58 protein-coding genes, 4 tRNA genes and 1 pseudogene (2 of these 63 running past the window's edge) are annotated in these 55,781 nt (G+C 68.3%); 46 read left to right on the top strand and 17 right to left on the bottom strand.

What is annotated here, in order from left to right:
* From AC07F0_RS09730 to AC07F0_RS09750, 5 genes and pseudogenes are all read left to right on the top strand, one after another.
* Nucleotides 1-580: the 3' portion of a helix-turn-helix domain-containing protein gene (locus tag AC07F0_RS09730; RefSeq protein WP_478976561.1), read on the top strand. 215 nt of this gene lie to the left of the window's left edge; only the last 580 of its 795 coding nucleotides appear in the window; its start codon lies beyond the left edge, outside the window; its stop codon occupies nt 578-580.
* Between the two features lie 87 nt (nt 581-667).
* Nucleotides 668-1,132: a hypothetical protein gene (locus AC07F0_RS09735; RefSeq protein ID WP_478976563.1), complete on the top strand. Its 465-nt coding sequence runs from the start codon at nt 668-670 to the stop codon at nt 1,130-1,132.
* Nucleotides 1,129-1,545: a hypothetical protein gene (locus AC07F0_RS09740; RefSeq protein WP_478976566.1), complete on the top strand. Its 417-nt coding sequence runs from the start codon at nt 1,129-1,131 to the stop codon at nt 1,543-1,545. The genes AC07F0_RS09735 and AC07F0_RS09740 overlap by 4 nt, the downstream gene beginning before the upstream one ends.
* A gap of 92 nt (nt 1,546-1,637) precedes the next feature.
* Nucleotides 1,638-2,179 (top strand): annotated as a pseudogene (locus AC07F0_RS09745) (class IV adenylate cyclase).
* A 62-nt stretch (nt 2,180-2,241) separates the two neighbouring features.
* Nucleotides 2,242-3,321, top strand: a complete 1,080-nt coding sequence (locus tag AC07F0_RS09750) for a radical SAM protein (RefSeq protein WP_478976569.1) — start codon at nt 2,242-2,244, stop codon at nt 3,319-3,321.
* Nucleotides 3,322-3,470: 149 nt separating this feature from the next.
* Here AC07F0_RS09750 and AC07F0_RS09755 read toward each other — a convergent pair whose 3' ends face one another.
* The 6 genes from AC07F0_RS09755 to AC07F0_RS09780 all read right to left on the bottom strand — a co-directional run bounded on the left by AC07F0_RS09755 (nt 3,471) and on the right by AC07F0_RS09780 (nt 6,400).
* Nucleotides 3,471-3,911, bottom strand: a complete 441-nt coding sequence (locus AC07F0_RS09755) for a hypothetical protein (RefSeq protein ID WP_478976572.1) — start codon at nt 3,909-3,911, stop codon at nt 3,471-3,473.
* Between the two features lie 137 nt (nt 3,912-4,048).
* Nucleotides 4,049-4,333, bottom strand: a complete 285-nt coding sequence (locus tag AC07F0_RS09760; RefSeq protein ID WP_478976575.1) for a WhiB family transcriptional regulator — start codon at nt 4,331-4,333, stop codon at nt 4,049-4,051.
* Nucleotides 4,330-4,509 (bottom strand): hypothetical protein, encoded by a 180-nt coding sequence (locus AC07F0_RS09765; RefSeq protein WP_478976578.1) that lies wholly within the window; start codon nt 4,507-4,509, stop codon nt 4,330-4,332. The genes AC07F0_RS09760 and AC07F0_RS09765 overlap by 4 nt, the downstream gene beginning before the upstream one ends.
* Before the next feature lie 547 nt (nt 4,510-5,056).
* Nucleotides 5,057-5,332 carry a hypothetical protein gene (locus AC07F0_RS09770; protein ID WP_478976581.1) on the bottom strand — a complete coding sequence of 92 codons (276 nt, stop codon included), beginning with the start codon at nt 5,330-5,332 and terminating at the stop codon, nt 5,057-5,059.
* Nucleotides 5,329-5,577: a hypothetical protein gene (locus tag AC07F0_RS09775; RefSeq protein WP_478976584.1), complete on the bottom strand. Its 249-nt coding sequence runs from the start codon at nt 5,575-5,577 to the stop codon at nt 5,329-5,331. The genes AC07F0_RS09770 and AC07F0_RS09775 overlap by 4 nt, the downstream gene beginning before the upstream one ends.
* Before the next feature lie 373 nt (nt 5,578-5,950).
* Nucleotides 5,951-6,400, bottom strand: a complete 450-nt coding sequence (locus tag AC07F0_RS09780) for a hypothetical protein (protein ID WP_478976586.1) — start codon at nt 6,398-6,400, stop codon at nt 5,951-5,953.
* Between the two features lie 459 nt (nt 6,401-6,859).
* Between AC07F0_RS09780 and AC07F0_RS09785 the strand changes: the two genes are divergently transcribed.
* Entirely contained in the window at nt 6,860-8,218 is a 1,359-nt protein-coding gene (locus tag AC07F0_RS09785) for a tyrosine-type recombinase/integrase (RefSeq protein ID WP_478976589.1), read from the top strand.
* Between the two features lie 19 nt (nt 8,219-8,237).
* Here AC07F0_RS09785 and AC07F0_RS09790 read toward each other — a convergent pair whose 3' ends face one another.
* The gene (locus AC07F0_RS09790) at nt 8,238-8,726 is read right to left on the bottom strand and encodes a YajQ family cyclic di-GMP-binding protein (RefSeq protein WP_086563244.1); all 489 of its coding nucleotides are present in this window, start codon (nt 8,724-8,726) and stop codon (nt 8,238-8,240) included.
* A 221-nt stretch (nt 8,727-8,947) separates the two neighbouring features.
* Between AC07F0_RS09790 and AC07F0_RS09795 the strand changes: the two genes are divergently transcribed.
* Together AC07F0_RS09795 and AC07F0_RS09800 are read left to right on the top strand one after the other, a co-directional pair.
* Nucleotides 8,948-9,029: transfer RNA gene (locus tag AC07F0_RS09795), tRNA-Tyr, on the top strand.
* Nucleotides 9,030-9,120: 91 nt separating this feature from the next.
* Nucleotides 9,121-9,504: a DUF6233 domain-containing protein gene (locus AC07F0_RS09800; RefSeq protein ID WP_478976592.1), complete on the top strand. Its 384-nt coding sequence runs from the start codon at nt 9,121-9,123 to the stop codon at nt 9,502-9,504.
* Here the strand turns inward: AC07F0_RS09800 and AC07F0_RS09805 are convergent.
* Nucleotides 9,501-9,689, bottom strand: a complete 189-nt coding sequence (locus tag AC07F0_RS09805) for a hypothetical protein (RefSeq protein ID WP_478976595.1) — start codon at nt 9,687-9,689, stop codon at nt 9,501-9,503. The genes AC07F0_RS09800 and AC07F0_RS09805 overlap by 4 nt on opposite strands.
* Nucleotides 9,690-9,853: 164 nt before the next feature.
* Here AC07F0_RS09805 and AC07F0_RS09810 point away from each other — a divergent pair, with 164 nt between their 5' ends.
* A complete protein-coding gene (locus tag AC07F0_RS09810; protein WP_020275027.1) occupies nt 9,854-10,066 on the top strand; it encodes a hypothetical protein in 213 nt (70 codons plus the stop codon).
* A 16-nt stretch (nt 10,067-10,082) separates the two neighbouring features.
* Here AC07F0_RS09810 and AC07F0_RS09815 read toward each other — a convergent pair whose 3' ends face one another.
* Nucleotides 10,083-10,739 (bottom strand): NAD(P)H-binding protein, encoded by a 657-nt coding sequence (locus tag AC07F0_RS09815; protein ID WP_436725744.1) that lies wholly within the window; start codon nt 10,737-10,739, stop codon nt 10,083-10,085.
* 84 nt (nt 10,740-10,823) lie between these two features.
* Entirely contained in the window at nt 10,824-12,080 is a 1,257-nt protein-coding gene (locus AC07F0_RS09820; RefSeq protein ID WP_478976597.1) for an amidohydrolase family protein, read from the bottom strand.
* A 236-nt stretch (nt 12,081-12,316) separates the two neighbouring features.
* Here AC07F0_RS09820 and AC07F0_RS09825 point away from each other — a divergent pair.
* The 9 genes from AC07F0_RS09825 (at nt 12,317) to AC07F0_RS09865 (ending at nt 17,531) form a co-directional block, all read left to right on the top strand.
* Nucleotides 12,317-12,389: transfer RNA gene (locus tag AC07F0_RS09825), tRNA-Thr, on the top strand.
* A 47-nt stretch (nt 12,390-12,436) separates the two neighbouring features.
* A tRNA-Met gene (locus AC07F0_RS09830) sits at nt 12,437-12,509 on the top strand.
* 88 nt (nt 12,510-12,597) lie between these two features.
* On the top strand, nt 12,598-12,762 hold the full coding sequence (gene rpmG, locus AC07F0_RS09835; protein ID WP_003948671.1) for a 50S ribosomal protein L33: 165 nt from the start codon (nt 12,598-12,600) through the stop codon (nt 12,760-12,762).
* A 100-nt stretch (nt 12,763-12,862) separates the two neighbouring features.
* Entirely contained in the window at nt 12,863-13,315 is a 453-nt protein-coding gene (locus tag AC07F0_RS09840; protein ID WP_010036815.1) for a MaoC family dehydratase N-terminal domain-containing protein, read from the top strand.
* An 8-nt stretch (nt 13,316-13,323) separates the two neighbouring features.
* Nucleotides 13,324-13,752, top strand: a complete 429-nt coding sequence (locus AC07F0_RS09845; protein ID WP_356929884.1) for a MaoC family dehydratase — start codon at nt 13,324-13,326, stop codon at nt 13,750-13,752.
* 124 nt (nt 13,753-13,876) lie between these two features.
* Complete coding sequence (locus AC07F0_RS09850) at nt 13,877-14,446, top strand: TetR/AcrR family transcriptional regulator (protein WP_478976600.1); 570 nt, start codon at nt 13,877-13,879, stop codon at nt 14,444-14,446.
* A 91-nt stretch (nt 14,447-14,537) separates the two neighbouring features.
* A complete protein-coding gene (locus AC07F0_RS09855) occupies nt 14,538-15,974 on the top strand; it encodes an MFS transporter (RefSeq protein ID WP_478976602.1) in 1,437 nt (478 codons plus the stop codon).
* Between the two features lie 25 nt (nt 15,975-15,999).
* Complete coding sequence (locus AC07F0_RS09860; RefSeq protein ID WP_478976605.1) at nt 16,000-16,380, top strand: DUF3291 domain-containing protein; 381 nt, start codon at nt 16,000-16,002, stop codon at nt 16,378-16,380.
* A 95-nt stretch (nt 16,381-16,475) separates the two neighbouring features.
* Complete coding sequence (locus AC07F0_RS09865; RefSeq protein ID WP_478976608.1) at nt 16,476-17,531, top strand: UDP-N-acetylmuramate dehydrogenase; 1,056 nt, start codon at nt 16,476-16,478, stop codon at nt 17,529-17,531.
* A gap of 75 nt (nt 17,532-17,606) precedes the next feature.
* On the opposite strand, the gene AC07F0_RS09870 is transcribed toward AC07F0_RS09865, so the two are convergent.
* Together AC07F0_RS09870 and AC07F0_RS09875 are read right to left on the bottom strand one after the other, a co-directional pair.
* A complete protein-coding gene (locus tag AC07F0_RS09870; RefSeq protein WP_436725738.1) occupies nt 17,607-18,638 on the bottom strand; it encodes an adenosine deaminase in 1,032 nt (343 codons plus the stop codon).
* A 134-nt stretch (nt 18,639-18,772) separates the two neighbouring features.
* A complete protein-coding gene (locus AC07F0_RS09875) occupies nt 18,773-19,999 on the bottom strand; it encodes a pyridoxal phosphate-dependent aminotransferase (RefSeq protein WP_478976611.1) in 1,227 nt (408 codons plus the stop codon).
* Between the two features lie 306 nt (nt 20,000-20,305).
* On the opposite strand from AC07F0_RS09875, the gene AC07F0_RS09880 reads away from it, so the two are divergent.
* The 16 genes from AC07F0_RS09880 (at nt 20,306) to tuf (ending at nt 39,763) form a co-directional block, all read left to right on the top strand.
* Nucleotides 20,306-20,378: transfer RNA gene (locus AC07F0_RS09880), tRNA-Trp, on the top strand.
* 108 nt (nt 20,379-20,486) lie between these two features.
* Nucleotides 20,487-20,771: a preprotein translocase subunit SecE gene (gene secE / locus AC07F0_RS09885; protein ID WP_356925171.1), complete on the top strand. Its 285-nt coding sequence runs from the start codon at nt 20,487-20,489 to the stop codon at nt 20,769-20,771.
* An 80-nt stretch (nt 20,772-20,851) separates the two neighbouring features.
* Nucleotides 20,852-21,676: a transcription termination/antitermination protein NusG gene (nusG, locus tag AC07F0_RS09890; RefSeq protein ID WP_436725736.1), complete on the top strand. Its 825-nt coding sequence runs from the start codon at nt 20,852-20,854 to the stop codon at nt 21,674-21,676.
* A gap of 163 nt (nt 21,677-21,839) precedes the next feature.
* On the top strand, nt 21,840-22,274 hold the full coding sequence (gene rplK / locus AC07F0_RS09895) for a 50S ribosomal protein L11 (RefSeq protein ID WP_010036796.1): 435 nt from the start codon (nt 21,840-21,842) through the stop codon (nt 22,272-22,274).
* A gap of 76 nt (nt 22,275-22,350) precedes the next feature.
* The gene (gene rplA, locus AC07F0_RS09900) at nt 22,351-23,076 is read left to right on the top strand and encodes a 50S ribosomal protein L1 (RefSeq protein ID WP_010036794.1); all 726 of its coding nucleotides are present in this window, start codon (nt 22,351-22,353) and stop codon (nt 23,074-23,076) included.
* A 128-nt stretch (nt 23,077-23,204) separates the two neighbouring features.
* On the top strand, nt 23,205-24,062 hold the full coding sequence (locus AC07F0_RS09905) for an SCO4651 family lipoprotein (protein WP_478976614.1): 858 nt from the start codon (nt 23,205-23,207) through the stop codon (nt 24,060-24,062).
* Between the two features lie 92 nt (nt 24,063-24,154).
* Complete coding sequence (locus AC07F0_RS09910) at nt 24,155-24,979, top strand: SCO4651 family lipoprotein (protein WP_478976617.1); 825 nt, start codon at nt 24,155-24,157, stop codon at nt 24,977-24,979.
* Between the two features lie 296 nt (nt 24,980-25,275).
* Nucleotides 25,276-25,806, top strand: coding sequence for a 50S ribosomal protein L10 (gene rplJ / locus AC07F0_RS09915; protein ID WP_306964769.1), 531 nt, complete (start codon nt 25,276-25,278; stop codon nt 25,804-25,806).
* A gap of 115 nt (nt 25,807-25,921) precedes the next feature.
* The gene (rplL, locus tag AC07F0_RS09920) at nt 25,922-26,311 is read left to right on the top strand and encodes a 50S ribosomal protein L7/L12 (protein WP_020274897.1); all 390 of its coding nucleotides are present in this window, start codon (nt 25,922-25,924) and stop codon (nt 26,309-26,311) included.
* A gap of 575 nt (nt 26,312-26,886) precedes the next feature.
* Entirely contained in the window at nt 26,887-30,372 is a 3,486-nt protein-coding gene (gene rpoB, locus AC07F0_RS09925) for a DNA-directed RNA polymerase subunit beta (RefSeq protein ID WP_478976620.1), read from the top strand.
* Between the two features lie 97 nt (nt 30,373-30,469).
* Nucleotides 30,470-34,369: a DNA-directed RNA polymerase subunit beta' gene (locus AC07F0_RS09930; RefSeq protein WP_436725733.1), complete on the top strand. Its 3,900-nt coding sequence runs from the start codon at nt 30,470-30,472 to the stop codon at nt 34,367-34,369.
* 144 nt (nt 34,370-34,513) lie between these two features.
* Nucleotides 34,514-35,035, top strand: coding sequence for a DUF1707 and DUF4190 domain-containing protein (locus AC07F0_RS09935; RefSeq protein WP_478976623.1), 522 nt, complete (start codon nt 34,514-34,516; stop codon nt 35,033-35,035).
* A gap of 367 nt (nt 35,036-35,402) precedes the next feature.
* Nucleotides 35,403-35,774: a 30S ribosomal protein S12 gene (gene rpsL / locus AC07F0_RS09940; RefSeq protein WP_003948652.1), complete on the top strand. Its 372-nt coding sequence runs from the start codon at nt 35,403-35,405 to the stop codon at nt 35,772-35,774.
* A gap of 2 nt (nt 35,775-35,776) precedes the next feature.
* Nucleotides 35,777-36,247 carry a 30S ribosomal protein S7 gene (gene rpsG / locus AC07F0_RS09945; RefSeq protein ID WP_003998848.1) on the top strand — a complete coding sequence of 157 codons (471 nt, stop codon included), beginning with the start codon at nt 35,777-35,779 and terminating at the stop codon, nt 36,245-36,247.
* Between the two features lie 39 nt (nt 36,248-36,286).
* Nucleotides 36,287-38,413: an elongation factor G gene (gene fusA / locus AC07F0_RS09950; RefSeq protein ID WP_086559327.1), complete on the top strand. Its 2,127-nt coding sequence runs from the start codon at nt 36,287-36,289 to the stop codon at nt 38,411-38,413.
* A 156-nt stretch (nt 38,414-38,569) separates the two neighbouring features.
* Complete coding sequence (tuf, locus tag AC07F0_RS09955; protein WP_010036758.1) at nt 38,570-39,763, top strand: elongation factor Tu; 1,194 nt, start codon at nt 38,570-38,572, stop codon at nt 39,761-39,763.
* A 99-nt stretch (nt 39,764-39,862) separates the two neighbouring features.
* Here tuf and AC07F0_RS09960 read toward each other — a convergent pair whose 3' ends face one another.
* From AC07F0_RS09960 to AC07F0_RS09970, 3 genes are all read right to left on the bottom strand, one after another.
* Nucleotides 39,863-40,474 (bottom strand): Uma2 family endonuclease, encoded by a 612-nt coding sequence (locus AC07F0_RS09960; protein WP_478976626.1) that lies wholly within the window; start codon nt 40,472-40,474, stop codon nt 39,863-39,865.
* 49 nt (nt 40,475-40,523) lie between these two features.
* A complete protein-coding gene (locus tag AC07F0_RS09965; RefSeq protein ID WP_478977249.1) occupies nt 40,524-41,378 on the bottom strand; it encodes a helix-turn-helix domain-containing protein in 855 nt (284 codons plus the stop codon).
* Nucleotides 41,379-41,649: 271 nt separating this feature from the next.
* Nucleotides 41,650-42,060 carry an ATP-binding protein gene (locus AC07F0_RS09970; RefSeq protein WP_478976629.1) on the bottom strand — a complete coding sequence of 137 codons (411 nt, stop codon included), beginning with the start codon at nt 42,058-42,060 and terminating at the stop codon, nt 41,650-41,652.
* Between the two features lie 152 nt (nt 42,061-42,212).
* Here AC07F0_RS09970 and AC07F0_RS09975 point away from each other — a divergent pair, with 152 nt between their 5' ends.
* Nucleotides 42,213-43,091, top strand: coding sequence for a helix-turn-helix domain-containing protein (locus tag AC07F0_RS09975; RefSeq protein ID WP_466094634.1), 879 nt, complete (start codon nt 42,213-42,215; stop codon nt 43,089-43,091).
* The gene (locus tag AC07F0_RS09980) at nt 43,088-43,288 is read left to right on the top strand and encodes a DUF397 domain-containing protein (protein WP_478976632.1); all 201 of its coding nucleotides are present in this window, start codon (nt 43,088-43,090) and stop codon (nt 43,286-43,288) included. The genes AC07F0_RS09975 and AC07F0_RS09980 overlap by 4 nt, the downstream gene beginning before the upstream one ends.
* On the opposite strand, the gene AC07F0_RS09985 is transcribed toward AC07F0_RS09980, so the two are convergent.
* Entirely contained in the window at nt 43,285-44,547 is a 1,263-nt protein-coding gene (locus AC07F0_RS09985; RefSeq protein WP_478976635.1) for a S41 family peptidase, read from the bottom strand. The genes AC07F0_RS09980 and AC07F0_RS09985 overlap by 4 nt on opposite strands.
* Nucleotides 44,548-44,683: 136 nt before the next feature.
* On the opposite strand from AC07F0_RS09985, the gene AC07F0_RS09990 reads away from it, so the two are divergent.
* Complete coding sequence (locus tag AC07F0_RS09990) at nt 44,684-45,412, top strand: hypothetical protein (protein WP_478976638.1); 729 nt, start codon at nt 44,684-44,686, stop codon at nt 45,410-45,412.
* Here the strand turns inward: AC07F0_RS09990 and AC07F0_RS09995 are convergent.
* Nucleotides 45,366-46,076: a hypothetical protein gene (locus AC07F0_RS09995; protein ID WP_478976641.1), complete on the bottom strand. Its 711-nt coding sequence runs from the start codon at nt 46,074-46,076 to the stop codon at nt 45,366-45,368. The two genes, AC07F0_RS09990 and AC07F0_RS09995, sit on opposite strands and share 47 nt — an antisense overlap.
* A 91-nt stretch (nt 46,077-46,167) precedes the next feature.
* On the opposite strand from AC07F0_RS09995, the gene AC07F0_RS10000 reads away from it, so the two are divergent.
* From AC07F0_RS10000 to rplC, 9 genes are all read left to right on the top strand, one after another.
* Entirely contained in the window at nt 46,168-46,815 is a 648-nt protein-coding gene (locus AC07F0_RS10000) for a hypothetical protein (protein ID WP_478976644.1), read from the top strand.
* A 46-nt stretch (nt 46,816-46,861) separates the two neighbouring features.
* Nucleotides 46,862-47,362, top strand: a complete 501-nt coding sequence (locus AC07F0_RS10005; protein ID WP_478976647.1) for a hypothetical protein — start codon at nt 46,862-46,864, stop codon at nt 47,360-47,362.
* Between the two features lie 325 nt (nt 47,363-47,687).
* Nucleotides 47,688-48,230: a barstar family protein gene (locus AC07F0_RS10010; RefSeq protein WP_478976650.1), complete on the top strand. Its 543-nt coding sequence runs from the start codon at nt 47,688-47,690 to the stop codon at nt 48,228-48,230.
* Nucleotides 48,231-48,233: 3 nt separating this feature from the next.
* Nucleotides 48,234-48,725 (top strand): hypothetical protein, encoded by a 492-nt coding sequence (locus AC07F0_RS10015; RefSeq protein WP_478976653.1) that lies wholly within the window; start codon nt 48,234-48,236, stop codon nt 48,723-48,725.
* Complete coding sequence (locus tag AC07F0_RS10020; protein ID WP_478976656.1) at nt 48,709-49,689, top strand: SUKH-3 domain-containing protein; 981 nt, start codon at nt 48,709-48,711, stop codon at nt 49,687-49,689. Before AC07F0_RS10015 ends, AC07F0_RS10020 begins: the two co-directional genes overlap by 17 nt.
* Before the next feature lie 238 nt (nt 49,690-49,927).
* A complete protein-coding gene (locus AC07F0_RS10025; RefSeq protein WP_478976659.1) occupies nt 49,928-54,385 on the top strand; it encodes a DUF6531 domain-containing protein in 4,458 nt (1,485 codons plus the stop codon).
* A 46-nt stretch (nt 54,386-54,431) separates the two neighbouring features.
* Complete coding sequence (locus tag AC07F0_RS10030; protein ID WP_478976661.1) at nt 54,432-54,932, top strand: hypothetical protein; 501 nt, start codon at nt 54,432-54,434, stop codon at nt 54,930-54,932.
* A 407-nt stretch (nt 54,933-55,339) separates the two neighbouring features.
* Entirely contained in the window at nt 55,340-55,648 is a 309-nt protein-coding gene (gene rpsJ / locus AC07F0_RS10035; protein WP_003948644.1) for a 30S ribosomal protein S10, read from the top strand.
* A 17-nt stretch (nt 55,649-55,665) separates the two neighbouring features.
* Nucleotides 55,666-55,781, top strand: the 5' end (the start) of a protein-coding gene (gene rplC, locus AC07F0_RS10040; RefSeq protein ID WP_086601018.1) for a 50S ribosomal protein L3. 529 nt of this gene lie beyond the right edge of the window; 116 of the gene's 645 nt are visible here — the first part of the coding sequence; it begins with the start codon at nt 55,666-55,668; its stop codon lies beyond the right edge, outside the window.

Below are 55,781 nucleotides of genomic sequence, written 5' to 3' on the forward strand. Positions count from 1 at the left end.
GCACGGCCTTCTCGCCAGCCTGGACATGAAGCAGCGGCACCGGTCGTGGCGTCGGCAGCTCGCGGGTGGGCACCGCGGCAGGCAGGAGATCGCAGTCCGGCAGACCGAGAACACGACGCTGATCCGGGGGCTTGAGGTCTCCCGCGTCCCGGGCCTGTTCCAGACCCCCGAGTACGCGCGGGTCATCTTCGACAGTAACGCCAAGTTCCGTGGGATTCCGCCCACCACCGAGGCGGCCGTCGAGACGCGCATGCGCCGTCAGGAAGCGCTGTACGACCCCGCCAAGACGTTCCGGTTCCTCGTCTGCGAGGCCGCCCTGTACCACCGCTCGTGCCCGGTCGAGGTGATGGCCGAGCAGCTCGACCGGCTGTACAACCTCGTCGGGCAGCGGCACGCCTTCTGGATCTACGACCGGCGACTCGTCATCGTCGAGACCATCAGCGAGGAACTGTGGCTGACCGGTGACGACGACGTCCAGCTGTACGAGCGGGCATGGGACTGGCTCGCCGAGTCCGCCGAGTACGGGACGCCGGCGCGGCGTCTGATCGGCCGCGCGAGGGCGTCTCTCGACCTCACCTGAGCAACCAGCCGCAAGCCTCCTCACCCTGTGCGCAATCCCGCGCAACCGTGCCGCGTGCCTGCAATCACCCTGCATACCGTCCGGGTCATGGCCCACCCGATGAGCATCGCCCAGCGGTACGAGGCCGGAGACGTATGGCTCGCCGACTGCCACACGCACCCGGCACTCGTGTGGCAGGCATGGCACGCCGGCACCCTCGCCGAGATCGAGAGCGGCGCACACTGGCTGATCGCCGAGTCCACCATCACCCAAGGTCTGCCCGCCGCAGCCCGGATCCGGGAGGAGCAGCGCGGGCCGGTACTCATGGCCCCCTACGCGAACGTGGCGTGGTGGCTGGTGCCGCTCGACGCCGCGGAGGAACTCGCCGACGTCCGGCAGCTCCACGTCCGGCACGCAGGCTGGACGCTGCGCTGCCCGCCGACGGGCCGCGAGATGGAGCGCATGCAGTGGCTCTGGGATCCCGATGGAACCGGCCACCTCAATGACCCTGCCGTACTCGCCGCCGCCTTCGGCCCTGGCGGGTACCGACACCCCACGGAGGCACCGGCATGACCAGCACCGAGACGGAGACCCCTGTCCCTGAGACCGTCGACCCCGAGGCGGAGTACCAGCAGCTCAGCAGAGAGCTCTTGAGGAATACGAAGATTCGGCGTCACCGGGCAGCCGTCCAGGCCCTGGCCGAGGAGCGGACCATTCTGTCGCTGCCAGCCGTGCAGCAGGTGCTGATCGTCGGCAGCCGCAAGGGGCGCGCGGCGCACTTCCCAGCGCTATCCGGCCTCCAGTACGCCCTGGGCCTGGACGAAGAGCAGCGCACCTTCCTCGCGCTGGTCATGTCGATGGTTGGCCTGGGCATCACCACCCTGGCCTCCGTGGAAGACCTCGACGAACGCCGCCTGCCGATCATCCTCCGCGCGATCCTGCGGCTGGCCGGCAACGACACGATCGCCGTCGGTACCCGCCTGTAGCCCGGGGCCCCGAACAGGGGTCGTTGTCGGGCTGCGGCCCCCTACGCTGCACGGTCGTTGGACACCAGCAGCAACCAGCGATCGGAGACCCCATGGCAGGTATTGAGTTCGAAGCGAAGACCCTCGACGTCGACCCCGCGAAGATCGCACGGCTCATCACCGAGGCCGGGGGCACGTGCACGAACGGAACCCGGCTCATGCGGCGATACGTGTACGACACCATCCCGGCCGTCCCCGGCCGATGGGTGCGGCTACGCGACACCGGAACCGACGTCACCCTGTGCGTCAAGCAGATCACCACGGACGCCGTCGACGGGACCCACGAGACCGAGGTCACCGTCGACAGCTTCGAGGAAGCCGCCGCGCTGCTCCAGCTCACTGGCCTGACACCCCGCAGCTACCAGGAGAACCGGCGCACCTCGTACACCCTCGGCGCGCCGTCCGCCTCGAGGTCGACGAGTGGCCCCGCATCCCGCCGTACCTGGAGATCGAGGCCGACGACGAAGCGCAGGTGTGGACGACCGCCGCAGCGCTGGGCATCGGCCACGACCAGCTCACCTCGATCAACACCACCAAGGTCTACGGCCTGTACGGCATCGACCTGGACTCCATCGCCGACCTGCGTTTCGAGTAGGCCGGCGCCTGCTACTCCGGCCGGGGCACCGCGCCCCGACCGGCCCGGAGAAGGGGGGCACCATGCACGACTTGAGCGACGTGCCGGTGGAAGTGAAACCGGACCGGACCTTGCGCGTGAAGATCATCGACGCGTGCGGTCTCGCCTGTTCGTTCTGCCACAACGAGGGAACACCCGTCGCCGCACCGGGCCGTACCGGGCGGGTCTCCATCTACCTCCGCACCAACGGCGCCGACTTCCTGCCCGCCCGGATCGCAGCCGACGCCGACTTCGCTATGGCCCTCGCTGCCGTGCGCGGCAGCCTCCCGACGAACGAAGTGCACTTCACCGGCGGTGAGCCCACGCTGCACCCCGACCTGCCCGGGCTGATCACCATCGCCCGGCGCATCGGACTCACCGTCGGGCTCACCTCGAACGGCGAGAACGGCGCCGCGGTCCTTCCCGCCGCCGCAGCAGCCGGCCTCGACCGCATCAACCTGTCCGTGTTCGGCACCACACCGACCGAGCTCGCCGCCGTACAAGCACCTCGCCTCGCCTCACCGAAGCTCGCCGAGCGCAAGCTGGCGGCCCTCGACGCGACGATCGAAACCGCGACCGCCCACGGCATCAAGGTCTCCGCCAACATCGTGATCCCCGACCGCGGCCACGTCGACCGCGTGCTCCGCATCATCGAGCGGCACGGCCGCTCCGTCGTGGTCCGGATGCTCGTGTCACTGGAGGACGGGGGCGCCTCCCTGGCCGCCATGCAGGCTGTCGTCGACCACCTGGGCGCCCTGCCGGTCCGCCGCATCATCACGGCCGGGGCGTCCGATCAGCGGGTGCGGTACCGCTTGCCCGACGGGCGCACGCTGTACGCGAAGAGCATCCGTCCCGTGCGCCTACCCGAGACGTGCGCCGGCTGCCGGTTCAACAACCCGGACGACTGCCAGAAGGGGTACTACGGGGTTCGGCTGTACCGCGCCGTGGACGGCCCGTTCATGGTCGGCGTGTGCATCCAGCGCATGGACCTGTGCGTGTCGCTCGGCGAGTTCGTGATGAGCCAGCGCTGCCGTGAGGTAGCGACCTTCCGCGACGACGAGACGGCTCGGCTGACGCGGCTGCACGCCGTTCCGGAAGCAACCGGCGGACCGCACCCCGGCTGACCACCGGCCCGGGTCGGCCCCACAGGTGCCCGCCCGTCCTCTGCACCCCCGTCCTTGTGGCGAGAGGGCGGGCGGGGCACGACACGCCTGAGGGGTGGGCGCTGAGTCCCACCCCTCACCGCTGCTGGGGTTCTACCACCGGAACGCCATCACAGCTTCCAGAAGGTCGCCTGAACGCCGCCACGCGACGCCACTTCCTTGCGGCCGACATCCACTACAAGCTGGCCGAAGTCCCTACCGGCGATGGCCACGTTCAGCACAAGCGGCTGACCGCTGGCCGACGCGCCCGCCGGGCTCGGCGTGTATCTGGCGCCGCCGCGCTGGAGGGTGTTGAGCATGGACGCCCAGGCGCCCTGCTGCATCTTGCGGCGCGTGTCCGGGCCCGAGTACACCCGGCTGCCGAACGGGAGCCTCACGAGCTCAGGCTCGTGCTCGCCGACCATGGTCCAGCCGGAGCGGAGACCACCCGTCGCGGCGCCGATGATGCCACCGCTCGCCTTCTTGCCGAACCCCTTCTCGATGGCCTTCTCCAGCGCCGAGGCCAGCTTGTCCATCGCCGTCGTGAGCTTCGACTGCTGCGACGTCAGCACCCGTTCTACCGGTAACCAGGTGGACGCACGTCCGCCCGGGTCGTTCGCCACCCGCGGGGGTCGGGACTAGTACCGACCCCTTCGCCGCCCCGCTACGAGGCAGCCGCAGCCCCCACTGCCACGCCCACCGCGCCCAACTACGAGGCCGTCGGCAACCGCTGCCGCCGTAGTGCGCGCCGCTCCTTCTCCGACAAGCCACCCCACACGCCGCGCAACTCCGGGTGCTCGAGGGCGTAGGCCCCGCACGGCTCGACGTACAGGCACGGCGTACAGAGCGACTTCGCCGCCCCCGTCCTCCCGTCGGTCTCGAAGAACGCGTCCGGATCCACCCGGCACGGCAGAGGCTCCCGGGCCTCGAGGACGAACGACGGGATACCCAGCTCGAGCGCCGGCCGCGCGCCGAGCCTGTTGTCGCAGCTCACTCGGCACCCTCATTCAGGCGCCAGTTCATCCCCAGCACCGCCACGCCGGCCGCCAGGAAGCCCGCCGTCGTCGACCACGTGAACGCGGCCGTCGCCAGCAGACCCAGCCCCGCCGCATCCATCAACTCCGACCGCACCCGAGCCAACGCCTCGACGACCCGCCGCCCCCGCTTCACCGCCCCACCCCTGCGACTCCCGCCACCGCTCAGCCGCCAACACCAACGCCGCCTGACGCCGCGGATCCCCCGGCTCCAACGCATGCCACGCCTCCGACCCGTACTCCGGCACCGTCGCCAACACCGCCAACTCCTCGCGCACCCACGACGCCGTCTCATCCATCAGACCCCCCCCTCCCGCCCTCTACGCGCCCGCTCAGCCCCCGAGACACCACGACCCCACCCAGAGCCCTGACCGGTCCGTAAGACCGCCCACAGCACAGCCACGAACCCCGTCGTCGCACAGACCACGGCCACCGCCGCGAACATCCATCCGTTCATCCGACTCACTCCTCGTTGTCGCCAGACCCGCCAACACTCACAGCGGAGCCAACCCAGTCCAGTTTCCAAACCCACCAGGGCGGTCAAGCCCGCGCCGCAAGCCGCACCCGCCTCGCAGCCGCACGCCGCCGCGCCACCGGATGCCGGGCCCGCCACGACCGGACGGCGCACACCGTCCACAGGACAGCCGCCACGCCGTGGAGACCGATGGAGATCGCGTTCAAGGTCATCGGGGTTCCTCTCTCGCCGGGTTGGCCGGCCGCCGGTCGACGGCCGGAGTCTGTGGTGAGTCGGCGGTGTCGCCGTCCTGCTGCTCGTCGGCCTGGTCGTCCTCGTCGACGCCGCGGCGGACGTCCTGCCGCTGGAGCTTCTGTGCGTGCCGGGCGGCAAGTCCGTGCTGCCGGGCCTCGGCGAGTTCCTGCCGGCGCCGCTTGTCCGCCTCGGCCCTGAGGCGGACGGCCGCGATCCGGGCCTGTATCTGCTGCTCGACGTGTGAGGTCACCGTGCGCCCCCTCGGGTGGGTTGTGGCCAGTTGCGGGAGTCGCGGAACCAGGAGGCGAGCAGCGCGGCCTGCTCCCAGCCGAGCCGCTCGTAGATCTTCTCGGCGTCGTCGCGGTACGGCCCGGGGTCGGGATGGTCGTACACGTAGCCCCGGACCGCGGTGGCGATCTGCACGGCACGGTCCCAGCCGCGTTCCGCGACGAGCACCTCGGCGACGGACAGGTAGAGGGAGGGGGGCTCGGTCACGGCATCTCCCCGGCATGAGAGGGCGTTCCGGCCGCCGGGTTGTTCCCTGTTCCCCACCTACGGTGTGGGAACAAGGAACAGGTACCGCGTTCCCTGATCAGGAACAGTGCGGGGAACAGGTCTGAGCTGCGCGTTTTTTCTCCGGGGAACAGGAGGGAACAGGCAGGGAACAGAAGTTGTGCCCCAGGGGGAGGGAACAGGTGAATTCAGGCATCTCACGTGCCCCTCTGCGCCTTGAATCGCTTGGTCACCTCGGCAGCCACGGTGTCCTTCCCGGGGAACGCAATGCTGCGCTCGGCACACCAGGCCCGGAGCTTCTCCCGACCCAACGGCGGAGCGTTCCGCGCCAACAGCTCATCCACGTACGTCTGAATCAGTTGGTCCTGCTGTCGCTGCTCTGAGGCGTCGGTGATCTCGTGGCGGGTCTGGCCAGCCGTCCACAGGCCGCTGAGCCCCTTGTGACCGCGGCGCACCATGTTGATGAAGTCGTCGCCGATGCCGGTACGGTGTGCGTGCGCTTCATCCGGATCGTGGTGACGACCGTGTCGCCGGTCTCGTCCCGGCTGGTGTTCTCGTCGACTCGGCTCAATTCCCATACGTGGTCGACGTCCTGGGACTTCGCCGACGAGCCGCGGCTGCCCCGCTCGGTGTCCTTGCCCATGTGGTCGAGCCGGACGCAGGCGATGCCCTGGTCTTTCAGCGGGGCGTGCAGGCGCCGGTACAGGGCCAGCCACGTATCCGAGTCGTTCTCCTTGCCCTCGATGAACCGGGACACGGTGTCGAGGACGACGACGTTCGGAGAGCTGGCCTCCACGATCGCCATCAACTCGGCGATTGCTACCGGTGCCGCGTCCAGGCACCCTGGCTTTTCAAGGGCGCAGTTCGTGCCGGGCGCCAGATCCTCGAAACGCAGAAGAAGTTGTTCGAAGCGTTGCCTTGGGATGCGAGGGCTGGATATGCCGCCTCACCGGATGAGGCGGAAACGAAGGCGGCGAAGCGACTCGACACCACACCCGAGTACGTCGCGTACACGGCGCGCGAGCTCTGGGGTCGTGGCCTCGCTGATGAGCGGGACGCGCGACTTGCGGGCCGCCCCGATGCTCCGGCCTCTCCGCGCGCCCTTCAGGCCGCCCGCGGCCACATCACGCGAGCCTTGCTCGACGAGATGGAGCCAGCCATCCGTGAGCACGAAAGCGCCGGCGTCAGCCGCCTCCGCGCTACAAGACCGTGAAGACAGAGACCGGGGGCAAGAGGGTTCGCGAGGAGTTGGGGGGAGAAGCGAATGGCTAGCGTCTATGACCGCTGGCACCTGTCCCGCCCGAAGCAGGGCGCCGAGCCGTGCGCGGAGCACTCCAGCAAGACCCGCGTGCTCGTACCCAGCGCGGACCATGGCAAGGGGAAGCGCTGGCAGGTCCGTTGGCGCGACGCGGCCGGCGAGCAGCAGAAGGAGAACTTCGCCAAGCGCAGCCAGGCCGACACCCGCGCAGCCACCATCGAGGCCGACCTCGCCCGCGGCCTGTACGTCGACCCGGCGGCCGGCAAGGAGAGCTTCCGGTCCGTTGCCGAGCGCTGGCGGACCACGGCGGTACACCGCAGCGGGACGGCCTCGCGCGTCGAGCGGGCGCTACGGATCCACATCTATCCGACGTTCGGCGACCGGCCGATCGTCTCCATCCGCCCGTCGGAGGTGCAGGCCTGGGTCAAGGACCGGTCGCAGGTCCTCGCCCCTTCCACGCTGCGGATCACCTTCGCCTACCTGGTGACCGTGATGCACACGGCCGTGCGAGACCGGACTATCGCCATCAACCCGTGCGCCGGCATCAAGTTGCCCGAGGTTCGGCGCCCCGAGATCGTGCCCCTGCACAAGGAGGCGGTGCGCGCCCTGATCGAGGCGGCCCCGCCCCGGTACCGGGCGATGATCCTTCTGGCCGTGGCCTCGGGGCTGCGGCAGGGGGAGGTGTTCGGCCTGGAGGTCGACTGCATCGACTTCCTACGGCGGGAAGTGACGGTGCGGCAGCAGCTCATCGTGCCGGACAAGGACGCCGACGCCGACGAGGGCGAGACGCCCGAGCCGTACCTCGGCGAGCCCAAGACCCACAAGAGCTACCGCACGGTGCCACTGGTCGGCCTGGCGGTTGACGCCCTGGCGGCCCATCTTCAGCAGTACCCGGCCGCCGTGGTGGACATCGAGGACCGAACGGACCCGCGCAAGCCGAAGCGCCGCAAGGCGCAGATGCTGTTCACCACCGACCGTGCCGACGTCGTCAAGCGCGCCAGCTGGTCGCACGTGTGGACGCGCATGGAGGAGAGGGCGAACGAGGCCCTCAGCAAGCAGTACGCCGAGGAGTACGCGGCGTGGGTGCAGCGCGGCCGGCCGGAAGGGCAGGAGCCTGCGCCCGTGCGGGTGCCGGACGGGGCGAGCATGCACGACCTGCGGCACTTCTACGCCTCGGCGCTGATCAAGAACCGCGAGAGCGTGAAGACGGTGCAGCGGCGACTGGGCCACTCGAAGCCGTCGATCACGCTCGACATCTACACCCACCTGTGGCCCGACGACGAGGACACGACACGGGCGGCCGTCGAGGCGGTCCTCGGCGATGTGCCCGCGTTGTGCCCTCCCATCAAGATCATTTCCGGATAGTGCAGGTCAGCGACTCAGCTCACCGGTAGTTCACGAACTGCATGGCGAAGTCGAAGTCCTTGCCCTTCAGCAGGGCGATGACGGCCTGAAGGTCGTCACGGCTCTTGGAGCTGACCCGCAGCTCCTCACCCTGCACCTGTGCCTTCACGCCCTTGGGGCCCTCGTCGCGGATGGTCTTCGCCACCTTCTTCGCGTTCTCCTGGGAGATGCCCTCCTTGATCGACGCGAAGATCTTGTACTCCTTGCCGGAGAGCTGGGGCTCGCCCGCGTCCAGAGCCTTCAGCGAGATGCCACGCTTGATCAGCTTGGACTGGAAGACGTCGAGGATCGCCTTCACCCGGTCCTCGGAGTTCGCCTCCATGAGGATGTTCTCGCCGGACCACGAGATCGAGGCACCCACGCCCTTGAAGTCGTAGCGCTGGGAGATCTCCTTGGCGGCCTGGTTGAGTGCGTTGTCGACCTCCTGCCGCTCGACCTTCGAGACGATGTCGAAACTGGAGTCGGCCATGTCCTGTGGCTCCTTGTATCGGGTGCGAATCGTGCGTACCGGCGTACGTGGGCGGCCGCCGGGCCTGTTCAGATCCCGGGCCGCATCCGGACAAGCCTAGCCACCCCCCGCCCTGCGGGCGCCGATCAATCGGGTGGCGAAGCACCCCTCCGCATCAGGTATTGTTTACGTCGTTGCCACGGAGCACCGCCGAAAAAGGCGGTTCGACAGGCAGCGACCCCGGCGGTGTGCCCGAGCGGCCAAAGGGAGCAGACTGTAAATCTGCCGGCTCAGCCTTCCCAGGTTCGAATCCTGGCGCCGCCACACGGGAACAAGGGCCCGTGACCTGCGAACGCAGCAGGTCACGGGCCCTTTGTCGTGCGGTCGGACGCTCGGCCGTCGAGCAGGGGCTGAGGTGACGGTGCAGCGCCTTGTCCATAGAATCGAACACGTGAACGATGAACCGCCTTCTCGGCTCGACCTGCTGCGATTCGCGCGCCGCGTGGTGGTTCAGCAGGCGAAGGCGGCCATCGCCCAGATCGACCGGTGGATCGCAGTGGAGGAGCGCCGCGAGGCTGAACGGCGGCGGGGCATGGAAGCCCGGCCGCCCGCGCCCGCCTGGTTGCTCGAACAGGGCCTGTCCGGGCGGGACGCGGTGTACGTGCACGTCGGTGATTGCTGGAACGCGGGGAAGCGCTCGAAGGGGATGGGCCGGGATGAGGCGCGCCGGGCTCTCGCCGACGGAGTCAAGCCCTGTCCCCAGTGCCGGCCGGACAGCGTGCTGGGATTCCTCGACTAGTCGTCCCCGCCGCTCTGCTGCGAGCCGGATTTCCGGCTTGCGCTGCGGGCCAGTTCGCTGCCGAGCAGTGTCACCTTGGCCACACCACGCGCCCAGCGCGGGGCGTCGCCCCGCGCCGCCCAGAAGACACAGACGCAGCCGCCTATGACGAGCAGGACGACGACCGACAGTACGAGCATGAGCATGCTCGTCCCCCCCCCAATTTCGTGTGATGGACCGCGCCATCTTCTCAGGCGGGCCCCGAGGGCCAGGACGGCATCCGACCGGTGCCCTGGGGGGAGGTGCGGAGGAGAAGACCACGGGGCGGGGCACAGGCATACGTGAGCCGCTCGCGCGGCACACTGGCCCCATGTCCTCCCGTCGCAGAACCTGCCCCGAGTGCCGTCGCGAGATCGCCGTCGTCGCCGGGCGGTACGCGCGCCACGACCCGCCCGGCGCCCGGGAACACGGCGAACTCACCTCGTGCCCGGGCTCCCGCCGCCAGGCGAGGCCCGGCCCGGAACAGCCCTCCCTGGACGGCTACGCGGTACCCGACTTCCCGGGCCAACTGCCTCTGTTCTAGGGCGGGTTCCCGGTCGTCAGTTCCCTGCCACCGACTTCACCGCCACGGACACCGGAGCCGGCCCGCTGATCAGCTCCAGCGTGAGGCCGGCCGTCGCGGGCGTGTCCACCAGCTCCGCCAGCACGGCGGCCACGTCGTCACGCGGAATCGGTCCGCGGCCCGTGTGCGCCTCCAGGCGTACGAGGCCGGTGCCGGCGTCGTCGGTGAGCTGACCGGGGCGCAGAATCGTCCAGTCCAGGGCGTCCAGACCGCTGACGTACGCGTCCGCCTCGCCCTTGGCGCGCAGGTACACGTCGAAGATCTCGTCGCCCTCGTGCCGCGGGTCGGCGCCCATGGACGACACGATCACGAAGCGCCGTACGCCCGCCTCCACCGCCGCGTCCGCGAAGAGGACCGCCGCGGCCTTGTCCACCGTGTCCTTGCGGGCCGCCCCGCTGCCCGGCCCCGCGCCCGCTGCGAACACCGCCGCATCGGCACCCCGCAGCCGCTCCGCGACCTCGTCCACGGACGCCGACTCCAGGTCGAGCACGACCGGTTCGGCACCGGCCGCCCGCAGATCGTCGGCCTGCCCGGCCTTGCGGATGATCCCCGCTACCTCGTCCCCGCGCGCGGCGAGCAGCCGCTCCAGCCGCAACGCGATCTGACCATGACCACCAGCGATGACAGTACGCATGCCTTCGACCGTACGCCCGGACGGCACCGTCTGCCGCACGACTTGAGCCACACCCCCCTGTCCACGCCCCGCTCTCCACAGGCCCTACGACAACTGCCCCCGCCCCTGCCGCGGCAGCCCCAGCTCCACCGAAGCCGCCGAACTGCAGTACTCCCGCACCGCGCTGGTCCGCGCCACCACACGCCCCCGGTGCACCACCACCCGGCTGTACGCCAGCGACAGCGCCCCCGCGAGCCCGTCCCCGCGCACGGCGAGCAACTCGGCCGGGAAACCCGCCTCCAGCCGCACCTCCGGCAGCCCCAGCACCGCCCGCGCCGACCCGCTCACCGCGTCGTACGCCTCCACGGGCGACAGGCCGTAGCGCGAGGCCAACAGGAATGCCGCCTCCAGGGGGTCGCCGCGCCCCACGGGGTTCGACACGTCCCGCAGCGCCCCGCTCCCGGCGGCCACCCGCACCCCGGCCGCGCGCAGCAGCCGCACCGGAGCCGCACCCCGCCGGTCCACGCCACCGCAGCCGCCCTGCGGCAGGCACACCACCGTCACCCCGGCCGCCGCCAGTTGGTCCGCGGTCCGCGAGGCCACCTCCGAGGGCAGCCGGCCGAGATCGCCGCACGGGCTGAGGGTCACCCCGGGACGCAGCCCGCCCGCCATCGCCGCGAGCCGGGCCAGCCGCGCCGGATCCCCGGCGTCCGTGTGCAGGTCGACGGGACAGCCGTGCTCGGAGGCCACCTCCAGGACCGCCTCCACGTACCCCGCCGGATCCGGGTCGAGATCCGGCCGGCCGCCCACGACCGAGGCGCCCATCTTCACCGCGTCCCGCAGCACCGCAAGCCCGTCCGCCCCGGCCACCCCGGTCAGCACCCGGGGCATCGCCACCGTCGTCAGCTCGGCCAGTCCCCGCAGCGCCCGCCGCGCCTGCAACACGGCCGCCAGCGCGCCCAGCCCCTGCACGTCCCCCACGCGCACGTGGGCCCGCACCGCCGTCGCCCCGTGCCCGAGCTGGAGCAGCGCGGCCTCGGTCGCCCGGCGCTGGACGTCCTGGGGCTCGTACGAGACCGGGCCCCGGGCGTCGGCCGACAACGCCGTGTCGGCGTGGGCGTGCGGCTCGGCCGGGGCCGGAAGCAGCAGGTAGCCGCCCAGATCCACTCGCTCCCCGCACGCGCGCGTGCCGCCCGCCGCCAGGCTGCCGGCCGTGCCGACCGCCTCGATGCGCCCGCCCACCAGCCGTACGTCCACGGTCCGGCCGTCGGTGAGCCGCGCCCCGCACAGCAGCAGCGACGACGGGTCGGCCGGACCCGGCGAGGACGACGGGGGCGGCGGCTGCGGCTGGCTGTCGGGCATCGCGCTCCTGGGGCTCGGCTGCGCACGCGAGGACGCATGATCACTCAGAGTGAGTCGAGCCTAGGACGGCCTCCCGTCCGTCGCGGGGAGGAGCGCAATAGTCGTACCGGCGTGGTCCGCCGTACGGAACGAGAGGCACGCGCGAGGCTGCTGTGCGGACGGTGGTGCGGCCCGGGCGGGTACCCCGAAACGGATTTGGGTGAACGGCCGCGGAGCGTGTAATGTCTTCATCGCTCGCCCCAATAGCTCAGTCGGCAGAGCGTCTCCATGGTAAGGAGAAGGTCAACGGTTCGATTCCGTTTTGGGGCTCTGGTGTGAACGGTTCCCGTCGCGAGGCGGGGGCCCGATCACATCAAAGCGGTGTAGCTCAGTCGGTAGAGCAAGCGGCTCATAATCGCTGTGTCACCGGTTCAAGTCCGGTCACCGCTACTGACAGTAGCCGATTGCGGGGTCGGTCCTTCGATCGGCTACTCTTCTTGCGTTAAACAGTCCATCCGTTCGTCTTAGGAGCACTCACGTGGCTGCCACCGACGTCCGCCCGAAGATCACGCTGGCCTGCGTGGAGTGCAAGGAGCGGAACTACATCACCAAGAAGAACCGGCGTAACAACCCGGACCGTCTTGAGATGAAGAAGCACTGCCCGCGTTGCAACGCGCACACCGCGCACCGCGAAACGCGATAAATCAGGCTCGTACGTGAGGCCGTTCCCGAGTGATCGGGGGCGGCCTCGCGTCGTTGAATGACCCGTACCGTTCAGTAGCGGAACCAGGAGGTGCCGGGCCATGGCGCTCGATCAGTCCTTCGTGGGGCGGACGTACCCGCCCACCGAGCCCTACGAGGTGGGCCGGGAGAAGATCCGTGAGTTCGCCGAGGCGGTCGGGGACGCCAACCCGGCGTACACGGACGCGGAGGCCGCCAAGGCGCTCGGCCACCCCGATGTGATCGCGCCGCCGACCTTCGTCTTCTCGATCACGTTCAAGGCCGCCGGACAGGTCGTCCAGGACCCCCAGCTCGGCCTGGACTACAGCCGAGTGGTGCACGGCGACCAGAAGTTCGCCTACCGCCGCCCGGTCCGTGCCGGCGACCGGCTCACGGTCACCTCCACCATCGAAGCGATCAAGTCCCTCGCGGGCAACGACATCCTGGACATCCGCGGCGAGGTCCACGACGAGGCCGGCGAGCACGTCGTGACCGCCTGGACCAAGCTCGTGGCCCGCGCGGCCGAGGAGGCGTGAGCGATCCCATGACGGCGAAGATCTCCTACTCCGACGTCGAGGTCGGCACCGAACTGCCCGCGCAGAGCTTCCCGGTGACCCGTGCGACCCTCGTCCAGTACGCGGGTGCCTCCGGCGACTTCAACCCGATCCACTGGAACGAGAAGTTCGCCAAGGAGGTCGGCCTGCCGGACGTCATCGCGCACGGCATGTTCACCATGGCCGAGGCGATCCGCGTGGTCACCGACTGGACCGGCGACCCGGGCGCGGTCGTCGAGTACGGCGTCCGCTTCACCAAGCCCGTCGTCGTCCCGAACGACGACCAGGGCGCCGTGATCGAGGTCGCCGGCAAGGTCGCGGCCAAGCTCGACGACAACACCGTCCGCGTGGACCTCACGGCGACGAGCGCGGGGCAGAAGGTGCTCGGCATGTCGCGTGCGGTCGTGCGGCTGGCCTGAGACGGCAGACGACCGGGTAAGGGGCGCTCTCCATCGCGAGGCGCCCCTTGCGCGCATCAGGCACCCGTATGCGGTCATCGGCACCCGCTTGACGTAGTTAGTGATTGAGTACTAACTTACTCGTATGGCCAGGATGAGTGCGGAGGAGAGGCGCGAGAGCGTCATCCGCGCGGCGACGACCGAGTTCGCGCGCGGCGGCTACCACGGCACGTCCACCGAGGCGATCGCCCGGCGGGTCGGTGTCTCGCAGCCGTATCTCTTCCGGCTCTTTCCGGGCAAGAAGGCGATCTTCCTGGCGGCGGCCGAACGCTGCGCGGAGGACACCATCCGCACCTTCGCGCAGGCCGCCGAGGGCCTGGAGGGCGAAGAGGCCCTGCACGCCATGGCGAACGCGTACACCAAGGTCATCGCGGAACGGCCCGAGCGGCTGATGATGCAGTTGCAGACGTGGGTCGCCGTGGCGGCCGCCGAGCAGGAGGGCGACCGCGAGTTCGGGGAGTCGGTCCGCGCCGGCTGGATGCGCCTGTGGGACACCGTCCACCTGCCGCTGGGTGCCGACGTCAACGAGACCACGACCTTCATGGCCTACGGCATGCTCGTCAACTGCCTGGTGGCCATGGGCTTTCCTCCCCAGCACCGGGTCTGGGAGGGGCTGTATCCGTCGGCGAGGCTCAAGGGCCGGCTGGAGAAATGACGGGGCAGGGCGTACGGCTGCGCCTTTTCATGCGCGCGAAAGTTAGTAATCAATAACTAATCGATCAAGCGAATCACTCTCTGGGGGAGAGATGTCACAGCAGATCGCACGCCACGGGGGAGCCGCCTGGGCCCTCGTCATCACCAGCGTCGCCGGATTCATGGCGGCTCTCGACAACCTCGTCGTCACCACCGCCCTGCCCTCCATCCGGGAGGACCTCGGCGGGGGACTGCACGACCTGGAATGGACCGTGAGCGCCTACACGCTCACCTTCGCCGTCCTGCTGATGTTCGGCGCGGCCCTCGGCGACCGGTTCGGCCGCCGCCGGCTCTTCATCGCCGGGCTCGCCGTCTTCACCGGCGCCTCCGCCGCGGCGGCCCTGGCACCCGGCATCGACTCGCTCATCGCAGCCCGCGCGATCCAGGGCGCCGGCGCGGCGGTGATGATGCCGCTGACGCTCACCCTGCTCACCGCGGCCGTGCCCGCCGCCAAGCGGGGCATGGCGTACGGCATCTGGGGAGCCGTCAACGGACTCGCCGTCGCCTCCGGGCCGCTGGTCGGCGGCACCCTCACCGAACACATCTCCTGGCAGTGGATCTTCTGGCTGAACGTTCCGCTCGGTCTGGCCCTGCTGCCCCTCGCCCGCCTCCGCCTCGCCGAGTCCCACGGCACCGGCGCCCCGCTCGACATCCCCGGCACCCTGCTCGCCAGCGGCGGCCTCTTCGGCATCGTCTACGGCCTGGTCCGCGGCCCCGTCGACGGCTGGACCGGCTCGATGGTCCTGACGGGCCTGTTCGCGGGCTCCGCGCTCCTCACCGGCTTCGTCCTCTACAGCACGCGTGCCGCCAACCCCATGCTCCCCATGCGGCTCTTCCGCTCCCGGGCCTTCGCCGGCATCAACGCGGCGAGCCTGCTGATGTTCCTCGGCATGTTCGGCTCGATCTTCCTGCTCAGCCAGTACATGCAGGGGGTCCTCGGCTACTCGCCCACCGAGGCGGGCCTCAGGATGCTGCCCTGGACCGGCATGCCGATGCTGGTCGCCCCGATCGCCGGTATCCTCGCCGACCGCATCGGCGGCCGCCCGGTCGTCGCCGCGGGCCTTTTCCTCCAGGCCCTGGGCCTCGGCTATATGTCGGTCGTGGCCACGGCGGACGCCTCCTACGCCGCCCAGCTGCCCGCCCTGATCGTCAGCGGCATCGGCATGGCCCTGTTCTTCGCCCCCGCCTCGCACCTGGTGATGTCCAGCGTCCGGCCCTCGGAGCAGGGCATCGCCTCCGGTGCGAACAACGCCCTGCGCGAGGTGGGCGGAGCGCTCGGCATCGCCGTCATGGCGTCGATCTTCGCGGCGCAGGGCGGCTACGAGACCGGCCAGACCTTCGTCGACGGCATGCGCCCCGCACTGGTGACGGGCTCCGCGGTGGTCGCCCTCGCGGGCGTCGCGGCCCTGCTGATCCCGACCCGGCGCCACGCCGAGCCGCAGGCCGCCCCGTCCGAACCGGCCCCCGTGCTGGAGACCGCGTCCCACTGACCCGACGACCCGAAGGAGAGCGGTCATGCCCACCCTTCCCTGGACCGTCCCCAACACCCCGCCCAGCGACACCGAGGTGCACGTCTTCGCCTCCCGCTTCGAGACGCGCACCCTGTGGGGAGCGCTGAAGTTCCTCGCCGGGACGCCCGCCGTCTGGCGCCAGGTGCGCCGCAGCCCCGGCGTCTACGGGGCGACCCTGAAGGCGAAGCCCCTCCACCGGACCTTCTGGACGCTGTCCGCCTGGGAGTCCAAGGCCGCACTCCAGGACTTCGTCCGCACGGGCGCACACGGACCCGCTGCCCGGGGCCTCGCCCCGCAGATGAAGGACGCGAGCTTCACCACATGGCAGGCGAGCAGCGACGACCTCCCGCTCTCCTGGCCGGAGGCCATGCGCCGCCTGCCCTGAACGACACCACGCGTGCGTGCGGCCCCCGTCTCCCGGACGGGGGCCGCACGCACGCGTGCCAGAGCCTGACAGTGCCGTCTCGTACTCTTGAGCCCGTGCAGGAACTCCACGACGCCCCCCTCGCCCCCCTGACCACCTTCCGGCTGGGCGGCCCCGCGACCCGGCTGGTCACCGCGACGACGGACGACGAGGTGATCACCGTCGTACGCGAAGCCGACGAGACGGGCACCCCGCTGCTCCTCATCGGCGGCGGCTCGAACCTGGTCATCGGCGACAAGGGCTTCGAGGGCACCGCCCTCGTCATCGCCACCAAGGGCTACTCCCTCGACGGCACGAGACTGGAACTGGCCGCCGGCGAGGTGTGGACCGACGCCGTCGCCCGCACGGTGGAGGCGGGCCTGGCCGGCATCGAGTGCCTGGCCGGCATCCCCGGCTCGGCGGGCGCGACCCCCATCCAGAACGTCGGGGCGTACGGCCAGGAAGTCTCCTCGACGATCACGGAGGTCGTCGCCTACGACCGCCGGACCGGCGAGACGGTCACCCTGGCCAACGAGGACTGTGCCTTCTCCTACCGCCACAGCCGCTTCAAGTCCGATCCCGAGCGCTATGTGGTCCTGCGCGTCCGCTTCGCTCTGGAGGACGCCGAGGGCCTGTCCGCCCCCCTCAGGTACGCCGAGACGGCCCGCGCCCTCGGTGTCGAGGCAGGCGACCGCGTCCCGCTCGCCTCGGCCCGCGACACCGTGCTCAAGCTGCGCGCCGGCAAGGGCATGGTCCTGGACCCCGAGGACCACGACACCTGGTCGGCGGGCTCCTTCTTCACCAACCCGATCCTCACGGACGCCGATTTCGCTACGTTCCGCGCGCGGGTGCGGGAGCGCCTCGGTGAGGGCGTGGAGCCGCCCGCGTATCCCGCGGGGGAGGGCCGCACCAAGACCTCCGCGGCCTGGCTGATCGACAAGGCGGGCTTCACGAAGGGGTACGGCGACGGGCCGGCCCGCATCTCCACGAAGCACACCCTGGCGCTGACGAACCGGGGTACGGCGACCACGGAGGATCTGCTCGCCCTGGCCCGCGAGGTGGTGGCCGGGGTTCGGGAGGCCTTCGGGATCACGCTGGTGAACGAGCCGGTGACGGTGGGAGTGAGCCTGTAGGCACCCGGCGTCCGTGCCAGGGCCGGGCGGCTCCACAGCCCGGCGCGGCCCCGGCCCACAACCCGGCGGCAGGCTCTACGGCCGCAACCAGTCGTCCACCCCGGCCAGCAGCTTCGCCTTCACATCCTCCGGTGCCGCCGACCCCCGGACGGACTGCCGCGCCACCTCCGCCAGTTCCTCGTCCGTGAACCCGTGATGCCGCCGCGCGATCTCGTACTGCGCGGCAAGACGTGACCCGAACAGCAACGGGTCGTCCGCGCCCAGCGCCAGCGGCACCCCCGCCTCGAACAGCGTCCGCAGCGGCACATCCTCCGGCTTCTCGTACACCCCCAGCGCCACGTTCGACGCCGGGCACACCTCACAGGTCACCTGCCGGTCCGCCAGCCGCTTCATCAGCCGGGGATCCTCCGCGGCCCGCACTCCGTGCCCCACCCGGTTCGCGCCCAGGTCGTCGAGACAGTCCCGCACCGACGACGGCCCCGCCAGCTCGCCCCCGTGCGGCGTCGACAGCAACCCGGCCTCCCGCGCGATCCCGAACGCACGGTCGAAGTCCCGCGCCATGCCCCGCCGCTCGTCGTTCGACAGCCCGAACCCGACGACCCCCCGGTCCGCGTACCGCACCGCCAGCCGTGCCAGTGTGCGCGCGTCCAGCGGATGCTTCATCCGGTTCGCCGCGACCAGCACCCGCATACCGAGCCCGGTCTCCCGCGACGTCGTCTCCACGGCGTCCAGGATGACCTCCAGCGCCGGGATCAGCCCGCCCAGCCGCGGCGCGTACGACGTCGGATCGACCTGGATCTCCAGCCAGCCCGACCCGTCCCGCAGATCCTCCTCCGCGGCTTCCCGCACCAGCCGCTGGATGTCCTCCGGCTCCCGCAGACACGAGCGCGCCGCGTCATACAGCCGCTGAAAGCGGAACCAGCCCCGCTCGTCCGTCGCCCGCAGTCTCGGCGGCTCCCCGCCGCTCAGCGCCTCGGTCAGCGCGTCGGGCAGTCGCACCCCGTGCTTGTCGGCCAGTTCCAGCACGGTCGTGGGCCGCATCGACCCGGTGAAGTGCAGGTGCAGATGGGCTTTCGGCAGCTCAGAGACATCACGTACACGCTCCATTCGAGGATCCTGCCGTACGCCCCGACCGTCCCGGTAGCGGTTTCCCCGAACGTGGTCTTGCTCGCACTCCCACACGAGAAAGCGGACCGCTCCCCGAAAGGGGAACGGCCCGCTCCGACCACTCACCTGAGGAGTCAGTCCTTGGCCTCCGCCAAGAGCTTCTGCATCCGGCTCACGCCCTCGACGAGATCCTCGTCACCCAGCGCGTACGACAGCCGCAGATACCCGGGCGTGCCGAACGCCTCACCCGGCACCACCGCGACCTCGGCCTCCTCCAGGATCAGCGCGGCCAGCTCGACCGTGTCCTTGGGGCGCCGGCCCCGGATCTCCTTGCCGACCAGCGCCTTCACCGACGGGTACGCGTAGAACGCGCCCTCCGGCTCCGGACACACGACGCCGTCGATCTCGTTCAGCATCCGCACGATGGTCTTGCGGCGCCGGTCGAAGGCCTCCCGCATCTTCTCGACGGCGACCAGGTCACCGGAGACGGCGGCCAGCGCGGCGGCCTGGGCGACGTTGGACACGTTCGACGTGGCGTGCGACTGGAGGTTCGTCGCGGCCTTGATCACGTCCTTCGGGCCGATGACCCACCCGACCCGCCAGCCGGTCATCGCGTACGTCTTCGCGACACCGTTCACCACGACGCACTTGTCGCGCAGCTCGGGCAGCACCGCCGGCAGCGACACGGCGGACGCGTCGCCGTAGACCAGGTGCTCGTAGATCTCGTCGGTCATCACCCACAGGCCGTGCTCGACGGCCCAGCGGCCGATCGCCTCGGTCTCCTGCTCGCTGTAGACCGCGCCGGTCGGGTTCGACGGCGAGACGAAGAGGACGACCTTCGTCTTCTCCGTACGGGCCGCCTCCAGCTGCTCGACGGTCACCCGGTAGCCGGTCGTCTCGTCGGCGACGACCTCCACCGGGACACCCCCGGCCAGCCGGATCGACTCCGGGTACGTCGTCCAGTAGGGCGCGGGCACGATGACCTCGTCGCCCGGGTCGAGGATCGCGGCGAAGGCCTCGTAGATGGCCTGCTTGCCGCCGTTGGTGACGAGGATCTGCGACGCGTCGACCTCGAGGCCCGAGTCGCGCAGCGTCTTCGCGGCGATCGCGGCCTTCAGCTCGGGCAGGCCGCCGGCCGGCGTGTAGCGGTGGAACTTCGGGTTCTTGCAGGCCTCGATCGCGGCCTCGACGATGTAGTCCGGAGTCGGGAAGTCGGGCTCACCGGCGCCGAAGCCGATCACCGGCCGCCCGGCGGCCTTGAGGGCCTTGGCCTTGGCGTCCACGGCGAGGGTGGCGGACTCGGAGATCGCGCCGACTCGGGCGGAGACCCGGCGCTCGGTGGGAGGGGTTGCAGGGCTCATGCGCCCCATCGTTTCAGACTGGAAACGTGCGCGGCACGGGGGTTTCACAGACTGAACAACGCCGGGCGCATCCCTGAACACCAGTCCGGATCGGCCGCACGGCCTGGGCGATCTTCACCCGGAGTCCAGCCGTCCGCTCCCCGCTCCACCGGCGATCTTCCGCCAACGAGGCCTTGCCGGAGCCCTTTCTGTTCGACGACCGGCCGCAGACCACGTACACTCTCACCTCGTTGGCCTCTCGCAGGCCGCGCCCGTTCGGTGCACACCAAGCATCCGGACGAATGCGGTACGTTGGGGGACACACAAAGGGTCGTAGCTCAATTGGTAGAGCACTGGTCTCCAAAACCAGCGGTTGGGGGTTCAAGTCCCTCCGGCCCTGCTACACACACCTTCGCCAGGATGTGTGCGCATGTACGTACAGCAATGCACCGCCGTGCGGCTCAGACCGGGCGCGGCACGGCCACGACCCGGAATCAGGTGAGGACGAGTGACGGACGCCGTGGGCTCCATCGACATGCCTGATGCCCAGGACGAGGCGCCGGAGTCCAAGAAGACCCGCAAGGGCGGCAAGCGCGGCAAGAAGGGCCCGCTGAAGCGGCTCGCCCTCTTCTACCGCCAGATCGTCGCGGAGCTGCGCAAGGTCGTCTGGCCGACCCGCAACCAGCTGACGACATACACGACCGTGGTGATCATCTTCGTGGTCGTCATGATCGGGCTGGTCACCGTGATTGACTATGGGCTCAGCAACGCCGCCAAGTACGTGTTCGGCTGAGCCGCCCGCGAAGAGCGCCGAGGTACCCGGCGCTCCTTTCGCATGTTCCACCCCTATGTATCCAGGAAGAAGCAGCCACCGTGTCTGACCCGAACGTGAACGACGCCATCGAGCCTGTCGAGTCCGTCGAGGACGAGCTCGACACCGTCGAGGGCGCGGACAGCGAGGACACCGAGACCTCCGCCGAGGTCGAGGCTGCCGACGCCGTCGCGGACGACGCCGCCGAGGCGGAGACCGAGGACACCGAAGAGGCCGCGGAAGAACTCGAGGAAGAGCCCGAGGACGACCGCGACCCGATCGAGAAGCTCCGCGAGGAACTGCGGGTCCTGCCCGGCGAGTGGTACGTCATCCACACCTACGCCGGCTACGAGAACCGCGTGAAGACCAACCTGGAGCAGCGCGCCGTCTCGCTGAACGTCGAGGACTACATCTTCCAGGCCGAGGTGCCGCAGGAAGAGGTCGTCCAGATCAAGAACGGCGACCGCAAGACGATCAAGCAGAACAAGCTCCCGGGCTACGTCCTGGTCCGCATGGACCTGACGAACGAGTCCTGGGGCGTCGTCCGCAACACCCCGGGTGTCACCGGCTTCGTGGGCAACGCCTACGACCCGTACCCGCTGACGCTGGACGAGATCGTCAAGATGCTCGCCCCGGAGGCCGAGGAGAAGGCCGCCCGCGAGGCCGCCGAGGCCGAGGGCAAGCCGGCTCCGCAGCGCAAGGTCGAGGTCCAGGTGCTGGACTTCGAGGTGGGCGACTCGGTCACCGTCACCGACGGCCCGTTCGCCACGCTCCAGGCGACCATCAACGAGATCAACCCGGACTCGAAGAAGGTCAAGGGCCTCGTGGAGATCTTCGGCCGCGAGACGCCGGTCGAGCTCTCCTTCGACCAGATCCAGAAGAACTAGCACCACCCCGGCTTCCGAGCAGGTCAGACGGGCTCCTGGAGTCCGCCTGACCTGCTCGGTTTTTGGCCGCACATGGATACCCGTTATCGTTGTGCGGTATGCCTCCATCCGGCTGATCCGGATCGGAGGCTGGAAAACTCTCACTAGGACCCGGAGAGAGCACATGCCTCCCAAGAAGAAGAAGGTCACGGGGCTCATCAAGCTCCAGATCCAGGCCGGTGCCGCCAACCCGGCCCCGCCGGTCGGCCCCGCGCTGGGCCAGCACGGCGTCAACATCATGGAGTTCTGCAAGGCCTACAACGCCGCGACCGAGTCGCAGCGTGGCTGGGTCGTGCCGGTGGAGATCACGGTCTACGAGGACCGTTCCTTCACCTTCATCACCAAGACCCCGCCGGCCGCGAAGATGATCCTCAAGGCCGCGGGCGTGGCGAAGGGCTCGAGCGAGCCTCACAAGACCAAGGTCGCGAAGATCACGCGTGACCAGGTCCGCGAGATCGCCACCACCAAGATGCCCGACCTCAACGTCAACGACCTGGACGCCGCCGAGAAGATCATCGCCGGCACCGCCCGTTCCATGGGCGTCACGGTCGAGGGCTGAGCCCCAACCCCATCAGCAGTAGTGGCAGGGCCTGCTCGGCCCGGACCACGACTCCTAAGAATCCACAGGAGCAGTAGTGAGCAAGCGCAGCAAGTCCCTTCGCGCTGCGGACGCCAAGATCGACCGGGAGAAGCTCTACGCCCCGCTCGAGGCCGTCCGTCTCGCCAAGGAGACCTCCACGACCAAGTTCGACGGCACCGTCGAGGTCGCCTTCCGTCTGGGTGTCGACCCGCGCAAGGCCGACCAGATGGTCCGTGGCACCGTGAACCTCCCGCACGGCACCGGTAAGACCGCCCGGGTCCTGGTCTTCGCGACCGGTGACCGTGCCGAGGCCGCGCGTGCCGCGGGCGCCGACATCGTCGGCGCCGACGAGCTGATCGACGAGGTGTCGAAGGGCCGTCTGGACTTCGACGCAGTCGTCGCCACTCCGGACCTCATGGGCAAGGTCGGCCGCCTCGGCCGTGTGCTCGGTCCGCGTGGTCTGATGCCGAACCCGAAGACCGGCACCGTGACCCCGGACGTGGCCAAGGCCGTGACCGAGATCAAGGGCGGCAAGATCGAGTTCCGTGTGGACAAGCACGCGAACCTGCACTTCATCATCGGCAAGTCGTCCTTCGACGACACCAAGCTGGTGGAGAACTACGGCGCCGCGCTGGAGGAGATCCTCCGTCTGAAGCCGTCCGCCGCCAAGGGCCGGTACATCAAGAAGGCCGCCATCACCACCACGATGGGCCCCGGCATCCCGGTCGACCCGAACCGCACCCGCAACCTCCTCGTCGAGGAGGACCCGGCCGCGGTCTGAGCCTGACGGCTCACGCAACCGGTCACGGGCCCCGCACCTCTCACAGGTGCGGGGCCCGTTCCCTTTTCCGGTACGTACGCCGGTGGCCTGGGTTAACGTGCGGGAACCGGATGCGAACGGGGGAACGTATGCAGGGCACGACCGTGCGCAGCGTGGGCCTGGTGCTCGCGGTGGCGAGCGCGCTGACGGGGGTGGTCGCCTGCACCTCCCCGGACTCCTCCGACGGCCCCGGCAAGGACGACCGTGCCGCCCACGGCCGGTCCGTCGCGGCCCTGCGCGCCGCCGAGCGCGCCACCCAACGGGCCGGCTCCGCCCGGGTCGAGTCCACGACGACCATGGGCTCGCTGATGACCATGACCGCCGACGGCACCCTCGGCTGGGGCGACGGCGTCACCGGCACCCTCAGCATCACGTACACCGGCGGCACCCTGGCCGACACCATGCGCAGGCTCGGCAGCACCTCCATGGAGGCCCGCTACCTGCCCGACGCCTACTACGCCCGGATGGGCGAGAAGTTCGCCGAGCAGGCCGACGGCAAGCACTGGATCCGGTACGCCTACGAGGACCTGAAAGCCCTCGCCGGGGGCTCCGGAGCCCATCTCGGCGACCAGATGCGCAGCACCACACCGAACCAGTCCGTGAAGCTCCTGCTGGCCTCAGGGGACGTCAGGAAGGCCGGCGAGGAGTCCGTGCGCGGCCGGCCCGCCACGCACTACTCCGGCACCGTGGCCGCCGCGGACGTCACCGACGCCGCCCTGAGGAGACAGCTCACCGAGGCCGGTGTCACCACCGAGACCGTCGACATCTGGATCGACGACCGGAACCTGCTGGTCAAAAAGGTGGAGAAGGCGCGGATGAGCACGGGCCTGATGACCCAGACCGCGCACTACGGCGACTACGGCGTGCGGGTCCGGACCCAGCGGCCCCCCGTGTCCGACACCGGGGACTTCGAGGACCTGATGCGGAAGAAGGCGGGTACGCCCTGAGCTCTCCGGGAATCCCCATAGATCACTTGTGCCCTCTGGGATAGGCTCACGGCCTTGCTGTGAAGCAATCGCGTATTCCTTGGGGGGAATCAATGAAGGCATCCATACCTGTCGCCGGGCTGGGCGCCCTGCTGCTCGCCGCCGGTGCGGTCGGCTGCGGTGCGGAGCAGTCGCCGGAGATGACGCCCGCGGCCGCCGTCGCCAAGGCGGCGAAGAACACGGAGGACATCACGTCCCTCCGCTACCGCCTGAACGGCACGGTGCCGGAGTCGGGCCAGGTCAAGGGCGAGGCATCGATGCGCCTGAAGCCCACGATCGCCATGAGCATGAAGATGACGGCGTCCGCCCAGGGCGCCGAGGCGGTGGAGATCCGCCTCGTCGACAAGGCCATGTACCTCGGTGGGGGAGCCGAGATGGCCAAGGAGATGGACGGCAAGACCTGGATGAAGTTCGACCTGTCCGGGTCCGACGCGGGCAAGGACCTGGACCAGCTCGGGTCCACCAGCCAGGCCGAGCAGAACCCGGCGGCGGAGTCCACCTTCCTCACGGGCGCCAAGGACGTGAAGAAGGTCGGTTCCGAGAAGGTCGAGGGCGTCGAGACGACCCACTACACCGGCACCGTCACGCTCAAGGACCTCCGCGCCTCCCTCAAGGACGGGAAGGCGTCCACCCGCGAGCAGCGCGAGAAGAGCATCAAGCAGTACGAGAAGCTGGGCGTCGACAAGCTCACGATGGACATGTGGGTCGACGGCGACGACCACACCAAGCAGTTCCGGATGAAGGGCGCGGCCGACAAGGGCCCGCTCGACATGACCATCACCTTCCTCGACTACAACGAGCCGGTGAACGTCACGGCCCCGCCGGCCAAGGACGTCGCCGACCTCGCCGACCTGTTCAAGGAACTCGACGCGAGCTGATCCGTCGTACGGGCGGATTTGCTTGACAGCGATCCGTTCCCGTACCCTCCTACAGAAGCCAAAGACCGCTGGTCGTTTACCGCGCGCTCGGACGAGGGCGCGGTGGCCGAAGGATCCGCTGAACGGCGGACGGCCCGCGCAGGTGACACTTGGAGAAGCTCCCGTAGTCCGCCGCCTCCGTGCGTGCGTGCAAACGGTCGAGCTGCGCCCCGTGCCCCTGCGCCGGGGCGTTTCGTTTTCCCCAGTCCTCCTTCGGGTCCGCGCGGTCCGAATCACCCGGAAGGAGGCCGAGGCTCATGGCGAGGCCTGACAAGGTCGATGCCGTCGAGGAGATGCGGGACAGGTTCCGCGACTCCAACGGCGCTGTCGTTACTGCGTACACCGGTCTCACCGTGGCGCAGCTCCAGCAGCTGCGTCGTTCACTCGGTGGGAACGCTCATTACCGTGTGGCGAAGAACACGCTGACCAAGATTGCGGCCAACGAGGCCGGGATCACCGCGATCGACGACCTCTTCACGGGTTCGTCGGCCGTCGCCTTCGTGACCGGTGACCCGGTCGAGGCGGCGAAGGGTCTCCGTGACTTCGCCAAGGACAACCCCAACCTGGTCATCAAGGGCGGCGTCCTTGACGGCAAGGCGTTGTCCGCCGATGAGATCAAGAAGCTTGCGGACCTCGAGTCCCGCGAGGTTCTGCTCTCCAAGCTGGCCGGTGCCATGAAGGGCAAGCAGTCTCAGGCTGCCTCTGTCTTCCAGGCGCTGCCGTCGAAGCTCGTCCGCACCGTGGACGCGCTCCGTGCCAAGCAGGACGAGCAGGGCGGTGCCGAGTAACTCGGCTCGCATCCCGGCCGCCGCTGCCTGAACGCGGAGGCCGTCGCGGGCCAGTAGTACGCCCGCCTCACATGTACATCCGGCACCTGCCGATTTAGTGGAAGGACCGCCAATCATGGCGAAGCTCAGCCAGGAAGACCTGCTCGCGCAGTTCGAGGAGATGACCCTCATCGAGCTCTCCGAGTTCGTGAAGGCGTTCGAGGAGAAGTTCGACGTCACCGCCGCCGCGGCCGCTCCGGTCGTCATGGCCGGTGGCGCCGGTGGCGCCGCCGCCGCCGAGGCCGAGCCGGAGAAGGACGAGTTCGACGTCATCCTCACCGGTGCCGGCGACAAGAAGATCCAGGTCATCAAGGTCGTGCGTGAGCTGACCTCCCTGGGCCTGAAGGAGGCCAAGGACCTGGTCGACGGTGCGCCGAAGCCGGTTCTGGAGAAGGTCAACAAGGAGGCCGCCGACAAGGCCAAGGAGTCCCTCGAGGGCGCCGGTGCCTCCGTCGAGGTCAAGTAAGACCTCCCGGATCCGCCAGGATCCACAACACGTCCCGCTGGGCGTGTAACGCGTAAGCGCGGAAGAGCGATCATCCATCCGGGTGGTCGCTCTTCGGCGTTCCCGGGGTCCGGCCACGGTTGCCTTGCACCCTCTGTGGCGGGGGGTATGGTGATCTTCGTCGTGTCTCTGGGCCGGCCCCCGGTTCGGGCAGGGGGGCCTTGACGAACCGCACGCAGCGCGCAATTCTCAGGACGCGTCGTCACAAGGATCCGAATCCGAGGTATGGATCGGCGACGAAGAGGGCAGTATCAACGTGCGTTGAGGGCAGCGCCTTGTCGCAGGAGTGGAACAACGAGGGTCAACACGGGTTTCACAACCCGGACTGGACATCAGTGTGCCAAGTGGCTACACTGACCCTTTGCGCTGCCTGTTAGCTGTCCCCTGCCCGTCACCAGGGGTCTGCCCTCGCCCGAGCATCGACGACAAGAGCTGTCTGACCTGGCCTTTCGGCCGGACCGACGCAGCTTGTCTCTGTGTACGGGAGAGGGGCCGGTACGCGCGTAGTGAGTCCGAGCCCTCGGAAGGACCCCCTCTTGGCCGCCTCGCGCAACGCCTCGACCGCGAATACGAACAACGCCGCCAGCACTGCCCCGCTGCGCATCTCTTTTGCAAAGATCAAGGAGCCTCTCGAGGTTCCGAACCTGCTCGCGCTGCAGACCGAGAGCTTCGACTGGCTGCTCGGCAACACCGCCTGGCAGAGTCGGGTCGAGGAGGCTCTCGAGAACGGTCAGGACGTCCCCACCAAGTCCGGGCTCGAGGAGATCTTCGAGGAGATCTCCCCGATCGAGGACTTCAGCGGGTCGATGTCGCTGACCTTCCGCGACCACCGCTTCGAGCCGCCGAAGAACTCGATCGACGAGTGCAAGGAGCGCGACTTCACGTACGCGGCCCCGCTCTTCGTCACCGCCGAGTTCACCAACAACGAGACCGGTGAGATCAAGTCCCAGACGGTCTTCATGGGTGACTTCCCGCTCATGACGAACAAGGGCACCTTCGTCATCAACGGCACCGAGCGTGTCGTCGTGTCGCAGCTCGTCCGTTCGCCCGGCGTCTACTTCGACTCCTCCATCGACAAGACGTCCGACAAGGACATCTTCTCCGCGAAGATCATCCCGTCCCGGGGTGCCTGGCTGGAGATGGAGATCGACAAGCGCGACATGGTCGGTGTCCGCATCGACCGCAAGCGCAAGCAGTCCGTCACCGTCCTGCTCAAGGCGCTCGGCTGGACCACCGAGCAGATCCTCGAGGAGTTCGGCGAGTACGAGTCCATGCGCGCCACCCTGGAGAAGGACCACACCCAGGGCCAGGACGACGCGCTGCTCGACATCTACCGCAAGCTGCGCCCGGGCGAGCCCCCCACGCGTGAGGCCGCGCAGACGCTGCTCGAGAACCTCTACTTCAACCCCAAGCGCTACGACCTGGCCAAGGTCGGCCGCTACAAGGTCAACAAGAAGCTGGGGACGGACACCCCGCTGGACGCCGGGATCCTGACCGTCGAGGACATCATCGCGACGATCAAGTACCTGGTGAAGCTGCACGCCGGCGAGACCGAGACGGTCGGTGACAACGGCACCTCCGTGGTCGTCGAGACCGACGACATCGACCACTTCGGCAACCGCCGCCTGCGCAGCGTCGGCGAGCTCATCCAGAACCAGGTCCGTACGGGTCTGGCGCGTATGGAGCGTGTCGTCCGCGAGCGGATGACGACCCAGGACGTCGAGGCGATCACGCCGCAGACCCTGATCAACATCCGGCCGGTCGTCGCCTCCATCAAGGAGTTCTTCGGCACCAGCCAGCTCTCCCAGTTCATGGACCAGAACAACCCGCTGTCGGGTCTGACGCACAAGCGGCGTCTGTCCGCGCTCGGCCCGGGTGGTCTGTCCCGTGAGCGGGCCGGCTTCGAGGTCCGTGACGTGCACCCCTCGCACTACGGCCGCATGTGCCCGATCGAGACCCCTGAAGGCCCGAACATCGGTCTGATCGGCTCGCTCGCCACCTACGGCCGTGTGAACGCGTTCGGTTTCGTCGAGACCCCGTACCGCAAGGTGTTCGAGGGCCAGGTCACCGACCAGGTCGACTACCTCACGGCCGACGAGGAGGACCGCTTCGTCATCGCGCAGGCCAACGCGCCGCTGACGGACGAACTCCGCTTCGCCGAGGCCCGCGTCCTGGTCCGCCGTAAGGGCGGCGAGGTCGACTACGTCGGCGGCGAGGACGTGGACTACATGGACGTCTCGCCGCGCCAGATGGTGTCGGTCGCGACCGCCATGATCCCCTTCCTGGAGCACGACGACGCCAACCGTGCCCTCATGGGCGCGAACATGATGCGCCAGGCCGTTCCGCTGATCCAGGCGGAGTCCCCGCTCGTCGGCACCGGCATGGAGTACCGCTCCGCGGTCGACGCCGGCGACGTGGTCAAGGCCGAGAAGGCCGGTGTGGTCCAGGAGGTCTCCGCGGACTACATCACCACCGCCAACGACGACGGCACGTACATCACGTACCGCCTGGCCAAGTTCGCCCGCTCCAACCAGGGCACCTCGGTCAACCAGAAGGTCATCGTCGCCGAGGGCGACCGGATCATCGAGGGCCAGGTCCTGGCCGACGGTCCGGCCACCCAGAACGGCGAGATGGCGCTGGGCAAGAACCTGCTCGTGGCGTTCATGCCGTGGGAGGGTCACAACTACGAGGACGCGATCATCCTGTCGCAGCGCCTCGTGCAGGACGACGTCCTCTCCTCGATCCACATCGAGGAGCACGAGGTCGACGCCCGTGACACCAAGCTCGGCCCCGAGGAGATCACCCGGGACATCCCGAACGTCTCCGAGGAGGTCCTCGCCGACCTCGACGAGCGCGGCATCATCCGTATCGGTGCCGAGGTCATCGCCGGGGACATCCTCGTCGGCAAGGTCACGCCCAAGGGTGAGACCGAGCTGACGCCCGAGGAGCGCCTGCTGCGCGCGATCTTCGGTGAGAAGGCCCGTGAGGTCCGTGACACCTCGCTGAAGGTGCCGCACGGCGAGACCGGCAAGGTCATCGGTGTGCGCGTCTTCGACCGCGAGGAGGGCGACGAGCTTCCCCCCGGTGTGAACCAGCTGGTGCGCGTCTACGTCGCGCAGAAGCGCAAGATCACCGACGGTGACAAGCTCGCCGGCCGCCACGGCAACAAGGGCGTCATCTCGAAGATCCTGCCGATCGAGGACATGCCGTTCCTGGAAGACGGCACCCCGGTCGACATCATCCTCAACCCGCTCGGTGTGCCGTCCCGAATGAACCCGGGACAGGTCCTGGAGATCCACCTCGGCTGGCTCGCCAGCCAGGGCTGGGACGTCTCCGGTCTCGCCGACGAGTGGGCGCAGCGTCTCCAGGCCATCGACGCCGACCAGGTCCCACCGCGGACCAACGTCGCGACGCCGGTCTTCGACGGTGCCCGCGAGGACGAGCTGGCCGGTCTGCTGAACCACACCATCCCGAACCGCGACGGCGAGCGCATGGTGCTCCCGTCCGGCAAGGCGCGGCTGTTCGACGGCCGCTCCGGTGAGCCGTTCCCGGAGCCGATCTCGGTCGGCTACATGTACATCCTCAAGCTGCACCACCTGGTCGACGACAAGCTGCACGCCCGTTCGACCGGCCCCTACTCGATGATCACCCAGCAGCCGCTGGGTGGTAAGGCCCAGTTCGGTGGCCAGCGCTTCGGTGAGATGGAGGTGTGGGCGCTGGAGGCTTACGGCGCCGCGTACGCCCTCCAGGAGCTGCTGACCATCAAGTCCGACGACGTGACCGGCCGCGTGAAGGTCTACGAGGCCATCGTCAAGGGCGAGAACATCCCCGAGCCCGGCATCCCCGAGTCCTTCAAGGTGCTCATCAAGGAGATGCAGTCTCTCTGCCTGAACGTGGAGGTGCTGTCCAGCGACGGTATGTCCATCGAGATGCGTGACACCGACGAGGACGTCTTCCGCGCTGCGGAGGAGCTCGGCATCGACCTGTCCCGGCGCGAGCCGAGCAGCGTCGAAGAGGTCTGACGGGAGTCCGGCGGGCCTTGGGAGACCCAAGGTCCGCCGGCCCCAGGACCCCCGTATCAGACCAAAGACTTACAACCCTGAGAGGGATTGACGCATAGTGCTCGACGTCAACTTCTTCGACGAGCTCCGGATCGGTCTGGCTACCGCTGACGACATCCGTCAGTGGAGCCACGGCGAGGTCAAGAAGCCCGAGACCATCAACTACCGCACGCTCAAGCCCGAAAAGGACGGACTCTTCTGCGAGAAGATCTTCGGTCCGACCCGGGACTGGGAGTGCTACTGCGGCAAGTACAAGCGTGTCCGCTTCAAGGGCATCATCTGTGAGCGCTGCGGCGTCGAGGTGACGCGCGCCAAGGTGCGGCGTGAGCGGATGGGCCACATCGAGCTCGCCGCGCCCGTCACGCACATCTGGTACTTCAAGGGCGTCCCGTCGCGGCTGGGTTACCTGCTCGACCTCGCCCCGAAGGACCTGGAGAAGGTCATCTACTTCGCGGCGTACATGATCACGTACGTCGACGAGGAGCGCCGTACGCGCGACCTGCCCTCGCTGGAGGCCCACGTCTCCGTCGAGCGCCAGCAGATCGAGCAGCGCCGCGACGCCGACCTGGAGGCCCGCGCCAAGAAGCTCGAGACCGACCTGGCCGAGCTGGAGGCCGAGGGCGCCAAGGCCGACGTGCGCCGCAAGGTGCGCGAGGGTGCCGAGCGCGAGATGAAGCAGCTGCGCGACCGTGCGCAGCGCGAGATCGACCGTCTCGACGAGGTGTGGAACCGCTTCAAGAACCTCAAGGTCCAGGACCTCGAGGGCGACGAGCTGCTCTACCGCGAGCTGCGTGACCGCTTCGGCACGTACTTCGACGGCTCGATGGGTGCCGCGGCGCTGCAGAAGCGCCTGGAGTCCTTCGACCTCGACGAGGAGGCCGAGAAGCTCCGCGAGATCATCCGGACCGGCAAGGGCCAGAAGAAGACCCGTGCGCTCAAGCGCCTGAAGGTCGTCTCCGCGTTCCTGCAGACCAGCAACAGCCCCAAGGGCATGGTGCTGGACTGCGTCCCGGTCATCCCGCCGGACCTTCGCCCGATGGTGCAGCTGGACGGTGGCCGCTTCGCGACCTCCGACCTGAACGACCTGTACCGCCGTGTGATCAACCGGAACAACCGACTGAAGCGGCTTCTCGACCTCGGTGCGCCCGAGATCATCGTGAACAACGAGAAGCGCATGCTCCAGGAGGCCGTCGACGCGCTGTTCGACAACGGCCGTCGCGGCCGTCCGGTCACCGGTCCCGGTAACCGCCCGCTGAAGTCCCTCAGCGACATGCTGAAGGGTAAGCAGGGTCGCTTCCGTCAGAACCTGCTCGGTAAGCGTGTGGACTACTCCGCGCGTTCCGTGATCGTCGTCGGTCCGCAGCTGAAGCTGCACCAGTGCGGTCTGCCGAAGGCGATGGCGCTGGAGCTCTTCAAGCCGTTCGTGATGAAGCGCCTGGTCGACCTGAACCACGCGCAGAACATCAAGTCGGCGAAGCGCATGGTCGAGCGCGGCCGCACGGTCGTGTACGACGTGCTGGAAGAGGTCATCGCGGAGCACCCGGTTCTGCTGAACCGTGCGCCCACGCTGCACCGCCTCGGCATCCAGGCCTTCGAGCCGCAGCTGGTCGAGGGCAAGGCCATCCAGATCCACCCGCTCGTCTGCACCGCGTTCAACGCGGACTTCGACGGTGACCAGATGGCCGTGCACCTGCCGCTGTCCGCGGAGGCGCAGGCCGAGGCCCGCATCCTGATGCTGTCCTCGAACAACATCCTCAAGCCGGCCGACGGCCGTCCGGTGACGATGCCGACCCAGGACATGGTCCTCGGTCTGTTCTTCCTCACCACCGACGGCGAGATGCGCGACCTCAAGGGCGAGGGCCGTTCCTTCGCCTCGGTCGCCGAGGCGATCATGGCCTTCGACGCGGGCGAGCTGTCGCTCCAGTCGAGGATCGACGTCCGCTTCCCGGTCGGCACCATCCCGCCGCGCGGCTGGACCCCGCCGGCGCGTGAGGAGGGCGAGCCCGAGTGGCAGCAGGGTGACAGCTTCCGGCTGAACACCACGCTGGGCCGTGCGCTCTTCAACGAGCTGCTGCCCGAGGACTACCCGTTCGTCGACTACGAGGTCGGCAAGAAGCAGCTCTCCGAGATCGTCAACGACCTCGCCGAGCGCTACCCGAAGGTCATCGTGGCGGCGACGCTCGACAACCTGAAGGCGGCCGGCTTCTTCTGGGCGACCCGTTCCGGTGTCACCGTGGCCATCTCCGACGTCGTCGTTCCCGAGGCGAAGAAGGAGATCGTCAAGGGTTACGAGGCGCAGGACGAGAAGGTCCAGAAGCAGTACGAGCGCGGTCTGATCACCAAGGACGAGCGCACGCAGGAGCTCATCGCGATCTGGACCAAGGCGACCAACGAGGTCGCCGAGGCGATGAACGACAACTTCCCGAAGACCAACCCGATCTTCATGATGGTGAACTCGGGTGCACGAGGCAACATGATGCAGATGCGTCAGATTGCCGGTATGCGTGGTCTGGTGTCGAACGCGAAGAACGAGACGATCCCGCGTCCGATCAAGGCGTCGTTCCGTGAGGGCCTGTCCGTGCTGGAGTACTTCATCTCCACGCACGGTGCCCGTAAGGGTCTGGCGGACACCGCTCTGCGTACCGCCGACTCGGGTTACCTCACCCGTCGTCTGGTCGACGTCTCCCAGGACGTCATCATTCGCGAGGAGGACTGCGGCACCGAGCGCGGTCTGCGTCTGCAGATCGCGAGCCGGAACGCCGAGGGCACGCTGCTCAAGGCGGAGGACGTCGAGACGTCCGTGTACGCGCGCTGCCTCGCCGAGGACATCGTGGTCGACGGCAAGGTGCTGGCCCCGGCCGGTACCGACCTCGGCGACGTGCTCATCGACGAGCTGGTCCGCCACGGCGTCGAGGAGGTCAAGACCCGCTCGGTCCTGACCTGCGAGTCCGCTGTCGGCACCTGCGCGATGTGCTACGGCCGTTCGCTGGCCACCGGCAAGCTGGTCGACATCGGTGAGGCGGTCGGCATCATCGCCGCCCAGTCCATCGGTGAGCCCGGTACCCAGCTGACGATGCGTACCTTCCACACCGGTGGTGTGGCCGGTGACGACATCACCCAGGGTCTGCCGCGTGTCGTCGAGCTCTTCGAGGCCCGTACCCCGAAGGGTGTCGCCCCGATCTCCGAGGCCTCCGGCCGCGTCCGGATCGAGGAGACCGAGAAGACCAAGAAGATCGTCATCACGCCGGACGACGGCAGCGACGAGACGGCGTACCCGATCTCGAAGCGCGCCCGACTCCTGGTCAGCGAGGGCGAGCACGTCGAGGTGGGCCAGAAGCTCACCGTGGGTGCCACCAACCCGCACGACGTGCTGCGCATCCTGGGCCAGCGTGCCGTCCAGGTCCACCTGGTCGGCGAGGTCCAGAAGGTCTACAACTCGCAGGGTGTGTCGATCCACGACAAGCACATCGAGATCATCATCCGGCAGATGCTCCGCCGTGTGACGATCATCGAGTCCGGCGACGCCGAGCTGCTGCCCGGCGAGCTGGTCGAGCGTTCGAAGTTCGAGACCGAGAACCGTCGTGTGGTCCAGGAGGGCGGTCACCCGGCCTCCGGTCGTCCGCAGCTCATGGGTATCACCAAGGCCTCGCTGGCCACGGAGTCCTGGCTGTCGGCGGCGTCCTTCCAGGAGACGACCAGGGTCCTCACGGACGCGGCGATCAACGCCAAGTCCGACTCCCTGATCGGCCTCAAGGAGAACGTCATCATCGGTAAGCTCATCCCGGCCGGTACGGGTCTGTCCCGCTACCGCAACATCCGGGTGGAGCCGACCGAGGAGGCCAAGGCCGCGATGTACTCGGCCGTCGGCTACGACGACATCGACTACTCGCCGTTCGGCACGGGCTCCGGCCAGGCCGTGCCGCTGGAGGACTACGACTACGGTCCGTACAACCAGTAAGCGAGTCGCTTGAGCCGAGGGCGGTCATCCTTTGGGGTGACCGCCCTTTGGCGTGCCTGCGGCGTCCCGGAAGCCGACGCACCGGTGCCGGATGCCGCGCTTCGGCGCATCATGGAAGGACTCCGGCTCCAGGGGAGGTGCTCCGTGTCGCAGCCGCCCTATCCGTCCTGGCAACCCTGGCAGGGTCCGAGCGCCCCGTCGATGCTCGCCTCGCACGCCGATCGGGAGCGGGCCGTGGACGTGCTCAGAGCCGGGTACGGCGAGGGGCGGATGGAGCACGACGAGTTCGAGAAGCGGGTGGCGCGGGCGTACGCGGCCCGGACCGTGGGGGAGCTGGCGGTGCTCGTCGCAGATCTGCCGCAGGGGCCCCTGCCACAGCCTTCCGGGGTCCTGCCCGTACCGCGGACCTTCGTGCCCGTGCCGCGGCCGCAGACGAACGGGAAGGCGGTGGCGGCCGGCGTGTGCGGGCTGCTGTGCGTGCCGACGATGGGGCTGACCGGGATTCCGGCCGTCGTGCTGGGGCACGTGGCGCGGGCCGAGATCCGCAGCCGGGGAGAGCTGGGGGACGGACTCGCCCTGACCGGTCTCGTACTCGGATGGTTGTCCACGGCCGGCTGGGCACTCGTCCTTGTATTGCTGACGGTGGTGTCCCTCGCGGTCGGGTGACGCGCAGGATGCAGCAGCGCAGCCGGGCGGGCGGGCGACAAGAAAATTGGGTAAATAGGACAGCCCGTCATCGAAATGAAGATCGGGAACGGCCGGGGGGCTTGACATGTCCCGCGTGGTGATGTGGTCGGCACCCATTTGTTTTGACCGCAGCGAATGCGGTAGGTACGCTCAGACCTTGTGCCTGGGGTGTGCCCTGGCTCTCGTGCGTGCCATCACCCGCACTGCGAGCTGACACCGGCCACCGCAATCTGCGCTTAATTCTGCCTTGGCAGCGGAAGTCCGCCGGATTCGACACACCCGACCGCGTGGGTCGGCGACGTTCCAGGTTAGCTTCACCAATCGGCACACAGAAACCGGAGAAGTAGTGCCTACGATCCAGCAGCTGGTCCGCAAGGGCCGGCAGGACAAGGTCGAGAAGAACAAGACGCCCGCACTCGAGGGTTCGCCCCAGCGTCGTGGCGTCTGCACGCGTGTGTTCACGACCACCCCGAAGAAGCCGAACTCGGCCCTGCGTAAGGTCGCGCGTGTGCGTCTGACCAGCGGGATCGAGGTCACCGCTTACATTCCGGGTGAGGGACACAACCTGCAGGAGCACTCCATCGTGCTCGTGCGCGGCGGCCGTGTGAAGGACCTGCCGGGTGTTCGCTACAAGATCATCCGCGGCTCGCTCGACACCCAGGGTGTCAAGAACCGCAAGCAGGCCCGCAGCCGCTACGGCGCCAAGAAGGAGAAGTAAGAATGCCTCGTAAGGGCCCCGCCCCGAAGCGCCCGGTCATCATCGACCCGGTCTACGGCTCTCCTCTGGTGACCTCCCTGATCAACAAGGTGCTGCTGAACGGCAAGCGCTCCACCGCCGAGCGCATCGTCTACGGCGCCATGGAGGGCCTGCGCGAGAAGACCGGCAACGACCCGGTCATCACGCTGAAGCGCGCTCTCGAGAACATCAAGCCGACCCTCGAGGTCAAGTCCCGCCGTGTCGGTGGTGCCACCTACCAGGTCCCGGTCGAGGTCAAGCCCGGCCGTGCCAACACCCTGGCGCTGCGCTGGCTGGTCGGTTACTCCCGCGCCCGTCGCGAGAAGACCATGACCGAGCGTCTCCTCAACGAGCTTCTCGATGCCTCCAACGGCCTCGGTGCGGCCGTGAAGAAGCGCGAGGACACCCACAAGATGGCCGAGTCCAACAAGGCCTTCGCGCACTACCGCTGGTAGTCGCTACCCACATCGAGACCGAGAGAAGACTGAAGCCTTATGGCTACCACTTCACTTGACCTGGCCAGGGTCCGGAACATCGGGATCATGGCCCACATCGACGCGGGCAAGACGACCACCACCGAGCGGATCCTGTTCTACACCGGCGTCTCGTACAAGATCGGTGAGGTCCACGACGGCGCCGCCACCATGGACTGGATGGAGCAGGAGCAGGAGCGTGGCATCACGATCACCTCTGCTGCCACCACCTGTCACTGGCCGCTCGAGGGCAACGACTACACCATCAACATCATCGACACCCCGGGTCACGTCGACTTCACCGTCGAGGTGGAGCGCTCCCTGCGCGTGCTCGACGGTGCCGTGACGGTGTTCGACGGTGTCGCCGGCGTTGAGCCCCAGTCCGAGACCGTGTGGCGTCAGGCGGACCGCTACGGCGTTCCGCGTATCTGCTTCGTCAACAAGCTCGACCGCACCGGCGCGGAGTTCCACCGCTGCGTCGACATGATCAGCGACCGCCTGGGCGCGCAGCCGCTGGTCATGCAGCTGCCGATCGGTGCCGAGGCGGACTTCAAGGGCGTCATCGACCTCGTGACGATGAAGGCCCTGGTCTGGTCGGCCGAGGCGACCAAGGGCGAGATGTACGACACCGTCGACATCCCGGACACCCACGTCGAGGCTGCCGAGGAGTACCGCGGCAAGCTGCTCGAGGCCGTCGCCGAGAACGACGACGAGCTGATGGAGCTGTACCTGGAGGGCACCGAGCCCACCGTGGAGCAGCTCTACGCCGCGATCCGTCGCATCACCATCGCGTCCGGCAAGGGCGGCGGCACCACCGTCACCCCCGTGTTCTGCGGTACCGCGTTCAAGAACAAGGGTGTTCAGCCCCTGCTCGACGCGGTCGTGCGCTACCTGCCCACCCCGCTCGACGTCGAGGCCATCGAGGGCCACGACGTCAAGGACCCGGAGCAGGTCATCGCGCGCAAGCCGTCGGACGAGGAGCCCCTCGCCGCGCTGGCGTTCAAGATCATGAGCGACCCGCACCTCGGCAAGCTCACCTTCGTCCGCGTGTACTCCGGCCGCCTGCACTCCGGCACCGCCGTGCTGAACTCGGTGAAGGGCCGCAAGGAGCGCATCGGCAAGATCTACCGCATGCACGCCAACAAGCGTGAGGAGATCGAGTCGGTGGGCGCCGGCGACATCGTCGCCGTCATGGGCCTGAAGCAGACCACCACCGGTGAGACGCTGGCGGACGAGAAGAACCCGGTGATCCTGGAGTCCATGGACTTCCCGGCGCCGGTCATCGAGGTCGCCATCGAGCCCAAGTCGAAGGGCGACCAGGAGAAGCTCGGCGTCGCGATCCAGCGCCTGGCCGAGGAGGACCCCTCCTTCCAGGTGCACACCAACGAGGAGACCGGCCAGACCGTCATCGGCGGTATGGGCGAGCTTCACCTCGAGGTGCTCGTCGACCGCATGAAGCGCGAGTTCAAGGTCGAGGCCAACGTCGGCAAGCCGCAGGTCGCGTACCGTGAGACGATCCGCAAGGCCGTCGAGAAGGTCGAGTTCACCCACAAGAAGCAGACGGGTGGTACCGGCCAGTTCGCTCGCGTGATCATCGCGATCGAGCCGATCGAGGGCGGCGACGCCTCGTACGAGTTCATCAACAAGGTGACCGGTGGCCGTGTGCCGAAGGAGTACATCCCTTCGGTGGACGCCGGTGCGCAGGAGGCCATGCAGTTCGGCATCCTCGCCGGTTACGAGATGACCGGTGTGCGCGTGACGCTGCTCGACGGTGCCTACCACGAGGTCGACTCCTCCGAGCTCGCGTTCAAGATCGCCGGTTCGCAGGCCTTCAAGGAGGCCGCGCGCAAGGCCAGCCCCGTACTGCTCGAGCCGATGATGGCCGTCGAGGTCACCACGCCCGAGGACTACATGGGTGAGGTCGTCGGTGACATCAACTCCCGCCGTGGCCAGATCCAGGCCATGGAGGAGCGGGCCGGTGCCCGCGTCGTGAAGGGCCTCGTGCCCCTTTCGGAGATGTTCGGCTACGTCGGCGACCTGCGCAGCAAGACGTCCGGCCGTGCCAGCTACTCCATGCAGTTCGACTCCTACGCCGAGGTTCCCCGGAACGTCGCCGAGGAGATCATCGCGAAGGCCAAGGGCGAGTAACGCACAGCGTCTGCACGCCGTAGGCTTGACTCCGGAGCCTTGAGGGGCATTCCGCCGCAATCATGGTGAGAGTGCCCCGGGGCCCGGGCTTTCCAGCAAAGATCACCTGGCGCCGATGAGTAAGGCGTACCAGAACCACTCCACAGGAGGACCCCAGTGGCGAAGGCGAAGTTCGAGCGGACTAAGCCGCACGTCAACATCGGCACCATCGGTCACATCGACCACGGTAAGACGACCCTCACGGCCGCCATTACCAAGGTGCTGCACGACGCGTACCCGGACCTGAACGAGGCCTCGGCCTTCGACCAGATCGACAAGGCTCCTGAGGAGCGCCAGCGCGGTATCACCATCTCCATCGCGCACGTCGAGTACCAGACCGAGACGCGTCACTACGCCCACGTCGACTGCCCCGGTCACGCGGACTACATCAAGAACATGATCACGGGTGCGGCGCAGATGGACGGCGCCATCCTCGTGGTCGCCGCCACCGACGGCCCGATGCCGCAGACCAAGGAGCACGTGCTCCTGGCCCGCCAGGTCGGCGTTCCGTACATCGTCGTCGCGCTGAACAAGGCCGACATGGTGGACGACGAGGAGATCCTGGAGCTCGTCGAGCTCGAGGTCCGTGAGCTCCTCACCGAGTACGAGTTCCCGGGCGACGACGTTCCCGTCGTCAAGGTCTCCGCTCTGAAGGCCCTCGAGGGCGACAAGGAGTGGGGCAACTCCGTCCTCGAGCTCATGAACGCCGTCGACACCGCCATTCCGGAGCCGGAGCGCGACGTCGACAAGCCGTTCCTCATGCCGATCGAGGACGTCTTCACGATCACCGGTCGCGGTACGGTCGTCACCGGCCGTATCGAGCGTGGTGTCCTGAAGGTCAACGAGACCGTGGACATCATCGGCATCAAGCCGGAGAAGACCACCACCACGGTCACCGGCATCGAGATGTTCCGGAAGCTCCTCGACGAGGGCCAGGCCGGTGAGAACGTCGGTCTGCTCCTCCGTGGCATCAAGCGCGAGGACGTCGAGCGCGGCCAGGTCATCATCAAGCCGGGCTCGGTCACCCCGCACACCGAGTTCGAGGCGCAGGCCTACATCCTGTCCAAGGACGAGGGTGGCCGCCACACGCCGTTCTTCAACAACTACCGCCCGCAGTTCTACTTCCGTACGACGGACGTGACCGGCGTGGTGACCCTCCCCGAGGGCACCGAGATGGTCATGCCGGGTGACAACACCGAGATGAAGGTGGAGCTCATCCAGCCCGTCGCCATGGAAGAGGGCCTGAAGTTCGCCATCCGTGAGGGTGGCCGGACCGTGGGCGCCGGCCAGGTCACCAAGATCAACAAGTGAGTCTTCGGACTGGCTTGAGGGTCTGCTGACCTGAGTGGCTCGGAGGGGCCCGTACGACTTCGGTCGTGCGGGCCCCTTTGCCGTGCCCGGGCTACCGGCTCATTCCTGTGGGGCGTCGCCGCTCCGGTACAGGGGCAGGCCGTCCGTCGCGATCGTCCAGTCGGCGATGGTCACGTCCTCGCCGTAGACGAAGTCCTTGCGGGTCGCGTAGCGCGGGCCGTCCGGTGTGGGGTGGATGTCGGTGAGGACGGCGCCCGTGCCGGTGCGGGGGTCGAAGACGGCGTAGACGGGGATGCCGATGAGGGGGTAGTCGCGCATCTTGGTGACGAGGTCGTTGTCCGGGTTGGAGCGGGAGACGACTTCGATGGCGGCGACCAGTGTGCGGGGGTCGAAGGAGCCCGGGACGTCCATGTCCTCCAGGGCGATCACCATCACGTCGGGGCGGCGCATGATGCCCTCGGACTCGTCCTCGACATCGGGCTCGCCCGTGTGGGCCACGATTTCCTCCGGCATCACCTTTTCGAGGCGTCTCCGCAGGTGCAGCGTGGTCAGCTCGTGCGGACCCACGGGCGCCATCATGTCGTGGACGATTCCTTCCTTGGTGACCTCGAACTTGCCGGGCAGGGAGTCGTCCGTGGTCTGGACGAAGTCCCGCATGGCCCGGTACCGGTGGGAGGCGCCCTGCTGCCCGTTCTCCGAGGCGATGGTCATGGCGCTCGCTCCTCGTCTGTGCCCAGGGGCAAGGATCGTCGCCTTCATGCTAAGTGGCCTCCGGGAGACTTGATCGGCAATCGCGGCAGTGGCCGGGGGCCGGTGCGCGGAAGGCGCGGTCGCAGCCGTCGCAGGTCTGGAGTCGGTGAGGCGCGGTCGGCGGGGGCGTAGGGGCGCGGAAGGGGGGCGGCGGTGGTAGTTGGGCCGTGAGGCGGTGGGCCAGGAGGGCGGCCGGGCGGTGCAGGGCCTCGGGTGGGAGGTCGGTGGTCAGGGCGTGGTGTACGGCGGTGGGGGAGATGTCGCGTTCCAGCCAGGTGGCGACGCCGGGGGTGAGGTGGGCGGTGTCGCACGTGGAGAGGAGGAGGCGGGGGTCGTCTCGGCGGAGGCCTGCGAGGAGGTCCGTGGCCTGCTGGAGGAGTGCGGGTGCGGGGTAGGCCGGGTGCGGTACGGCGGGGAGGGGCTTGCTGCCGGGCGGCCTGGTCCGCTTCCTCGGGGCCTGGCGGGGGGCGTCCGCACGGCTGTGACCTGGCTGGTTGCAGGAGATCGTGCGGGTGATGATCCGGCCGTCGGGGACGCGTTCGCGCTCGCGCCGCAGATAGCCGTGGGCCTCCAGCTCGCGCAGAGCGGCGGCGATCCGGGTCGTGCCCTCCGGGAAGCGGGCGGCGAGGGACTTGATGTCGACTCGGGCGCCCGCGGGGAGCGACTGGATGTGCACACCCAGCCCGATCGCGAGCAGCGACAGCTCCGCGTGCTGGGCGAGATGGTTGCCGATCACCGTGAAGCGGGCGGTGTGGCGGGTGTTGTCGTGAACCAGGCCGGCGCGCGGGTGCCGCCGGTTCGGGTGCTTCTTCCCCGTTACGGGGGCGTGGGCGTGCGAGGGCACGTTAGGGTTCTGGGTATCCATCAGGAAGTTGGAGCCTTCCTCGGTGGTCAGGCCCTCGCACTGGGATGCCAGTCCCGGCGAGGGCCGTCGCATGTCTGCGGTCTGTTGCGCTGAGCGTAGGGCAGGCAATGGCTCCCGAATCCAGCTGAGTTGGCGATGTTCACTCGCGTGAGTGAGTGAGGCGGCCCGGGCGGGAGGGGTGGGGCTTGGTGGGGTTCTTTCCTCGTCGTGGTCCTTGAGGGAGACCGCCTGCGGCACCGGAGCGCGAGGTGTTGGGACCCGGTGCTTCGGGTCAGAGGGTGAGTTCGGCCCAGACGGTCTTGCGGGGTGGCAGGCCCGGGGTGACGCCCCAGCGGTCGGCGAGTGCGTCTACGAGGAGCAGGCCGCAGCCCGACACGGCATCCGACGCCGGGAGTTGAGGCGTCGGCAGTCGGTCGCCGCGGGTGTCCGTGACCTCGATGCGGAGGGTGTCGGCCACGACGTAGAGGAGCAGGCGGAAGTCGCGGCCGGGGATGCGGCCGTGTGTCGCCGCGTTGGTCGCCAGCTCCGCGATGATCTGATCCGCAGGGTCCAACGGCAGGCCCCAGGAGCGGAGTTGCTCGGTGGCCAGGAGGCGCGCGAGACGGGCTCCGCGGGGGGTCGGGGACAGCTGAAGGCTGAAGTTGCGGAGGGGGGTGCCGAGTTCGGGGGATTTCTGCGTCACGTCACTCAGGGTGGCGGTCCGTGCTTACTGTGAACAGTGACTCAGCGGGTGCGTACGGTAACTGTCCGGAGCTTGTCCGGTCGTGTCCGGGCTGTCGGGGCCGGGCGTACGGGTAGGGCGCTGGGCACGGTCGTACGACGGAAGGGTGCGGGATGACGGCGGTCGAGGCGGACGCGGGTCGGCTCAAGGGCGAGGCGGACGAGCCGGGTTGGGAGGTTGATCCGGACGACGAGTGGGGTGTCGCCGTCATCGCGACCGTCGGGCGTCAGCTGAAGCTGCGGCGGGAGGCGGTGGGGATGCGGGCCGCCGAGTTCGGGACGGCGGTCGGGTACGGCGAGGACATGGTCTACAAGATCGAGGGCGGCAAGCGGATTCCTCGCCAGGACTATCTCGTCAGGGCGGATGAGGTGCTGGGGGCGGGCGGGCTGATCGCGGCGACGTGGGAGGACGTGAAGAAGGTCCGGTATCCCAAGAAGGTGCGGGAGCTGGCCAAGTTGGAGGGGCAGGCGGTTGAGATCGGGGTGTACGAGTGCAACAGCGTCCACGGGCTGTTGCAGACACCGGAGCACGCGCGTGCCTTGTTCGAGGCGGCGCAGCCCCCGTATTCGCCGGACGATGTGGAGCGGATGGTGGCAGCCCGGATGGCCCGGCAGGCGGTCTTCGAACGTGATCCGGCCCCGTCGGTGCACTACGTCCTGGAGGAGGCGGTGCTGCGCCGACGGGTCGGGGGCACAATGGTGTGGCGACAGCAGCTCGAACACCTGCTGGAGGTGGGGCGGTTGCGTAGCGTCACACTTCAGATCATGCCGACGAACACCGATGCCCACCCGGGGGTTGACGGCAAGATCGAGCTGCTGAAGTTCCCGGACGGATCGGCGGTGGGGCGTTCCGACGGCGCGTTCAGCGGGCGGCCGACCACGGATCCGAAGCAGCTCCGCATCCTTGAGCTGCGGTATGGCACCATCCGAGCGCAGGCACTCCCACCGCGGGAGTCGCTGGCCTTCATCGAGCAAGTGCTGGGAGAAACATGATCGGCAACGCTTCTGCCGGGGACACCTCCGAACTGACGTGGTTCAAGAGCAGCTACAGCAGTGGCACGGACGGCAACTCCTGCGTCGAGATCGCGATAGTGCCCCGTACTGTGCACGTCCGCGACTCCAAGCACACCGAAGGCCCCCGGCTCGCGCTCGCGCCGGAGGCCTGGGCGGGGTTCGTGGCGTCCGTCTAGCCGTTGTTCCTCAGGACGCTCACCGCGCGGTCGAACGCGGAGTCCTGCTTCTTGGCGAACTCCTCCTTCGTGAAGACCGGTTCGGTGAGGTGGGGCGGGATGCCCGTGCCGTCGTACGTGTGGCCGGAGCGGTTGAGGAACTCCTCGTTCGGGAGGATGGTGATCATGCCACCCGGCAGGTGGCGCTCCATGACGTCGGAGAAGACGCCCTGCGTGGGCTGACCGATGCGGATCGTGCCGCCGGGGCGGTTGATGAGGGCCTGGGTGAAGGTCTCGCCCGCGCTGACGGTGGAGCCTCCGGTCAACACGGCGATGGGGCCGGTGTAGCGGGGCTCGTCGGCCGGGACGACCGGGACGGGTTCGGGGCGGGTGTGCCGGCCGGGGTCGGTGGGGTGGTTGCGGGCGCGTTTGGTGTAGGCGACGTAGGGCTGGTCCGTGAGGCGCTCGGCGATGTGGATGCCGAGGGCGTCGGAGCCGCCGCCGTTGACCCGCAGGTCGATGATGAGGCCCTTGAGCCGCTGGGTGCGGTCCTTGGTGAGGATCGTGTCGAGGGCCTTGTCGAGTTCGGCGAGGTGGGCGGCGTACGGGGCGCCTTTGAGGTCGCGTTCGCCGATGAACTTCTTGACCTTGGTGTCCATCGCCTCCGTGGGCATGTCGGTGCCGGGGCGGACCTGGGCGAAGACGCGGTCTCCGTCGAGGACGGCGACGTGGGCGTCGTAGAGGGGGCGGACCATGTCGCTGAAGAGGGCGAAGAGTTCCTCGCGGGTGGTGTCCTGGTCGACCTTCGGGCGGTAGCGGTCGCGGGTGGCCTGCCAGTCGATGCCCTTCGCGGCGAAAAAGGGGTAGTTCTCGGCGAAGGAGTGCCAGAAGACGTCGAAGGCGGTGCGCGGGTCTTCGGAGGTGGGGCGGGTGCAGTCGGCCGGCAGTTCCTTGATCCGCCGCAGCGTGCGGTGTCCGACCGAGTGGTCGGCGTTCAGGGAGGCGCGGTTCCGGCCTGGGCCGGGGCGGACGGTCAGTGTGGCGCCGTCGGCGGTGGCGTATGTGCCGGGGGCGGTTCGGCGGGCCGTGTCGCCCTTGAGGCAGCTGACGGACGTCGTCTGGAACTCCTGGAAGGTGTCGCCGTCGAGGGAGAGGACGGTGCCGTAGCCGTCCATGCGCCAGAGGCCTTCGGTACTCGGCCCGTTGGAGATGGCGGCGGCGGGTGCTGCCGAGGCCGCAGCGAGGGCCAGGGTGAGGGCGGTGGCTGTGACGGTGCGCATGACGGTCCCCGTTTTCGTGGTCGTGGGTCACTACCGTGACCGGAGGAGTGGGGGGCCGGCCATCCGGTGGGCTGGTGGACGGGGGGTGGGGGCAGCCCCCGATCGGTTCGCGGCCGCCGGGCAGTAAGACTGGGGCATGACTTCGGAACCGGCTCACGAGGACCTCGACCTGGACGCGATTGAGCAACTGTGCGCGGCCGCCACCCCGGGCCCTTGGTTCGTCAGGAACCTCGACGACGGCCATGCCATGAACCTGGTCGCGGTGAGCACGGTGCAGGACACCGGCGGAGCCGAGCGATGGCCCGGCTTCGACCACCGGGAACTGATCGCGGCGACCCTCGTCCAGCAACCTCGCTACGTCGACTGCGCCGACGAGCGCTGGGACGAGAACGCCGCGTTCATCGCCATGGCCAGAGACGCCGTACCGCAGCTCGTTGCCGAGGTGAGGCGGCTGCGCCTGCTCGTGGAGTACGGGGCATGCCCCGCGGCCGGCACAACGGGCACCGAGTTCGTGATTCCCCTCGATGAGGAGATGCTCGCGTACTACCGCGAGATGGTGGACGTACTGGTGGAACGCTGTGGTATCTCCCGGGCGGAGGCGGTCGCCAGGGTCAACGCGACGTACGGGACACAGGACGGCGTGTGGATCATGGGCCACGAGGTGGCCGAGTACTGGGCGTTCGGGGCGTACTACCGTCCGGATCACCGAGGCCGGCTCCCGGTCGGGGACCCGGTCCTGGACGCGGACACCGACTACGGCACGCTCTCCGTGCGCCCGGCCCCGCCGAAGGGCTCGCCCTTCTGGACGCTGGAGGAACTCAGTGAGTCAGCCGAGGACCCAGGAGCGGCGGAAGCCGGTCAATGAGGACGCGGCGCGCGGGCTCGGTGGACATCCACAGCAGTTTGTGACGGGCCCCGTCGGCCATGCGCAGGGTCATGCCGGAGGTGGTCAGGCCGCCGTGGAGCCGGGCCTGTGCGATCTCGGCGAGTGGGAGCACCTTGTTGGTGCGGTGGGCGGAGCGGATGGCATCGGGGTCGTAGGCAAGGGTCCGGTGGGTGTCGGGTGCGGCCAGTTCGGGTCCGTTGAACCCGGTCACCATGGTGGCCAGCAGGCCGCCGCGGATGCGGACCAGGTGGTCGGGGAGCAGCCAGAGTTCCCCGTGGATCCAGTCCAGCCAGCCGGTGGTGCAGGTGACGGCGAGGAGTTGGGCGGGCCGCAGACTGACCCCCGCGGCCCCGGCGACGACATCGTCGAGGAACGCTAGGAACGCCTCGACGGACCCGACCCGCCGAGTTTCCCGCACGGCCTCGGCCTGTGAGACGACATGCAGGTGAGCCCAGCCGCTGTGGTGCACCTCTGCGGTCAGATGGACGGCCCAGCCGGCCGAACCGAACCGCACCGCCAGGTGTGTGCGGTCGTCGGCCCACAGCACGGGAGACACCTGGACCCCACCCGCAGACCACCGCCTTCTCCGCTGCTCGATCTCCGCACCTGCCATGCCCAGGTCCAGGGCCGTTCGCTGTCTCATCCCTCTCATGCCGCTGATCTTGTCGTATCCCTTCCTCGTGCAATGGGACGATGGGCGCACGAGTGATCGAGCGAACGGGGAGGCCGGTGTCATGGCCCGCTACATGGAGGCACTGACCGTCGAGAGGGGCGGTTTCCGGATCAAGGTGCCGGAGTCGTGGTGGGAGTTCGACGTGCGGCCGGAGTCGCGGGACGACTCGATCCGCCGGATGGTGAACGAACGGGTGCGGCAGCGGCCGGAGTTGGAGCAGTACCGGGACACGTACGTCGACTTCCTCAAGAAGGCCGCCGCGGACGCGTGGAAGTCGGGCGCGATGTACTGCGGCTGCATGGCGGAGAACTTCGGCGGTGACACCCCGATCACCGGCTCGGTGACCGTCTCCCTGGTCGGCGGCCGCAACGAGCGCGGCGAGCCGCTGTCGAACGACCCGGCCGTCATCGCGAGTCAGCTCGCCGTCAAGGAGGCCAAGAGGGAGGGCGACTCGTGGCGGAAGGTGACGACCGTCGACATCCCCGGAGTCGGCCCGGCGGCACGGACCTACGGCATCGAGGACATCCCCGTACCCGGCGACGCGCTCAACCGCACGATCAGGGCTGTGCTGATGCAGACGTACATTCCCGTGCCGGGCCAGGAGGGCAAGGTGGCCCTGGTCGCCGGCAGCAGCCAGGTCCTCGACCTCGCGGACTCCTTCTTCGACATCTTCGACGCGATCACGTCGACGTTCCGGTTCACGGGCTGACTTCCCCCTTCAGGAAGGCGGCCGGGACAGCAGGAGAGCCGCCACTGTGCGCCTGGTGATCACCTCGCAGAAGACCGACACGCTGGACAGGTGGCAGGGCGTCTTCGATGACTGTGGAGACGTCGTCTGCCAGCGAGGGCTGCGGGCCGAGACTCCGGTCGACGCAGTCCTCATGGCCGGAATCTTCGCCCTCGAACGGTACGGCGGACGCCCCGGCGTCCAAGAGGCCCAGATCCTGGAGAACGGGCGAGGCGACGGCTGGCACAACCTCGTCATCATGCCACCCGGCAGGCCGATGACCCGGGACGCTCAGGGACACTGGAAAGTCCAGGCCGCATACGCGCACATTCAACCCGCCTATTTCGCGGCATCGCGCTCTTTTCGCGCAGTCGAGGAGTGGAATGCTCGCCACGTCGAGCGGCAGATCTCCGTGGTGGAGATCAACCTCCCCCTGATGGATATGGACAACCCGGTGGACGACTCAAGCCCGCAGTCCTTCAAGAAGGCGTTCATGGAATATCGCGAGAGGGGGCCGCGTGACGGGTGAGTGCATCGGCCGTGTACATCGGCCCAGAAAGAGGGCGGGCACATGCCGCTGGCTGCTGCCGCCGTTCTTCACGGTGCCCCGGCCCTGGACCAAGGGTTACTTCAGGATTGTCGAGTATGAAGAGCTCAAGCCGGCCGACTTGCTGGCTCAGCACTGTTTCTTCGACCCCGCGCACCGTAGCCCACCGAGGTCCTTGAGTTGCTGGGGCCGTGACGTGGCGCCGCGTAAGGTCAACTTGAGGAAGTCCTCGGCTGGGCGGCCGGCACACTCATCGATCTCACGGTTGCAGGATTTGAGGGGGGCGGCCTGTGACGCCACACCATTAATGACAGGTTTTGACATCTCGGGTACCTCGGAGCCCTGGGTCGTCTTCGTTCCGGGCGGAGAGGCCTGGCTCCGGCAGCAGTTGTCACGGCTGGAGTCAAAGGGAGGCCGCGTCCACCACTTCGACTCGCGCGACCTGATGACCGAGGACGGGATCTACCGTTCGTTCGCGGAGGTTCTGGGATTCCCCGGGTACTTCGGCAGGAACTGGGACGCGATGGTGGACTGCCTGGACGACGTGTGCGGTGAGATGACGGGTGGAGTGGGAATCGTAGGGGTAATTCGCGACGCGGATCGACTCCTGGCAACGGAACACTTCCCCTTGTTCGTGTCGGTGCTCTGCCAGGGCGCGGACCGTGCTAATTCAGCGGTGGATCTCGATGGATTCCCCCTGGACCGGCCGGCGATCGCCGAACACTTCGTTTTTGAGTTCCGTGAATTCGATCGCGAGAAGGTGGTGCGGCGAATTGAACAGAATGACCTGACTGTCACCATCGGGGAAACGTTCGTCGCTGCCGCTCTCTATCCTGAGGAATGGCATTGACAAGTGGTTGACCTGAGCGAAGAACTGAGCAGGCTGTGCGACCTCGACAGGCTCACTGGTCAGGCCGTAGAAGCGGTTCTCGCCGCATTGGGCTGGGAAGGCGAGCGCAGGAATCCGGAAAAGGAATGGGCGACCACGTGGAGGCGGGACGACGCCGGCGCCTGGATCCAGGGCGACGGGCCGACGGAGGTGGAGTTCACCCTCTGGTTCCGTGAGGTCGCCGACGAGTGGCCCGACCCGGACATGTACCTGGATGAGCTGTACGACGCTGCTGTCGCCGAACTCCCGGCCGTCGTCTTCCGGCTCGAGTCCGGAGCGCTCGGCACTCGCCTGGAGGTCTGCGACGAGGACCTGACGGGCGGGGCGGACTTCATCGACCACACCGCCTGGAGGGTCTCCGGCAAGGTCCTTCTGGCAGGGGTCAAGCACGACGACACCGAAGCACCGGTGCAGCTCGTCGTCGTCCTGCGTGAGGGTGATGCGAGTGCGTGTTGATCAGACACCACGTGGCTGGTCCCCGCAGACCGATGAAGTGCTGCGACGCGCGGGCTGGCGGCCAGGCCGCTCGGTGCCGACGGACACCTGCGAGTCGATCCTGCGCGAGCGTGGATCCTTCGTGGTCCACGATGCCGCGCGTCGGTTCCTCTCCGAATTCGGGGCTCTGGTGACGTACGGCTGGCCCGCCGACACGATCACCACGTCGTCGGCAATCCGTTTCGATCCCCTGAAGGCCGGTTGGCAGGACGAGCGGTTCGCGTGGGCGAGCCGGGAAGCGGGGGCGTCCCTCTATCCCGTTGGCACGGCCGACCAAGGTGCCAGCTTCCTCGGCATCACCGAGGACGGGGCGCTCCACCTCGTGAGGGACCGCGTGGAACTGCTGGCCGAGACCACCGACCAGGCGCTGGACCGCCTCGTCGAGGCACAGGCGGCCCGGTTTGCCCTCTGGACGCCCGGGGAGCCGACGGCCGAGCACCCCTTCTGGAGGCGACTGAACACCGCGGAGACCGGCCCGGACGCCGGGCTGCGCTGGCCCGAGGAGACGGACCGGGTGCTGCGGGCGGGCGGCTGGTTCCCAGGGCGTTCGGTTCCCACAGAGACCTGGGAAAGCATCCTCCTGCAAACCGGCGAGTTCGAGATCCACGACGCGGCACGGCGCTTCCTGGCGGAGTTCGGCGCCGTGGGCGTGTCCTACCGCGAGCCGTGGGACTCGATGCCGTGGATGGAGTTCTCGCTGGACCCGCTGCTCGCCATCTGGGATGGGGAGATCATCGACGACCTCGTCGAGCAGGCGGGCGTCGACCTGTACCCGATCGGCATGCGCGACCGCGGGAACCAGCACCTGGCCATGGCGGAGGACGGCTCGGTCTACGCCGGCATGGACAGCGTCTGGCTGCTCGCCCCCACGCCCGACGAGGCCTTGCAGAAGCTCACCAGCAGGATCCGGCCGACAGCTACGTGACGCCCGGCTGCTGCTCGCTGCCGAAACCCGATCAGCGGGGGTACGCGATCATCGCCGACTGATGGCCCTTCGATGCCGATCTTTTCCTCGATTGGTTGTGCCCTGTAAGTTCACGTGTGCATACGGTTGTTGACGTAGATGTGCGCGTGACGGGGGTTGCGATATGGCGGGGCACAGGCCTGCGGACTGGCATGTCCTGGACTTGGACAAGGATCCGACCCCTGGTGACCCGCAGCGGGTGCGCACGCTTGCGAAGCAGTTGCACGACTTCGCCGACGATGTCTCCGAGGCGCTGCGCTTGGTCAAGGGCATGGCGGGTGAGGGCACGCTGCTTGAGTGGGCCGGCAAGTCCGCGGACGTCTTCAAGGAGGACTTCGCGGATGTCCCGAAGAACCTCAAGAAGCTGAAGAAGTCCTACGAGATGTGCGGGGACGCACTGGCGGACTTCTGGCCGAAGCTGGAGCGGGCGCAGTCCTTGGCGGACAAGGCGCTCATCAAGGGCCGTGAGGCCCGGGACAACCTCTCCTCGGCCCAGTCCCGTCTCACCTCGGCGGACTCGTGGGTCACCCGGGCCGGCAAGGAGGCGGACAAGTACAAGGACGACCCGACCGGCAGCAAGTCGGACGCGGACAAGCCGGACGAGGCCAAGGTGCGTGCCGCGACCCGGGACGTGCAGCACGCCAAGTCGGCGCAGTCCAAGGCCCAGTCGGACGTGTCCGACGCCCAGGACGCACTTGCCGCGGCCAAGAAGATGGCCGAGGACGCGCGCAAGATGCGCGACGAGGCAGCCCGCGAGGCGAAGTCGAAGATCGACGAGGCTTCGGATGCCGGTATTCAGAACCGGTCGTGGTGGGAGGAGGTCGGCGACTGGTTCACGGACAACTGGGACAACATCGTCGCGGTGTGCAAGGTCGTCGTGACCGTCCTCGGGATCGTCGCGATGATCATCGGTGGTCCGATCCTGGGCGCGATCGTGCTGATCGCGGCCGCGGTCGTGCTTGCGGACACGCTCTACAAATACTCCAAGGGACAAGCGTCCCTATGGGACGTGGGATTTGCTGCGCTGGACTGCATACCGGGCATGAAGGGCCTGACGACCCTCGGCGGGCTGGCCAAGGGACTGAAGGCCTTCGGGAAGACCGGCCTCAAAGGCATGGCACTGGGGGTCAAGGGGTTGGGTAAAGGCACCCGAGCGCTCGGCCGACAGATGAAGAAACTCGTCACCTGCGGCGACCCGATCGACATGGCCACCGGCCAGATGGTCATGTCCGAAACCGACTTTATCCTGGACGGCGTACTCCCGCTGGAACTGGAGCGCCACCACCGCACGGGTCTCCGGTCCGGCCGCTGGTTTGGAGCCGCTTGGGCATCCACCCTGGACCAGCGGCTGATCCTCGAACCCGACGGCGTCCGCTTCACCACGGCCGACGGCATGGTCCTCACATATCCCGTCCCGGAGCAGGGCGTCCCTGTCCAGCCGGTCGAGGGCCCACGCTGGCCGCTGGAGTGGGACGGCTCGGACAACGGCACCATGACCGTGCGCCAACCTGACTCCGGCTTGGCCCTCAGCTTCCGGCCGCTACCCGCCCGATCGGCCGCCGAGCTCCCGCTGACCATGGCCAGCGACCGCAACGGCAACGCCATCGAGTTGACGTACGGGCCTGACGGGGGCCTCCAAGAGATCACGCACACGGGCGGCTACCGCATCGGCGTGTCCACGGACCAGGGCCGGATCACAGCGTTCACCCTGCTCAGTGACCCCGAGCAGCCGGTTCTCATGCGTTATGCATACGACGCCGAGGCCAATCTCACGGAGATCTACAACTCCTCCGGGCTGCCGCTGCGGCTCTCCTACGACGACCAGCGCCGCATTACCGGATGGCACGACCGCACCGGGACCTGGTACCGCTACACGTACGACTCTGCGGGCCGCTGCACACGTACCACTGGCACGGACGGCATCCTCGACTACACCTACGTCTATGACCCGGAGAACCACATCTCCGTGGCGACGAACTCACTCGGCCACAGCACCACGTACCGCTTCAACGACGCCTATCAGCTCGTAGCCGAGACCGATCCGCTCGGGCACACCACGACGCGTACCTGGGACCGGTACGACAACCTCCTCTCCCTCACCGACCCGCTCGGCCGGACCACCACTTACGAGTGCGACGAGATGGGCAACACCGTCCGGGTCGTTCACCCCGACGGCAGCTTCGCCGCCTACACGTACGACACCGATGGCGCACTTACCTCGGTCACTGAGCAGGACGGTGCCCGGTGGCAGTACGCGTACGACGAGCGTGGAAACGTCGTCGCGATCACGGACCCCGTCGGCGCGACCACTGGTTACGGTTATGACGAGCGCGGTGCGGTCGCTTCGGTCACCGACGCGCTCGGCCACGTCAGCCAGGTGTGCAGCAACGCCGCGGGACTTCCGACGACGGTGCTCTCTCCGCTGGGTGCAGCCACGCGCTTCGCATACGACGCGTTCGGCCGCGTCCGGGAGGTCGTCGAGCCCGATGGCGGAACGACCGTGGTCGGCTGGACGACCGAGGGGCGCCCTGCGCAGCGGGCTCATCCCGACGGTGCCGTCGAGCGGTGGACCTACGACGCCGAGGGCAATCTCCTCACCCACACCGACGGGCGGGACCACGTCACCTGGTTCGAACCCGCCCCCTTCGACAGAACTGCGGCCCGAACGGCCCCGGACGGCAGCCGGATCGAGTTCACCTACGACACCGAGCTCCGCCCCGTGTGCGTCCGCAACGCCCTCGGCCAGACCTGGACGTACGAGTACGACCCTCTGGGCAACGTCGTCCGCGAAACGGACTTCAACGGCAGGACCGTCACCTACTGCTACGACGCGGCGAACCGCATCACCGAGCGCACGAACGGCGCCGGGCAGACTGTCCGTTACCGCCGTGACCTCCTCGACCGGGTGATCGAGCAGCGGGACTCGGAAGGCCGTGTCACCACCTTCGAGTACGACCAGGCCGGAGGACTCGTCCGGGCGGTCAACCCAGATGCCGAGCTCCGCTTCACCTACGACCCGCTCGGCCGCATACTGACCGAAAGCTGCAACGGCCGGACCCTGACCAACGCATACGATGCCGTCGGTCGCCGTGTCCGACGTCGGACCCCGGGCGGAGCGCTCAGCGAGTGGCGGTACGACGCCGCTCATCAGCCGGTGGAACTGCGCGGCTCCGGCCGGACGGTTGGGTTCGGGTACGACGCGGCAGGGCACGAAGTCCTGCGGTCCCTTCCAACGGGAGCGTCACTGCTCCAGGAGTGGAGCGCCGCCGGCCATCGGCTGCACTCCCAAGCCGTGCGGACACCGGAAGGCGCGGCCCACAGCATCGACCGGCGCTACACCTATCGGCCTGACGGTCTGCCCAGCACCATTACCGACTCCGACACGGGCGCCGTGGCGTACGAACTCGACCCGACCGGACGCGTCACTTCGGTCACCGCCACGAACCGGCGCGAGACGTACGCGTACGACGTCCTGGGCAACCTGATCCATTCCGACACGTCCGCAACGGCCGTCAACGGGGACGCCGAGGTTCAGGGACCAAGGACCTACAGCGGCACGCTGGTGCAGACTGCCGGACGGTCTCGGTACGAGCACGACGCCCAGGGGCGGGTGGTCCGCCACACGCGCGCCCTCCTGTCCGGCGGGTCCCGCACATGGCTCTTCACCTGGGACGCGGAGGACCGTCTGCGTGCCGTCACCACCCCCGACGGGCGTCACTGGCGTTACCGCTACGACCCTCTGGGCAGGCGCATCGCCAAGGAACTCCTCTCCGCGGATGGCACGGCGGTGGTCGAGCGCACCGCCTTCGTGTGGGACGGCACACGGCTGGCCGAGGAGAGCCGCTCGGGCGGAGAAGGAGACGGCGACCAGCGCGTCACCACTTGGGACTGGGAACCGGGCGGGGACCGGCCCCTCGTCCAGCGCACCCGGCCCGGCGAGCGGCAGGTCGACGACGTATCAGTGGACGAGCGGTTCTACTCCATCGTCACCGACCTCGTCGGCACGCCCACCGAGCTCGTCGACGAGTCAGGGCACACGGCGTGGCGTTCCCATCGCACCCTCTGGGGCCTGCCGCTGCGGGACCCGTCCCCGGGTCCGGCCGACTGCCCGCTGCGCTTTCCGGGGCAGTACTTCGACGCCGAAACGGGGCTGCACTACAACCACCACCGTTACTACGACCCGGCAACGGCGCGTTACCACAGCCCCGATCCCCTCGGTCTCGAACCGGCACCGCACCACCACGCTTACGTCGTCAACCCGCTCGTATGGATCGACCCGCTGGGCCTCGCGCCCTCGTGCAAGGCGGTCATCCGGCACTACACGGACAAGACCGGCTACAACAAGATCATGGGTGGTGGTGGCAAGGACGGCATCACCCTCAAGGTCCCCAGGAACACCAAGAGCAAGAACGCGACAGCGGTCTACGTCACCCCTATGAGCCCGGCCGACATCGCCAAGAAGCCCGGCGGCTTCAAGTCCTACCTCGGTCTCACCAAGGAAAAAAGCGAGTACATGATCGAGTTCGAGGTCGAGAAGAAACTCTTCTCGGGGCGCCTCAGGGGTGGTCGCGATCACATCTGGTTCTCCAACAGCGACGTGGCCATCCCACGCGACGCGATCAGGTATCACGGTCCGACATCGGGCTGGAAAGCCTGACCGAAGCACCGGCCGCAGACACTCCACACCACTGCGAGGCACTCTCATGGATCTCACCGGACACTCGACCGACTTCGTCGTGGACGCGTCGTTCCCCGAGGGCATGCGCCGCTTCGTGCGGCTCGGCCAGCAGCGGTGGCCAGGGTTGTTCCTGTACGGGGAACCGCTTTCGCCCGGCGTCCTGGCCGACTGGCGGTTGCCCGAACCGGAGGAAGACGGCCTTTCGGGCATCGTCACGTTCAGCTCCGGCCAGGAGATGGAGGACTTCTGGGAGGAACACGGCTACGCCCTCGACACCGAGAGGCAAGGGCCCTACGCCGTCTTCTACCGTCATCACGCGCAGCCTCTGCACGCGACGGCGGTTTCCGGGGTCCATGCTTCCTCCCGGGAGGACGAGGCAGCCGTCGAAGGGACGGGGCTCCTGCTGTCCGAGTACTACGCTGTCAGCATCGTCACACCCGAGGACCCGGAGACGGACCCGTTCTCCAGGAGTGTTGTCGATGACTTCCTGGCGTCCTTCGGCGGGCCCACGGCCGCCCCGGTTTGACCTACGTCACCCCCGGGGTATTCTCTCCGGCTCGATTGGCGTCCGCCATGCCCCGTATGGCAGACTGTCCGAGTTGCTCGGTCGAGTGTTGATGCTGCGCGCCTCCCGCCGGGGGGACCGGAAGCGAGTCCCACAGTACTCGTCGCCCTAACTGCCACACGGCAGCGCTGGGGCGGACGTACGGGAATCTTCCGGGAAGTGTCAGTGCGGCGCCGGCCAGGCACCCGGTGGGCTTTCGCCTCCGGCTCGCGGTACCGGAAGGGCCGTGTGCAATCCCGCAGGGATGTTCGAACAAGGGGCATCTGTGTCAGCGGGAGAGCGACACGCCCGACCGCGTGGGTCGGAGAGGAAGAGAAATGGAACACCGGGTTCCAGAGCGTTACGAGAGACAGGACTACTGAGTAGCCATGGCGGGACAGAAGATCCGCATCCGGCTCAAGGCCTACGACCACGAGGTCATCGACAGCTCGGCGAAGAAGATCGTCGAGACGGTGACGCGTACTGGTGCGTCGGTCGCGGGCCCGGTGCCGCTGCCCACTGAGAAGAACGTGTACTGCGTCATCAAGTCGCCGCACAAGTACAAGGACTCGCGCGAGCACTTCGAGATGCGCACGCACAAGCGCCTGATCGACATCCTCGACCCCACCCCCAAGACCGTTGACTCTCTGATGCGACTCGACCTCCCGGCCGGTGTCGACATCGAGATCAAGCTCTGAGGCCGGTGATCTGAGAGATGGCTAAGCAGATCAAGGGCATCCTGGGCGAGAAGCTCGGCATGACGCAGGTGTGGGACGCGAACAACCGCGTCGTCCCGGTCACCGTCGTCAAGGCCGGCCCCAACGTCGTCAC

The organism is Streptomyces sp. NPDC045955 (genome assembly GCF_056430805.1).

Bases quoted from the DNA above. Each gene is read 5' to 3' on its own strand.
- AC07F0_RS09735 (WP_478976563.1), top strand. From the start codon at position 668: ATGGCCCACCCGATGAGCATCGCCCAGCGGTACGAGGCCGGAGACGTA.
- AC07F0_RS09740 (WP_478976566.1), top strand. From the start codon at position 1,129: ATGACCAGCACCGAGACGGAGACCCCTGTCCCTGAGACCGTCGACCCC.
- AC07F0_RS09750 (WP_478976569.1), top strand. From the start codon at position 2,242: ATGCACGACTTGAGCGACGTGCCGGTGGAAGTGAAACCGGACCGGACC.
- AC07F0_RS09780 (WP_478976586.1), bottom strand. From the start codon at position 6,400: ATGGCGATCGTGGAGGCCAGCTCTCCGAACGTCGTCGTCCTCGACACC.
- AC07F0_RS09785 (WP_478976589.1), top strand. From the start codon at position 6,860: ATGGCTAGCGTCTATGACCGCTGGCACCTGTCCCGCCCGAAGCAGGGC.
- AC07F0_RS09790 (WP_086563244.1), bottom strand. From the start codon at position 8,726: ATGGCCGACTCCAGTTTCGACATCGTCTCGAAGGTCGAGCGGCAGGAG.
- AC07F0_RS09805 (WP_478976595.1), bottom strand. From the start codon at position 9,689: ATGCTCATGCTCGTACTGTCGGTCGTCGTCCTGCTCGTCATAGGCGGC.
- AC07F0_RS09810 (WP_020275027.1), top strand. From the start codon at position 9,854: ATGTCCTCCCGTCGCAGAACCTGCCCCGAGTGCCGTCGCGAGATCGCC.
- AC07F0_RS09815 (WP_436725744.1), bottom strand. From the start codon at position 10,739: ATGCGTACTGTCATCGCTGGTGGTCATGGTCAGATCGCGTTGCGGCTG.
- AC07F0_RS09820 (WP_478976597.1), bottom strand. From the start codon at position 12,080: ATGCCCGACAGCCAGCCGCAGCCGCCGCCCCCGTCGTCCTCGCCGGGT.
- AC07F0_RS09840 (WP_010036815.1), top strand. From the start codon at position 12,863: ATGGCGCTCGATCAGTCCTTCGTGGGGCGGACGTACCCGCCCACCGAG.
- AC07F0_RS09845 (WP_356929884.1), top strand. From the start codon at position 13,324: ATGACGGCGAAGATCTCCTACTCCGACGTCGAGGTCGGCACCGAACTG.
- AC07F0_RS09850 (WP_478976600.1), top strand. From the start codon at position 13,877: ATGGCCAGGATGAGTGCGGAGGAGAGGCGCGAGAGCGTCATCCGCGCG.
- AC07F0_RS09855 (WP_478976602.1), top strand. From the start codon at position 14,538: ATGTCACAGCAGATCGCACGCCACGGGGGAGCCGCCTGGGCCCTCGTC.
- AC07F0_RS09860 (WP_478976605.1), top strand. From the start codon at position 16,000: ATGCCCACCCTTCCCTGGACCGTCCCCAACACCCCGCCCAGCGACACC.
- AC07F0_RS09870 (WP_436725738.1), bottom strand. From the start codon at position 18,638: ATGGAGCGTGTACGTGATGTCTCTGAGCTGCCGAAAGCCCATCTGCAC.
- AC07F0_RS09875 (WP_478976611.1), bottom strand. From the start codon at position 19,999: ATGAGCCCTGCAACCCCTCCCACCGAGCGCCGGGTCTCCGCCCGAGTC.
- rplK (WP_010036796.1), top strand. From the start codon at position 21,840: ATGCCTCCCAAGAAGAAGAAGGTCACGGGGCTCATCAAGCTCCAGATC.
- AC07F0_RS09905 (WP_478976614.1), top strand. From the start codon at position 23,205: ATGCAGGGCACGACCGTGCGCAGCGTGGGCCTGGTGCTCGCGGTGGCG.
- AC07F0_RS09910 (WP_478976617.1), top strand. From the start codon at position 24,155: ATGAAGGCATCCATACCTGTCGCCGGGCTGGGCGCCCTGCTGCTCGCC.
- rplJ (WP_306964769.1), top strand. From the start codon at position 25,276: ATGGCGAGGCCTGACAAGGTCGATGCCGTCGAGGAGATGCGGGACAGG.
- rplL (WP_020274897.1), top strand. From the start codon at position 25,922: ATGGCGAAGCTCAGCCAGGAAGACCTGCTCGCGCAGTTCGAGGAGATG.
- rpsG (WP_003998848.1), top strand. From the start codon at position 35,777: ATGCCTCGTAAGGGCCCCGCCCCGAAGCGCCCGGTCATCATCGACCCG.
- fusA (WP_086559327.1), top strand. From the start codon at position 36,287: ATGGCTACCACTTCACTTGACCTGGCCAGGGTCCGGAACATCGGGATC.
- AC07F0_RS09960 (WP_478976626.1), bottom strand. From the start codon at position 40,474: ATGACCATCGCCTCGGAGAACGGGCAGCAGGGCGCCTCCCACCGGTAC.
- AC07F0_RS09965 (WP_478977249.1), bottom strand. From the start codon at position 41,378: ATGGATACCCAGAACCCTAACGTGCCCTCGCACGCCCACGCCCCCGTA.
- AC07F0_RS09975 (WP_466094634.1), top strand. From the start codon at position 42,213: ATGACGGCGGTCGAGGCGGACGCGGGTCGGCTCAAGGGCGAGGCGGAC.
- AC07F0_RS09980 (WP_478976632.1), top strand. From the start codon at position 43,088: ATGATCGGCAACGCTTCTGCCGGGGACACCTCCGAACTGACGTGGTTC.
- AC07F0_RS09985 (WP_478976635.1), bottom strand. From the start codon at position 44,547: ATGCGCACCGTCACAGCCACCGCCCTCACCCTGGCCCTCGCTGCGGCC.
- AC07F0_RS09990 (WP_478976638.1), top strand. From the start codon at position 44,684: ATGACTTCGGAACCGGCTCACGAGGACCTCGACCTGGACGCGATTGAG.
- AC07F0_RS09995 (WP_478976641.1), bottom strand. From the start codon at position 46,076: ATGAGACAGCGAACGGCCCTGGACCTGGGCATGGCAGGTGCGGAGATC.
- AC07F0_RS10000 (WP_478976644.1), top strand. From the start codon at position 46,168: ATGGCCCGCTACATGGAGGCACTGACCGTCGAGAGGGGCGGTTTCCGG.
- AC07F0_RS10010 (WP_478976650.1), top strand. From the start codon at position 47,688: ATGACAGGTTTTGACATCTCGGGTACCTCGGAGCCCTGGGTCGTCTTC.
- AC07F0_RS10020 (WP_478976656.1), top strand. From the start codon at position 48,709: ATGCGAGTGCGTGTTGATCAGACACCACGTGGCTGGTCCCCGCAGACC.
- AC07F0_RS10030 (WP_478976661.1), top strand. From the start codon at position 54,432: ATGGATCTCACCGGACACTCGACCGACTTCGTCGTGGACGCGTCGTTC.
- rpsJ (WP_003948644.1), top strand. From the start codon at position 55,340: ATGGCGGGACAGAAGATCCGCATCCGGCTCAAGGCCTACGACCACGAG.